This is a genomic window from Streptomyces sp. NPDC048192, assembly GCF_043202415.1.
Taxonomy (GTDB): Bacteria; Actinomycetota; Actinomycetes; order Streptomycetales; family Streptomycetaceae; genus Streptomyces.
The window spans coordinates 227,607-282,515 of sequence record NZ_JBIDAL010000011.1 but is presented as its reverse complement, the minus strand read 5'-3'; the positions used below and the strand labels follow the sequence as shown (position 1 = coordinate 282,515).

Below are 54,909 nucleotides of genomic sequence, written 5' to 3'. Positions count from 1 at the left end.
CCGGCCTTGGGCATGTGCCAACGCGGCGAAGGGGAGTGCCACATCCGAAACCGTAGGGCTCCACAAGAGCTCCGCCTCCGTCAGACGGTCGGAGACGTCGGCACTTATCTCGGCCGCAACACTGACGCGCCACCGTTCCTGCTCTGGATGGTGCGACGGCTCGGCAAGCGCGTGGAGGCCGGACATCAACTCCAGCAGAGGAGCGGGAGCAAATACCAGGTGCTCGGCGGTCAGGCCGCCGATGGCGATCTTCAAGCTCACGAGAATCCATTCTAGATGCGCAGGTAAAGATGCCCCGGCCCCACGCACTGAGGGTACGGTACCCGGCGGCAAACCGAGCTATATACATGAGGGCGGCACCGCCCCTACCTGCACTTACGTGCCAAGTCAATCGATTCAGAGAAACCGTCAATCCATTCAGAGGTCGTCCGTCACAGCATCATGCTGGATGAGTCGAGCGAGAAAACGCGTAACTGACATTCACTCCCCCGCCTGCATGAGGTGGAGGAGGCATCGACAGCAAGGGACGAGACTGCACATGAACGCCCACATCGAAGACAGCGCCTACGACCTGGTAGAGCAGGCGCCATCGGTATCCGACTACCGGGCCTTGCGAACAGCGACGGGACTCAGCGCCAAGTCCCACGAGGCCGCGGCCGCGGCCCTGCCCAACACCTGGTACGGAGTCACTCTTCGCTACAACGGCGAATCCGTCGGCATGGGCCGGATCATCGGCGACGGCGGTTGCTTCTTTCAGATCGTGGACATCTGCGTTCTGCCTCCGCACCAGGGGCGCGGCCTTGGAAAGCGGATCATGCAGGCACTTACCACCGAACTCGAGCGACGCGCACCGGCCAGCGCTTACGTGTCACTCATCGCCGACGGCGACGCACGTCACCTCTACGAAAAGTTCGGATTCAAAGCCACTTCCGGCGCATCCGTGGGCATGGAACGACGCTTCTAAAGCTTTCGACAAGCAGGCGCGAGCAGGGCAGCGCCCACAATCACGTCCCCTATCAGGTGCGCGGACACCGCCGACAGGCATCGACGCGGCCTGAATATTCGGGCCCTGGCGTCTCATGGCGCGACCATTACAACCCCCCCACCTGTTCCGTTGTGGAGAACATCAATGCGCTTCAGTCCGCCAATACGCGCCGCGAGGAAAAGCGTCTCAGGCCTTCCTCGCGATTTCTGGTGGCTGTGGACGGGCACACTGATCAACCGACTGGGCACCTTCGTCGCCACCTTCCTCGCCATCTATCTCACCGTGGAGCGAGGCTACTCGGCCTCCTACGCTGGCCTGGTTGCTGCCCTGTACGGTCTGGGCGGTGTCGGCTCGACATTGGCCTCGGGCGTACTCGCGGACAGGCTGGGCCGGCGCCCCACACTGATGCTTGCCCAGTCCACGGCAGCACTGTCTGTCGCTCTTCTCGGATTCATGACCCGCCCTGCTGCCATAGCCGCGGTCGCGTTCCTCGTCGGTGCTGCCACGTATGCCACGCCTCCCGCTCTACAGGCGATGATGGCGGATATAGTGCGCCCCGAGGATCGCATGCGCGCATTCTCTCTCAACTACTGGGCCATCAACCTGGGTGTGGCGATTTCCTCGGTAGCCGCAGGGTTCGTCGCACAGTACAGCTACCTGGCGGGTTTCCTCGGGGAGGCAACGCTGACGCTCGCCTGCGCGGTGCTGGTCTTCTTCAAAGTGCCTGAGTCACGACCGTCCGTCTCGCAGAAGGTCACCCCGGAAGCAGTCGCCGCTGTCAGTCTCGGCACTGTACTTCGCGACCGACGTTTCATGAGTGTCGTCGGGTTGGCACTCGCGATCGCCCTGGTTTTCAAAATGAGCACAGTCGCCTTGCCGATCACCATGGGACATGAAGGATTCAGCAGCTCCGACTACGGAACGGCGATCGCCGCCAATGGTGTTCTGATCGTCTTGCTGCAGATTCCTGTGTCCCATTTCATCCAGCATCGCGGCACTACCAGCCTGTTGGCTGTCTCGTCGCTTCTCGCCGGCTGGGGGTTCGGACTCACTGCCTTCGCAGGCTCCGTTGGCGCATACGCTTTTACCGTAGGTGTCTGGACATTGGGAGAGATAATCAACTCTCCCACCCAAGCCAGTCTCGTGGTGCGACTCTCTCCCCTCCACGGCAGAGGCAGGTACCAGGGAGTGTTCTCACTGTGCTGGACGATATCGGCACTCACGGCACCACTGATCGCTGGTGTCGTCCTCGATCGATGGGGCTCCGACTGGCTGTGGGCCGGTTGTGCCATCTTGGGAACCCTGGTGGCGGTGGGATATGGAATGCTGTCACGCTGGCTGCCTGAGCCCGACACTGAAGTCGGTGGTCGAAAGGCGACGGCGCTGGCGCCGAGCACGCAGGCAACCAAGACGACCTGACTCGAATCGGCGACCTGCCCTGGTATACCAAGGCCCGGGCTGCCACGCCGACTCAAGGAGTCGCACTCACCGACCAGAGGCCGACACCGCCCAGCGGCTTAGCAACCGTCACGCCCTGCTGCAGGCTGACTGGCCGGCGCTGCTGGCCCGGTCACCGAGTCGGGCGATGATGTCGCCAACCGTCAGAGCAAGACCTGTGTCGCGTCATGGCAGCGCCGACCGGGAACCGGCAGTCCGAGCCTGGCACGCCAACACATCCGGGGGCTCGGACGGACAGCGGGCGTCAACCGGTCCGGTGGTAGCCGGCGCTGCCCGTCAATGAGCAGCAGCGCCGGCTACCGCCGTCATGGGCTGCCTCTGCCGTATGCGGTGCCAACTTCGCAGCAGCACGAGTGCCAAGAGGATTTTCCCGACGGCATCCCATGCAAGCGCAGCCGACGAGGCAAGACCTAGAACGACTGGCAGCAAATTAGACATGAAGTGCACGCAAATGGCCGCGGGAAGTCCGCCAAGCTGTTCATAGGCAAACGCCACAGCCACCGTCAACGCCGTCGTGCTGATAAGGAAGGTGAGTCCCCCCGTGCTCAGAACACCGAGCGAGTTCTGATACGTGCCGTCGATGAAAAACAATGGCAGATGCCATAGTGCCCACAAAGGCCCGAAGGCCAGCGACATGCGCAATGGAGACATGTGTTCGCGCAAGTGCGGCTGCAGATAGCCGCGCCAGCCGGGCTCCTCCGAAAGTGGGCCCATCACGAGCGTGGCGACGAAGAACAGCAGCGGACTGCCGAGGTATGCGTAAACGCCGGCGCGCCCCGCATGCAGACTGATGCCGGCGCTGCCCGTTGTCCACGTGGCCAGCGAGGATATGACCGAACCGGCCGCCCCGAGGCACACCGCGAGCACGAGCGGCGAGACGGTGCAACGCAGACTGCCGCGAACTGCAGGCCCCGCCTCTGGCCGGGCGGGCCGCCAGCGCCTCATGACAGCTGCCCCGATCATCGGACCAAAGCTCCCCAGCAAGAAGAACGGCAGACCGGGCAGGTCCAGGTAGCTTCCCGGGCACAGAAGGGCCACTCCCCACATGCCCCAACTGAAGGTGAATGTAACGATCAGAAAATTGCGCACCGGCGGCTTGCTAAATACCAAAATCTCCTCCGTCAGAGGCGGGCAGAACGTGACGTCAGCCCAATAAGGTTCGTATTGATTCACAGTGAAGCGGTCGCGATGAGCACACAGACAGTCTGGGCGACACCCGGCCTGTCCGTCTTTATACTGGACCGGGGACTCGCAATTCAGGAATCGCCCCCAAGAAAGGCGTCAGACCCGACTGAAATCGCTCCCGCGGCTTGAAATTGTCATTGTCGCCGGCTGTCGTTCACCGCGGCGAGTGCGTCGGAGATGTCCTCCACGGCCTGCTCGGCACTGGAAATGCAGGCCGGAATTCCTACTCCATTGAAGGCTGCGCCGCAAATGGACAGAGAATTCAACGCCTTGAGGTGTTGACGGATCCGATTTACCTTGTCCAGGTGGCCCACCGGGTACTGCGGCAGACCCTGGTACCAGCGGGTGACCTCGGTCGCGAACGGCGTGGCCTGGAGCCCCACCGCTTCCTTGAGGTCGGTCAGAGACCGAGCTACAAGTTCGTCGTCCGTCAGATCGAGGACGGCTTCTTCCCCATGGCGACCAACAGAGGTCCGCAGCACGAACTGGTGTGGCGCGGACTCAGCCAGCCAGTTCCATTTATTACTTGAGAACGTGGAGGCCTTGATCGTGCGTCCGTCGACTGAGGGGACCAGGAAGCCGCTCCCCTTGGGCACCTCGGACAGGTCGACGCGTTGGAAGGCCATGCTGACCAACGCCACACTCGCATGGTCCACCGTGCTCAGCTCGGCTGCAGCGGCGGGCGCGATTTTCGCGAGGATGCCTGACGCAGCGGGTGCGGGCACAGCCAGCACCACAGCGTCGAAGGTGAGTTCGTTCGCGCCCTCACCGTCGCCCAGCTCGATGACCCAGCTGTCTGCGGTTCGGCGCAGCGATCTCACCTTAGTGCCGGTACGGATCTGTGCTCCCGCAGCCACAACGGCCTCGGCGACGGCCGTGGGCAGCCGGCCGAGTCCTCCGCGGATGCCTTGAAACACCGGTGCCTGGGTGCCTGTCGCAGCGGCACGGGCACGCTCCTGGAGCTCGCGGACGCCTTCCACCAGCGAGCGCCGGGTGCGGGCCACGGGCAGAAGCTGAGGCACGGCTGCGCCGAGCGAGATCTGGTCGGCCTGGCCTGCGTAGACGCCCCCCAGAAGCGGGTCAACGAGCCGATCCACTACTTCCTGCCCGACCTGGGCCGCGACGAACTCGCCTATGGCGATGTCGGCGCCCACCTCGGTGCGCGGAAGGTCCAGGTCGAGCCGGGCGCGCTCCATGCCGGCTGCGGAGAGGATCCCCGACTCCTCGAGAGCGTCCAGATCACCAGGGACGCCCATGAGCTGGCCCGTAGGTATCGGACGGAGCCTGCCGCATGTCCAGATCGAGGCTCGAGCCGGTCTCGGCGGTTCGAGTTCGTCGGCCAGTCCGACCTGCCGCGCAAGCGTCAAAGCCTCCGGGCGCCTGGTCACCATGGATTCTGCGCCCAGGTCAACACTGATGCCGCCGACCTCGCCTGTGCGCAGCTTGCCACCCACGCGGTCGGACTGCTCCAGCACCATCACTTGGCCCCGCGGCCCACCTCGGCCGGCCGCGCCGCTAAGAAATGCGGCGGCAGCAAGTCCGGTGATGCCCCCTCCCACTACGGCTATCCGGGGGAGTCGGTCGAACGGGATGTCCTCGTTTTCAACGGCGCTGTTGTCGTGACTTGCGTTAGGTCCCATGGCGATGCTTTCCGAGGTTTGAAGAGTGCTTGTGTTCTCACGACCACCCCGGGAAGAGGGAAGTTTGTCCGGCATGGAGGCTCCTGGCAGCCCTGTGCCTGCGTCTATGTCGCTGAGCGGGTGCTGGTCTCGTGTACGTGCGCCACGAGCCGTGTCAGCACATCAGGGTCCACTGTCGGAGGAACGCCGTGGCCGAGATTGAAGATGTGCCCGCGATCACCGGCGGCGTGGGCGGCGTTGAGTACCCCGTCCGCTTCTTGGTGGAGCACGTGGGTGGGAGCGAAGAGCAGAGCTGGATCCAGGTTCCCCTGCAGCGCTGTGTGGGGCGGGACGCGACGGGCTGCTTCATCGAGAGGTACGCGCCAGTCGACTCCTACTACGTCGGCGCCGGCTTCGCCCATGGGCCCCAGGAGCTCTCCACTCCCGACGCCGAAGTGGATGCGGGGCACGTCGTACTGGGCGACGGACCGGAAAATTGTCTGACTGGCCGGCATGACTGATTGGCGATAGTCCCGGGGCGCCAACGTGCCTGCCCAGGAGTCGAAAACCTGGATCGCGGAAGCGCCGGCCTCGATCTGGATCCTGAGGAAGGTTGCAGTAATGTCGGCAAGACGTTCCAGCAAGTGCGACCACAACTCGGGTTCGCCGAACATCATGGCCTTGGTACGTTCGTACGTCCTCGATGGACCTCCCTCGATCAGGTAGCTGGCGACGGTAAAGGGCGCCCCAGCGAAGCCGATCAAGGGAGTGGCGCCGAGTTCCTCGACGAGCATGGTCACGGCCTGGGATATGTACGGAACGTCGTCAGGTTCCAAAGTGCGCAGTTGACGGAGGTCTTCCTTGGTGCGGATCGGATTGGCGATCACGGGGCCGATGCCGGGCTTGATGTCCACATCGAGACCGATGGCCTTGAGGGGGACGACGATGTCGCTGAAGAGGATGGCCGCGTCCACTTTGTGTCGACGGACAGGCTGCAGAGTGATCTCCTTCACCAGCTCGGGCTTCATGCAGGACTCGAGCATGGGGATGCCCTCGCGTACTCTGCGGTACTCGGGAAGAGAGCGGCCGGCCTGCCGCATGAACCACACCGGAGTATGAGGTACGGATTCGTTCCGGCACGCACGCAGGAAAACGGAGTTGCGCACGGGGTGCGGTTGCAACTGCGCAGCAGTGTCGGACACGTCTGTGTGATTCACGGCGCCTGTTTCGGTTGGTCAAGGATCCGGCCCTGGGCGAAAACGACCCTGGCATGCCAGCTCATCCGATGTGCTGAACGAGTCGATGGGGCCCCGGCGTTGACGGACACCACGCCAGGCATGATCTTGGTTCAGAGGTCTCCAAGATTGTAAGCAGTCAAATCAGGCAGCACGGCAAATGCACGATCGATTGCCGATGATCGTCAATCGTTACGGCACCAGATGCCGACTTGCGGGTCGCAGCCTGCACATCCTTCGACAGATCGTGCATCCGTGCTGCACGGGGCTCACCAACCCAGCCCGGCGGACTCCGCAACTGGATACAGAGTCGACTGGAACCGGACTTTTCACGTGTCCGCCAGAGCCTTGGGCGTCACGGTCGGAGCTCCTTGTGAGGGAAGGCGGACCCAATGTGGGGATACCTCTACACCTGCCGGCGCTCGGTCCGGGCCGGGGCTTCTCCTTCTGGCGCCGCACGGCTGCGGACCGAGCCGTCCGGCAGGCGGCCGACGCCGGCCTCGCCACCTGGATACGGGCCGTACACCACGCATCAGACGGCACCTGCGGCGTCCCAGGGATCCCGGCCGAACTCCGCGATAACGGCGAGCGGGTCAACCATGAGCGCATCGACCACGGTGGCGGACCCGGCCGCGACGAGGGGCCCGGACCAGATCGGCCCCGACTGCACAGCAACGAGCCGAACACGAAGTACTCGGATGGGCCGCGCATGGCGCCGCACAAAAGGGCGCAGTTCCTTCCCGTGTGCGCGGGCACGTGGGAACTGCAAGGTGAGCCTAAGGCCTGCTCTTGTACACAGGCTGGTCAGCCGGTCCGTCACCTCAGCAGGAAGTCACGTGACCGCCCCGGCCTGCGGCGGCACCCGCAACTGCCATGGGTACAGCGGCGACGACCAATGCGATGAGGCCCACGGTCCACGCGTGGGTGGTGTCCCTGGCGAACCCGAACAGGACCGGCCCGGCAGCTGCGACCAGATAGCCCACGCACTGGGACATGGCGGAGAGCAGCCCTGCATCGTGGGCCCCTTCGGCGCGCATCGACATGAACGTGATGCCCAGGCTCAGCACCGCACCGAGCCCCAGACCGAGGATGGCCGACCACACCGGTGGCGCTGCCGTCGGAGCCACGATGAGACCGAGAAGGCCGACGACGCACAGCGCGCTGCCGATCCAAGCCAGGTAACTCTGCCGGCCGGAACGCTGAGCCCAGATCGGTACAAGGAGCGAAGTGACGATTGCGCACCCGAAGCAGATAGACAGCAGTGATCCGGCGTATGCCGCAGAAGCTCCGTGAGAGGTGTAGAAGGTGGGGAGCCAGGTGGTGGCGGTGTAGTAGATCAGCGACTGGAAGGCGTAGAAGAGAGCAACGGCCCACGCCAGACGGTCTCGCCAGACGCTGATTCCCTGGCCTTCCCGCGCTGCGGCCAGGTCCGGCGTGACGGTGGCTCGGCGCAGTCGGGGCGCCCAGATCGCGATTGCGAGGAGGGCGAGTACACCCCAGACGGCGAGGCCTCTTGTCCAGTTGCTGGAGAGGGCGTCGCGCAGTGGAATCGTGAGGCCGGCGGCCAGAGCACCCCCACCCACGAGCATGGTCGAGTGCAGTCCGGACATCAGTCCGACGTGCTGGTGGAAGTCCCGCTTGATGATGGCTGTCACGACGACATTGGCGATGGCAACGGCCGTGCCGACGAGGAATGTGCCGAGGAAAAGAGGGGGGAGGCTGGGAACAAGCCTGACCGCCACGCCGCCCAGGAGCACGACCAGGACGACGAACAGGGTGTGCTCCATGCCGAAATGCCGGGCGAGGCGCGGAGCCATCGGGGCGAAGATGCCGAAACACACGAGCGGAAGGGTGGAGAGGATTCCGGCTGCCGCGTTGGAAATGCCTGTTGATGCCCGGATGTCGTCCAGGAGCGGTGAGACGGCGACGATGGCGGGCCGCATGTTGAGTCCGACCAGGAGGACGGCGAAGGCGTGGATCAGGAAGCGGCTACCGGTAGCTCCATGCCTTCGACTCCGCGATGTCCCGGCGAGTGGTTCGTCTGTCCCGGGCCGGGACTCAACTGGAGCGTTCACTTGGGCGGTTCTCCTATCTTGTACCTTGGTCGCCTGGCGCAGCTCCGGCAGGAGCAGGGCGAGTGGCAAGCCAACCCCTTCCAGCAAGCGGACCTGCTGCGAGTGGTCGGTCAGCGAGTGATTTCAGCCGTGTGACAGACGTTGCACACGAAGCGCCGGGCCTTCGCCGGGCCCACCGATCTGCCCATGCCGGACGCGTGGAACACGTCGGAGTGGAAGACGGCCGCGTGGTCCTGGCACGACGCCAGGCCGCAGCGTGCGCAAACGCCGACGACGTTCGTGCCGTCGCGCCTTTCCAGCGCGCAGTCGTAGCAAATCATGGTCATCTCCAATGCTGATATCGGCGCTTCGCCGTGATGCCGTGATGAGGGATGCCGCAGGCCAGTTGAAGGCGGCACGGGAACTCGCAGGAGGCAGCGCCGTACGAACGAACCGACATGCTGAGTTCCGGTAGCAGCAAACTAACCAGCAGATTGGACTGAGTCAAGTTTAGCGGAAGCCTGCACCGTCCCGCCGTGGCGCCGGCGTCCGTCGAGCTCTATGGATTCGACCAAGTCCAAACTGCCGTAAGAGGGAGGTCACGAACCTGAAGAATGAGCAGCTCATCGCTGCTGCAGCCCGGCCTACGTCGAACACACCCTCCGCCAGGGCCAGCACCACATCCGGCTGCGCCAGGATGACTCCCGGCCGACATCACTCGTTTTGGATTTCCAGAAATCGTCAATCCAAGGCCCATGCCCAGGTCCACCCTCGATGCTGGCAAACGCCCGATCGAAACCGCGCGGTGCAGGTTGCACCAGGCGCATGCCTGCGCCCGGCAAGGCTCTCTTGACCAAGGGGAAGGAACATCCCATGACTGCAGTGCACTGTTCGCGCTTCGCAGGAAAAGTCGCCGTTGTCACCGGTGGCAGCCGAGGCATCGGCGCGGCCGTCGCGAAACGTCTGGCCGCAGAAGGCGCCGCTGTCGTGATCGGCTACCGAGGCAATGAACAGGCGGCGCAGGGCATCGTCTCGATGGTCAGCGACAACGGCGGCCGCGCCGTCGCGCTGCGCGCGGACGTCGCCGACCCCGACCAGATCAGGGCCCTGTTCCGGCAGGCCATGGATCAGTTCGGCCGGCTCGATGTTCTGGCGTCGTGCGCTGGCGTCGAACACTTTGACGCCCTGGAGAACATCACTCCAGCCGACTTCGACCACGTCTTCGCCATCAATACCCGCGGCCAACTGTTCGCGGCCCAGGAGGCAGCCGCTCACATGGATGTCGGCGGCAGGATCGTGCTCACCTCTTCGGTCAGCGCCTCCCGAGCGGTCTTCGGGCACACCCTGTACGCCGCTTCCAAGGCCGCTACGGAATCGATGGTCCTCAACCTCTCCGCCGAACTCGGCCAGCGCGGCATCACCATCAACGCCATCGCCCCCGGCGGCACGGCCACCGACATGGCCGCAGCGAACGCACCCAGTTACCAGCACCCCCAGCTTCGGGACAAAATCGGACTGGAGCAGTGGCTGACGGTACACGGAGCGCTCGGACGCCTGGCTCAGCCGGAGGAAGTCGCAGCGGGCTATGCCTTCCTCGCCAGCGACGACGCCGCCTACATGACCGGCCGCACCCTGCCCGTGGACGGCGGCTTCTTCTGATAACGGGCGCCAGCGCCCTATCCCTCAGAAGCTGTTGCTCTATCGATCTTGGTGGGCGTGAGTCCGAGATCGTCGACTCGGTCAGGTGATGTTCTGGTTGGCCGAGCATGAAAGCGGGGCCTCCTGCACAGCTCGAGGGTGTCGAATCCAACCGAGCAACAGGAGGCCCCTGGTGCTGCAGTCTTCCGTGCCGGCGTCGATGTCGCCCAACTCGGCTTCCCTGGAGTGTGATTGCCTCGCTCACCGGTTCGGGAACGCCGGGGCCCGGCCGTACAGGCGACCGAAGTATCCGTCCGATATGAGCGACGCGGGTGGGCCGTCGTACGCGCGGCACCGGCAGATGGTAGTCCCCACGCGAGCGCTACCGCGCCCAGCTACGCGCCGAGATCAAGGAACGCGCCTGGGAGCAGATCGCCGCCGCCGGGGCACCGGGACTGTCCTTGAACGCCATCGCCAAACAGATGGGCATGAGCGGCCCCGCGCTCTACCGGTACTTCGCCAGCCGCGACGACCTGATCACCGAACTGATCCGCGACGCCTACCGCAGTCTCGCCGACGCCATCCGCGCCGCAGCCGCATCGGGTACCGATCTCGCCGGACTCGGGCGCGCGCTGCGCACCTGGGCCCTGGAGGACCCCCAGCGCTACTTCCTCGGCTACGGCACGCCCGTCCCCGGCTACCACGCACCCGACGACATCACCATGATCGCCTCACAGATCATGGACACCCTCCTCGACGCCACCCAGTCGGCCGGCACAGCCACAAGCCCCGACGAGGACCACCCCGACGCCCGCCTCCAGGCCCACCTCGCCGAACACCGCCAGTGGGCTGCCGACCACCCCGCCTCCCCCGCCGCCCTCCGCCGCACCCTGCTCTTCTGGACCCGCCTGCACGGCATCCTCTCCCTGGAACTGGCAGGCCACTTCACCGGCATGGGACTCGACCCGGCCGAGCTGTACACCAGCGAACTACGCCACCTGACCCGACAGACGACCGCGCCACCGACCCACAACCCGGCGCCGACGGCGGCCCGGCGGACGTTTGGTCGCAGCAACCGTTGCCGCGGGCCGAGTGGCTCCAGGAGGAGTCATGGCAGGCAATCGCGGACCACTATGGGCGACTTGGTTCTGCCATCGCGGCAAACGAGGGCTGCTGCGGTGCGGTGCGAATCGACCTCGGGCCGGATTGCGGCTAGTAGTGCTTCGGCTACTGGCTGCCGGGCCCGGCGGCTGGGGCATGTACGCCTTCCCGGGCGTCTCGTCTGTTGCGTTGGGTGGGCTTGAGGAACGCAAGTGGGCGGGGTGCGCTCGGTGTTTGTGTCCTGCGGGTATCGGTGCCTGGTTGCGCGGGTGGGCAGGTCCGGCCGTCGGTCCGTGCGGGGCGCAGAGTGTGGGAGATGAGTGCGGCCCCGCCCCCGGGGGGCGCGGGGCGGGGCCGTGTTGTGGTGCCGGGCTGGGCGGCTGGGTGGTCTGGGTTAGGCGGTCAGGTGGCCGTTGTGGAAGCGGGCGGTCGGCGGGACGTCGCAGCCGGGGAAGAGGCCGGAGATGATCGGGGCCGGGGCTCCGGGGACGTGCACGACCCGGACGCTGGGCAGGAGTGGTTTCACGGCGGTTTTGTACCTGCGCGGGTGTTCCTGGGCGAGCAGGTCGGCGCCGGGGACGACGGCTATGAGCCGGTGGTCGGCCACGGTGTAGCCGAGCTTGGTGTAGAAGGCGCTGAGGTTGAGGTGCCGTTCGTGCTCGAGGATGGTGAGGCGGAAGCCGGCGCGGCGGGCGCGGCGTTCGGCGGAGTCGATGAGGGTGGATGCGATGTGGTGGCCGCGGTGGTCGGGGTGGACGGCGACGGCGTTGATCCTGAGGACGGTTGTGGTGAGGAGTTCGGAAAGCAGGGGGGATGCGGTGCACAGGGGGTGGAGGAAGGCCCAGTCGAAGACGGATGCGAGCAGGGCGCCGACGATGGTGGGGCTGTTGGGGGTGCGGGCGGTCAGGCACATGCCCGGGCCGTGGGTGAAGGGGTAGGGGCCCGCGGACAGGTAGGTGGTCTGCTCGACCGCGACGGGCACGGGTTCGGTGGGGGTGGCGAGTTGGAGCAGGGAGAGGAAGTCGGAGCGGTCGGCGCGGGTCAGCGGGGTGATCCGCACCAGGTCGGCGGAGTCGGTGGCAGGCGTGTTCACAGGCGGTGGCTCCTTCGGCTGTCGGGTGGGATGGCCGCGCACGATGCGGGCGGCGGGTGTGGGAGCGGGTTCGCTTGAGGGGTGCCGGGATGCGCAGGTGGCGCACCGTGCCGTCCGGCTCTGCCGGTTGGCCGCATCGCACGTGAGGCGTGGGTGTGGGGCGCTCACCAGCGGGACGCAGCTTGGAGTGCGGCAGGGCTAGCGGCGCAACCTCGAACGGCCGCGTCAGCGGGGCGTTGCGGGGCGGGCCGGGTGGTCGCCCCGTGGGCGGTGCTCAGGGCCTGCAGCAGCGCCCCATCCTGGGTGGGGCGCTGGGCCCGTTTCCCGTACGCTGGCGCGGCGGGAACGGGGCGTGGAGGGCGAGCGGTGTCGGTGGAGGCTGCCGACGGCGTCGGCGATGGGCTGGGCGACGGTGTCGGGGATGTCGCCGTCGAGGGTGGCGGTGGCGCCATATGGGCGCGTCCCTCCGGCATCACCGACACTGCCCAGGGGCAGGCCAAGTCCCGCAACCGCAAACCCTTGTGACCGGGCCGGGTACCGGCTACGGGGGGCGACGGGGAGGAGAGGGCGCGGGTGGCGGCTGGCTGGAGAGCGCCGGGCGCGGCACCGCCCGGCCCCGCTGGGGCACCAGCAGGGCGGGCGGCAGCAGGACGGTGGCGGGGAGTTCAGGCACAGACCGCGTTGGGCACGGCCGGGGCAGGGTGGAAGAACACGTCGCCGACCATGCGGGAGTGCAGGGTGATGATGCCGCTGGGCAGTTCGAGGTGGACGCTCACGGTGCGGGTCCGGGTGGCCTGCCAGGCGATCGAGCGCAGCCAGGCGCCGGTGACCGGCTCGTGGTAGGTGAACGCTCCGTCGTGCACGCTCAGGCAGTGAGAGCGGCTGGTGTAGTGGTCGCCGGCGATCAGGGGCGTCTCTTCGCTGGTGAGGCGGTGGACCAGCGCGAACCGGCTGCCGGGCAGTGTCCGGGTCTGCCACCAGGCGGTGACCGCTTCGTCCGGCAGGGTCAGGCCGCCGGGCTGTCCGGGGATGATCCACCGGCCGAGGTGGCGCATCCACTCGGTGCCGCGCGGGCACAACGCGCAGTCGCCGTCGCGGAAGGGCAGCGGCGCGCTCACCGCGCGCCCGTGGCGGGCCAGGGTGAAGAAGTCGGCGGCGGCGATGCGGGGGCCGTCGTAGGGCGTGGGGTGAGCGGGCGCGGCCGGGGCCGGGGCCGGGTGTCGGGTGGCAACAACCAAACTGGACGCAGACATGACAATTCCTCTGAGGGGAGGCACGGGGAGGGTGGACCGCGTGGGGCCGGGCGGGCCGGGCGGTGCACGGTCCGGGGCTCGACCACCTCGCCGGACGGCGGGGTGGGAGCCGCTCTTGCCTCAGTCACACTGGCCCCGGACACAGCAATCCCCGCAACCCCCGCAGCCGGGCCAGGGGTTGCAGGGGCGGGAGCAGTGAACAGCCCACCCCCCGGGCGGCCTTAGGGGGTGGGCTGTCGACGGTGGGGGTGCGGGTCAGGTGCAGCTAAGGGCGGTCGGGCACGATCCGCACCGTGCGGCGGGGGTCGACGGCGCGGCCCTTGGGTCCGTTGGTGTGCTCCTTGACGCGGACGCGTACGGGTTTGCATTCGCCGCCTGCTTCGATGATGGCGCGGTGCTGGTGAGGGTTGGGGCAGCGGTTCTGCCACCTTTCCGGCACCTCCCAGCGCAGCGTGTTGTCCTTCCACTTGGGCCCGGAGCTGTCCTCGGCCGCGCGGGCGCGGTGGGAGTCGGCCGGGGTGTGGGCGGGTTCGCGGATGATGCGGATGCGGCGCTTGCGGGGCGGCCGGTTGCTGCGCTTGTTCTTGCGGCTGCGGGCGGTGGTCTTGGTGCCGGTGCTGGTGTGCTGGGGGACGCTCACGATGTCCTCGTGGGCGGCGTCCTCGTCGCTCCAGGTGTTTTCCTTGTCGGCGGCGGTGGTGGGGCGGCGCAGGTCCCAGAACGCCAGGAGCAGGGCGAGAGTGGTCGCCGGGCCGGGAGCGCCGAAGAGGTGGTAGTTGCTGTAGCCGCTGAGGGTTCCGTCGTGGAGGGTGGCAACGCCGTTGGGGCAGTACGGGGTCCGGGGCAGTGGGGTGGTGGCGGCGAGCAGTGGCGGCAGGCGGGTGGGGATCAGGCGGGTCGCGGTGATGGTCTCCACGTCGAGGATGAGGTCGTTGCCGGTGCCTTGCATGTGCCAGGCGATGCCGTAAAGGGGGTGCAGGCCGTCGAGGTGGATGGGGTCGGGGAGATAGACGAGCCCGTCGCGGGAGGGCGCGCCGTCCTCGAGGTTGCCGACGACGACACTGGGGTGGTTCGCAAAAGGGTGAGCGGCGATGCGGTCACCCATGCTGTGGGGCGCGACCCACACGTCGCTGGCGCGGTAGGCGGCGGCGAAGTTGGTGCACTGGGCCTGGTAGAAGCCGAGGGCGTCGTGGGTGAGGTCGCCGCCGGTCACGGTGACGTACATGGTGTGCAACAGGTCCATGCCGTGCGGCACTCCGCGGATGGGCTTGCCCCAGAAGTCCGCGAGTTGGGCGCGCATCCGCTCGGCGTGGTGGGCGAGCTGGACAGCGGTGCGGGGCGCGGCGGGTATCGGGGCGGGTGTGATCGGCTTGGGCATGGGGTGCCTTCCTCGGTCACGGGCCCGGCTCACCGTGGATGGGGCCGGGCTGGGTGTGGCCGGAATCATGGAGCGGCCGGGGGCAAGGCACGCAACCCCCACCAAGCGGCAGGCGCGGCCTCGGCATGGCGCGGCACGGGCAGGATCGGAAGGTCCCAGAACTCCCCTGGCTTCGTGCAGGGCCGGGTGCCCGGGGGCCGGCGGACCACGGTGCGCCGGGCGTGTCAGGACGGGGCGGGGCTGGCCGCGCTGGCCGGGCGCACCGAAGGGTGTGGTCCGAGGGAGTGTCGGAGGCGGCGGCTAGGGTCTGCGCCATGACGCAGATGTTCGATGTTCGCCAAGGCCTTCAGGATGCACGCGTGGACCGCGAAGGCGCGTGGCGGTTCATCCGCGGCTTCGCGCACGCGTGGGTGGAGCCGCTCGGCGACGGCGACGGCTTCAGCGAGGAGGACCTGGCGGCAGCACAGGAACGTCTCGGCGTACGCCTGCCGGCCGCCCTCGGCGAGATGTACCACCTGCTGGGGCGGCGTGAGGATCTGACGAGCAACCACGACCGGCTGCTGCCCCCGGACCAGCTCTACATCGACGCCCGCGGCCAGGCGCTGGTCTTCAGGGAGGAGAACCAGGGCGCCTGTTCCTGGGGCGTGCTGCTGGAGGATCTCGACCAGGCTGATCCGGGGGTTCATGTGCTGGCGGACCTCGCCGACCGGCAGGCCCAGCGGTGGTAGCCGTGGATGGAACGCCTGTCGTGGACGGCCGTTGAGATGGTGCTGGCCGAGTCCCTGCACGCGCCAGAGCACTTGAGCGACTTCCTGTACGAGCCCGATCCCGGATACACGCAGATCCTCGAGGAAAGCTGCGAGCAGCTGCCGTTTCCGGCCTATCCGGCCAGTGGTTTCGAGGGCACCCGATGGTTTCTCGGCGCGGACGTGCTGCTGCGGGATGAGGAGGGCTGTGTGCCGGTGAGGGCCCGGACCGGGGAAGCACTGGACGCGGTTCGGGCCCTGCTCCCGGGGGACTGGCTCAACGGATAGGTGGTCAGCGCGCCGACTGGTCTCGGTGGAGTGATCGAACCGCGTCGTCGGTGTCGCCTCTGTCCACGAGACTGGCCAGCGAGTCGCGGTAGATGATGACCTGGGTCAGTGGGCCGTTGGTCAGGCGGAGTCCGTCGCTGGTGATCTCGACTTCCCAGCCTGCGGCCTCGAGCCGTCTGATGGCTTCGGGGACCAGGAGGCAGACGCCGTCCATGCTCACGCCCTCCCCTGGTGCTCGTCGTGTGCGCGCAGGTGGTGGTCGGCGGCCTGCTGGTGGGCGTCGGGCTCGCTGACGCCGACCCCGGAGAACACGCACCTTGCTGTGGTGCAGGACCACAGCCACGGGTGCTGGCGTCCCTGGGGCTCGGGGTGGGGGCGTACGGTCCAGGGGGCGTTCCACAGACTGAGGTGTGCGGCGCTGGCGAGTTCGGTGGCTTTGCTGGTCATCAGGCGGAGGGATCCTTCCCGGGGCGTGGCTGCGGGACCTGTCGGGGCCCCGGCTGGCGTCGGCCAGGACCGTAGAGTGGGCGGTGGCAAGGCGCGCAACAGCACGCGGCGGCGCAGGGCAACGGCGCGGACACGGGCCCGCCACCGCAGGTGCGGGGCGGGCCGCCGGCCGTGTGGGAGGGGCGCAGCCTCCGCCCTTTGAGGGGCGCGAAGGATGAGGGAAACACGCTCCCCCAGGTCCCATGCTGTGTCCTTCGGTTACCGGGCTGGCTGCGCAGAACCCGTCAGGCGTCCGTTGCGGACGAGCTGGTGAACGCAGGTACCGGCGCCGGTGGGATGCTGGATCACTGCGGAGTGCAGCCGTGACAGGTCGGTCCAGAAGCGGTACAGGTGGGGCTTGTCCGGGCGTGAGCGCTGCCCCCGCGGTGTGCGCGGTGTATGGCCGGGGGCCAAGGCGCCTGGGACCATCTCGGCGAGGTGTTCGACCCAGGCGCGCTGGTGCTCGAGGTCGATGCCGAAGATCCGGTACACCGCGTAGACCCCCCGCTCGTCGGGGTGATCCTGACCGTGGCCGATCGCGTCGACGGCGCTCTGGTCGTGGCCTTCGGGGTCCAACGGCCAGTCGGTGTAGGTGCAGTGGAGGGTGCAGGCGGGGGTGTCGGGGCGCAGGTCGATGCCCTGGCGTCCGCGGCGGCTGACGGGGGCCTTGGAGCACTTGACGTGCTCGCGTGTGGCGCCCTCTCGGTGGGGGGCGGGCAAGGGGATGCGGTAGGCGAACAGGCAGGTGCCGCAGCCGGTGCCGGGAGCGGCGGTGAGCGCCTGGTGGCTGGCGGGGTGGATGTTCTGCGCGAGCCAGGCGCGGACGTTGGCGTTGCCGGCGCGAGCCGGAACCGGGGATGCGGGCAGCACGACCGCGAGCGGGGCTATGGACATGAGGTAACTCCACGTCAGTCAGGTGGGGTTGGGGTGGTGGCGGGCCGGGAGAACCGGGGGTGGTCACCGCTCCCCCGGCCCGGTGGAACGCACCGTGCCGCATCGGCGGGCAAGTCCGTCAAGTCCGGTCCGGCGAGCAGACACGGTGCGATGCGGCGGGCCCGGCAGGTGTGCCGGGCCCCGACACGGATCAGCCGAGGAGACGCGCGCGGTGGAAGAGCGCTGTCGGCGGCAGATCGCAGCCGGGCAGGAGTCCGGTCACGAACGGACCGGGGACACCGGTCACGGTGCGCACGCGCACGCCGAGGTGCAGGGGTTTGACCGCGGTCATGAACGACGACGTGGACACCTTCAAGCGTTGCCTCGTGGCTCGTTACGGAGGCCAGGATGGACCTGAAGAGGTAGACGCCGCCTAAGCCATCCGCTATGGGCTCCGGATTCCTATGGGTCCTACTACGACGCATCGATGCGGGGCCTTGTTGAAGCCCGGGCAGATTGGCTAGGGACACCTCCGGAACCCGTAGCTTCCTGCCCGGGCAGCGGCGGTCGCCTGAGCCGTCGCTCTGAGTCCGCGTGCGGTCCTCGTGAGCAGCGCGTACATGTGGGTTGTGGCCCTGACACCGCCGATTGAGCCGATGCTCGCCGAGGCCTGGTCCGTGCTGCCGCCGGACCGGGCCCTCCCGGGTGGCCTCGCGTACGAGCAGAAGCCCGACGGGTATCGGACGATTCTTTTCGCCCGGCCCGGCCACGCCTTCCTCCAGTCCCGCAACGGCGCCGACCTCACCCCCGCTTTCCCCGACCTGGCCGCCGCCGCGCTCGCCCTCGGCCAGCCCTTGGTCCTCGACGGTGAGCTGGTCGTCGTCCATGACGGGCGTCTGCACTTCGGGGCCCTGCAGACCCGGGCACGGCGCCGTGGCCGCGGTGCGGCGCAGGCCGCTGCCGAGCAGCCGGCGCACCTGATCGTGTTCGACGTCCTCGAGGTCGGCGGGAACACCCTGCTGGACCGGCCCTATCGCGAGCGCCGCGCGATCCTCGAGGGCCTCTTCGCCGATGGCGTCCTCATCCCGCCGTTCACCCTCTGCCCGGCTACGGCCGACCGGACCGTGGGCGAGGACTGGCTCGATCCGGCGTGGGGCGCCGCCGGCATCGAGGGCGTCGTGGTGAAAGGGCTCGCCCAGCCGTACTGGGCCGGCCGCCGAGGCTGGATCAAGGTTCGGGCCAGAGAGACAGCAGAAGGCGTGATCGGCGGCATCACAGGCAGCGTGCAGGTGCCGGCCACCTTGCTGCTGGGCCGCTACGACCTGGTCGGCCGCCTCCGGCTCGTCGCGCGCACCTCGCCGCTGCCGATCGTGGCGCGCCGGGACGTCGGGGCCCTGCTGCGCCCAGGCGGACCCGGTCATCCATGGCACGGAGTGCGGTTCTCCGCTGGCTGGGGCCGCGGTGACCTGGACTTCACCACGGTCCAGCCCGACCTGGTCGCCGAGGTACTCGCCGACACAGCGGTCGACGAAGGCCGGTGGCGGCATCCCGTCCGGTACGTCCGTATCCGCAGCGACCTCGTCGTGGACGATGTGCCGCTATTCCAGGGCTGATGCCCCCGGCAGCCCGCCGCCTGGCGCCCAGTAGCTCGCACCTTTGCGGCCGCACCCAGGTGACAGCGGGTTTCACCTTGGTAGTGGTGGCTACGCGTACAGAGCGGGGTTGAGCAAACAGCTCCACGCCAGGCCCTCTGCACTGCGCGCAGGGGGCCTGCGTCGTAGGTCAGCCGGCGTCCGGTCGGCAGTGCGGGCACGCTGGGACGCCGTTCGCGAGCGCCTGGCGGGCCTCGGCTTCCTCCATGCCGCGGCTGCGTTTGCCTGCGTTCCAGCAGTCGCCACGGTGCACGTAGACGGCGTGGTCGCGGTTCAGGCCGACCTCCAGCAGCCAGTCGGGCGCCGGCGGCCGGTTCTCCTCGCCCTGGCGCTGCTCGGTCTCGCGGCGTTCTTCGTCGGCGATCCACTGGTCGATGGCGGCGAGCTGGCGGGCGGTGTGCTGCTCGAGGACGCGGCGTGCGAAGCGGAGCGCGTCGAGCCGGGACATCCGGTCGTCCACCTGCTGCTCCTTCCGCGTGTCTCCGCTTGCCCAAGAATTCGAACACATGCTCCAATCCGAGTATGCACCGCGTAGACCACCTCACCGACGCCCAGGAGCGCATCCTGCGCTGCATCCGACAGGCCATCCTCGACCGCGGCGAGGCGCCGACCGTCGCCGAGATCGGCGAGGCCGTCGGCATGCGCTCCCGGGCGTCCGTGCACTACCAGCTGGTCGAGCTGGAGACGAAGGGCGCCATCGTCCGCGAGCCCCACCAATCCAGAGGGATCCGCCTCGCATGACCAGCGCCGGCCGCTACCACCTGCTCCTCACCACTGGCGGCCGGCCCGTGCAGCACGGCTGGTGGGAGAGCGCAGCGACCGCGCGGGACAAGTTCGGGCGCTGGATCGACGAGTACGGCAGCATGCCCGAGCCGCGGGTCACCGTCACCGACGAGAAGACCGGCAAGCTGTTGACGAGCTGGCCCGACGGCCAGTGAGCGTCTGTGTCCGGTGCGCGGGTGCTGGCCGAGATCGGCGACGACCGCACGCGTTTCACCGATGCCAAGGCCCTCAAGGCCTACGCCGGTGCAGCACCGGTGACGCGGGCATCAGGCCGTAGCCGCGTGGTGGTCGCTCGTACCGTCAAGAACCGGCGTCTGGCCGCCGTCGGCTACATGTGGGCCTTCGCTGCCCTGCGATCGGCAGAGCCACGCAGCCACTACGACCGCCGCCGGGACACCGGTGAACGGCACACCGCGGCCCTGCGAAACCTGTTCAACAAGCTCCTGGGCTGCCTCTACCACTGCCTGCAAGCGCGCACCCTTTACGACCCCGAGCGTGCTTTCGGGCGTTCGCTCGCGCTGGCCGCATAGCGACCTGTTCGACCTGCACGAAACACCAGCCCCCGTCGTTGACGAGCGCGCGGTCAGCAGACCCACGGCCCAGGGAGCTCTGCACGAATGGTTTCGAGATCGGCAGGCGTGCGTCCACGCGCGTGAATCCAGGACTGGTCCTCGATGCCGTCCCGGCGTACCAGCCGGCCCGGAGCCGCATACCAGCGCACCGGCGAGTCGTCCTTGCTCGCCCACATGGGATGGTCAGGCAGGTCCACCCGCGCATAGCGAGCGTGAAGGTTCGGTATCAGCGCGTCCGGGAGCTCGCAGGCGTCGTAGAGGCTGTGGGCCCCGAAGAGCGACTCGCTCAGGACGAGTTCCACCCAGGCCAAGGACATCCGATCTAGGAAGGGAATCCAGCCCTCGTGTGATTCCACCACCACCGGCGGATCCTCCTGCTCGATCTCGTCCAGCGGAATCCCCCAGTACGCGCAGTCCTGGTTCTCGCGCCGGAAGATCAGAACACCGTTCAAGGCGTCATCGACGTAGAGCTCAGTCGGCCGGACCAGAGGGTCCTGCTGTCGGGTCAGGTCGTCCCGTCGGCCGAAGAGCGCAAAACCCTCACGCAGGGCAGCCGGAAGCTCGAAGCCCAGATCAGCCTCCGCAGCCACCAACTCGTCCTCGCCACATCCGGCTTCGAACCGCAGGGGGCACCCCGTCCATGCGTCGGCGTACCAGCGCACGAAGTCCCACGCTTGCGAGCGAGTTTGCACCCCGCCTCGCAGCACCACCGACACGTCAAGGCCGTCCAGCATGCCGAGGACGCTACCGCCTGTCTCGACCACCCGACCGTGCGGGAGGCACGAGCGGCCCAGCCTCGTGATCGTTCGCAGCGCGACTTGGCCCACCGACGACATGAGATGTCTCGTCGGTACCGAGCGTCAGCCTCCCCTCCCAGCCCCCGGCCGGCGCTCGGGAGAAGTCCGGCGGCAGCGCAAGCGTCTGGCCCCCAGCCGCCTTCACCGCGGTCTCCGTGGCGTCTGCCGACAGCAGCTCCCCGCTGGCCGCGGTGATCGCCACCGTCTCGGGCTGAACGAGGATGATCACGGGGTGGTCGAGCAGCTTCGCGGACTGGGCTCGCATCCGCGTCACCGGTGCCGTTGAGTGGACCCCCGGCCCGTGCGCCGGTTCTGTGATGCGCCGCTTGTTCTTTCCCACAGTGCCCCTCCTGGGCTGATACTTGAGCGGGGCGGAGCCGCTAGCATCGGTTCCGCCCCGCCCACTCTTTCGCACAGCGCTCACGCTGGCCAACGCCAGGTTTTTACTGCGCGGTGTGGTACTGCAGGGCGTGAGCCCCGGTGCTGTCGGACATCGCGTCATAGCAATCCACGTCGCAGGCCAGGCCGAGTGACGCCACGATCCAGCCGCCGACCGTCGACGTCGCCCCGCAGTTGTCGCAGTGCTTCGCCCCGTCGGCCGGGCACGGCATCGCACCGGTCCTCCGCTGGCGGCGCGGCCGGTACGGCTCCGACTGGTACTCGTGGCGCCGGTACTCGTTCCGGGCGTCGTCCAACCGGAAGAACCGCCCCCCGCGGTCGTCGTCAAGGTCGCCCTCGAGCCGGCCACCGTACGCCGCGACCTCCCACCAGGTGGCAAGGGGCGCTGTCGGCGAGTACCGCGGTGACCTCGACGAGCCGCATCCGCTCCCCGTAAGGATTCAGGCCCTTGTCGAACAGCTCCTTACTGACCTTCAAAGCGTGATGTCGTCATGGTGGGGCGGGAATGAGTCCGGTGCCGGTGAGGCAGCCGTCGAGGACATCGTGGCGGTACTGGAGCTGGCGTAAGCCTCGCCGGATGGCGGTGATCAGGTCGTGCGGGTCGGCGAACGCGCGGTTCGCCGTGGTGGTGCGCCGCAGCACCGACCAGATGCCCTCGACCGGGTTGAGGTCCGGCGCATAGGGCGGGAGTTGGAAGACGGTGAGCCAGTCCCGCTCGGCGATGTACCGACGCGTCCCGGCGGTCAGGTGGGTGTTCAAGTTGTCCCAGACCAGCACGATCGGGCCGCCGAGCTGCTGGTGCGCGGTCTGGATCAGGTCGCGGTAGTCCTTCCAGGAGAAGCTCTTGCGTCCGTCGGGCCGGGTGTCCGGGCAGGGCTGGTAGATCAGACGGGAGCGTTCGCCGGGTTTGTAGCAGGCCAGGGCGGCGACGGATGAGCGGCGGCGGGAGCGGCCCCGCACGCGGACCACAGGGGTGCGGCCGCGGCGGGACCAGGTGCGGGCGCGGACACACCCCCGTCATCCGAGTGAGAGGCCGCTCCCGCCGCAGGACCTCGGTCGCCGCCCTGTGCTGCTACAAACCAGGCGTGGAAAGCCGTCTCATCCACCGGCCCCGCAACCACCTACTCCTCAAAGGCGCACGCAAAAGCTTCTCCTGGCAGGACTACCGCGACCTGCTCGTCCGTGCACACATCCTGCTCGGCGGCCCGATCGTGGTGGTCTGGGACAATCTCAACACTCACCTGGCGGTCGGGCTGAAAAGGTACGAGGCCGAGCACGACTGGCTCACCACCGTCCGCCTCCCGCCCTATGTGTTGGGTGCCGTTGAGAATCGTGATGGGTTTGCCACTCACGATGGTGATGTCCGGGGATGAAGAGAGCCCGCTGGTGGGGGTCCAGCGGGCTTTTTGATCTTCATGGTGTCACTGGGGTGCTGATGGTGCCCAGGGTGGGCGCGGTCATCATTCCTCGGTGACTTCGGCGACGGCGGCGCGTGCGCTGGTCTCGTCGACGATGGGTTTGCCTTCGGCGTAGGCGGAGAGCAGGGCCTGGACGGCGAGGTTGTTGACGGCTCTGGGATAGCCGCGGGCGCTGTCGTGGATGAGGGTGACCGCGTCGTCGGTGAACAGGGTGTCGGTGCGGCCGGCGAGTTGAAGGTGGTGGACCATGTAGGACGCGGTCTCCTCGATGCTCATCGGGGGCAGGTTGTAGCGGATCTGGATCCGCTGGTCCAGCGCTGCCAGGACGCCGAGCTTGATCTTGTGCCGCAGGGTCGGTTGGCCGATCAGCAGGCAGGCCAGGGGGCTCTTGGAGTCCATTTCGGTGTTGGTCAGCATGCGGATCGCCTCCAGCTGCTCGTGGTCGAGCAGGTGGGCTTCCTCGATGATCAGGACGGGGACACGGCCGCGTTCGTTGTTCTCGGTCGCGAGCAGGTCGCTGGCCTGCGGGATCAGGGTGGACTTGTGCGGCTTGGGGACGCCGCCGAGCGCGGTGACGATCGCGTGGTGGATCCCGGCGACGCCGACGGCGGGGTTGGCCAGATAGATGACCTTGTGGCGGGAGCGGTCCACCTGCTCCAGGGACGCGCGGATCGCCACGGTCTTGCCCGCGCCGACCTCGCCCGTGATCACGCCCAGCGCCCGCTCGCTGATGCACCAGGTGATCCGGGCGACGGCCTGCGCGTGGGAGGAGTGCCGGTGCAGCATCGACGGGGCCAGGTCCTTGCCGAACGGCATCCGGGTGAAGCCCCAGTGCGCGGTCAGTTTGTCGATCAACGTCCGTCCATCCTGTGCAAGTAGGCGATGGTGTCGTCGTGTTCGGCCGCGGCCAGGGTGGCCCGGCGGTGGAAGCGGACCGCCAGCTGCAGGGCGGGCCCGCCGTCGCGCTGGTGCTCGAGCCGGCGGCCGGCCAGGTGCAGGGTCCGCTCCAGCAGACGCCGCGCCGTGGTCTCGGTGTCCCAGAGCTCATCCAATCGGTCCTGAACCGGGTTCTGGCTGGTCACGGGCCTTCCTCGCTCAGGTCGGCCGCGGGGGTGGGCTGGTCCTGGCCGGGCAGGAACACCTCGTAGTTGATTCGCTGTCCGAGTTCCTTTGTGCGTTCGGTGTCGATCAGGCGGAGGTAGTCGATCCCGGTCGGTGCCGGCGGCGGGGCGGCCGGGGTCTCGGGCTTGGCCTTTTGGTGCGCGTGCCGGGTGATCAGGTGTGGAGTCGCCTTGCCGAACGAGCGGCCGCCGAATCGGACGTCGACATCGGTTAGATCGAAGGGGTCGAAGACCAGCTCGACCTGCCGCCCGACCAGCGACGCGTCGACGTTGTAGGTGTTGTTCTGCAGGGAGACCGTCGCGGTCTTGGCGACGCGGCGGAGCTCGGACCAGCGGAAAGCCTCCCGCAGATCCTCCGGCGTCGGTGTGGGGAACGGTGCCCCGGCCAGCCAGCGTTCCAGCGGCTGCATCCCGGTCTCGGAGTGGACCCGCCGGTGATACACCTGCTCGATCCAGGCAGTGAAGAGGCGATTGAGAGTCGGCAGGTCGGCGACCTTGTCGGTGTCGACCTCGACCAGGAACTGCTCCCGGACAGTGCGGAAGAATCGTTCGATTTTTCCCCTGCCCTGCGGGCGCCCCGGGGTGGAGTGGATCAGCTTGATCCCTAGCCTTGCGCATGCCCTGAGCAGGGCGGAGTCCACGAACGCGGACCCATTGTCGACGTAGACGCCTTCGGGGACGCCGCGGGCCGCGAGCGCCGGCCGGAGCGCGGCCGCGAGGCGGACGCTGTCCTCGGCCCCGCCCCAGCGGTGGCCGACCACGGCCCGCGAATGGTCGTCCACGAAGGCGAAGAGGTAGGCCTTGTGGCCTGCGATTTTCGGCCCGTGCAGTGCGTCTCCGACCCAGAGTTCGTTCGGGCGCCTTGCCTCGAACCGGCCGAAGGCCTCCGGCGGTTGCCCGTCCGGGCGGGTCAGCAGCTCCAGCCGTTGAAGGTGCCTATGGACCGTCCGGTAGGACGGCCCCCAGCCCAGGTGCTGCTGCAGGATCCGCACCACCTGCGCGGTCGAGCGGGTCGGGTTCTCCCGCTTGAGCGCGGCCGCCAGGTCCAGCACCTCCTCCGGCGTGCGCGGAGTGACCTGCCTCGTCGGGGGCAGCAGAGCGTCGAAGCCGCCCTCGCGCCAGAGCTTGAGCCAGCGGTCCACCGTCCCGCGCGTGATCCTGACCGGCTTCCCGAACGGATCCGTGTGCACTCGGGCGGCGATCGCCCGGACCATCGCCCCGCGCTGCCGCGGGCTCAGGGCAGCATCGGCCGCCTCACGGATCAACTGGTAACGGAACAAAGCGACCTGGTGGGCCCGCTCGGCCCGCCGTCGCTCCTCCTCATCGACCAACGCCATCCGACGCCCTCTCATGAGCGGTTGGGGACATGCCAGCCGCCAGGATGGAACCGGGCCCACCGCTTCCGTCAGGGCCAGCTCGTGTTGATCGTTTCAAAGGTCAGACACGCGGCCAGCCCGGCGCCAACAGCCGGCCGTGACAGGCCGCCGACACCAGCAACCAGGTAGGCACCTTCAACATCCCGAGCCTGGCCCGGGCCGCGAACGCGAACCCCGTCACCGCGCAGACCGCGTCCGCGATCACCGAACCCACCGGAGCCGGCATCACGGAGGCCGGGTCGTCCGCCAGCGCGACCAGCCACGCGGTGAACACCGCAGCGGTTTGGCCCGCCCGGCGCGACCAGCACCGCAGCCACCCACGGACCGTCGTCGTCGGCCTGTCCAGCTGCTCGGCGATCCGCCGCGCTCCCCACCCGGCTGCGGCCAGCTCCAGCCCGGCCCCGATGACCTCGACCACGTCCGCGCGTCTGACCAGCGACACCACCGGGAGCAGGATGTGCGTCTCCTCGCAGGACCGGCACCTGGCCCGCCGCGGACGCACCTCCACCATCCCGGACCGGCCCCGCAGCCGGCGCGGTCGGCCCCAGCCCCACCTCGCCAGCGTTCCGCCACAATCCGGGCAGGACAACTCGCCTGCCACCAGCCGCCGTTCGACAACCGATGACACCGCCCCCCACCGTCATCAAGAGCGCCTCCGCGCGCCGAACGGCCCTCCCGGCGTCGCTGTCAGTCGAGACGGGAGGGCCGTTGCCGATCCTGTATGCGAGCTCCAGCCCCCGCAGGCCGGCCAGGCCGACAGACGGGGCCGATGAGTTGAGCCCCGGCTCACGCTCCGGCTTGCCGCCAGGGGAACGCAGCCAGGTCCGGTTCGACCCAGCCGGCCCTGGCCGGGTCGCCGGCCAGCGTCGAAGACCGGTAGAAGCGGGTGAGCAGCTTCTTGTCGAGCAACGCGGGGTGCTGGTCGGCGAAGGCGTCGAAGTCGGCGGTGTCCGCCTGCCCGGCATGGTGGCCCACCAGTTCGACCCAGGCCCGGCTGACGGTGGCGTTGTACTTCTGCGGTGCACCCGCGTAGCGGGCGGTCTGCTGGATGCCGTCGCTGACCAGGTCCACCGCCGCCTCGGTGCCATGCCGCCGGACAGCCAGCCAGGTCAGCTGGACGTGCTGGCGGTGACCGAACCGCTCGGCGCTCGCCATCACTTCCGCCATCAGCACGGCGAACGGCGAGGACTCCTCCACCGCGCCGTGGCCGGCGTGATGTGTCGCATGCCCGGAGTGCGGGCCGTGGTCGTGTGCGGTCATGACCCCTCCTTCACCAGGGCGTCCAGAACGGCGTAGAAGCCGGTGACTGCCTCGGCGGGCAAGCCGTCCAGTGCGCGGTTTTCGACCTCGGTCAGGGTCTGGGTGATGACGGCGGCCGCCGCGCGCCCGGAATCGGTGAGTTCGATCAGCACGGAGCGACGGTCTCCGGCGCGCGTGCCGCGGGTGATGTGGCCGCGGCGCTCCAGCCGGTCCAGCACGCTGGTCAACGTGGTGGGGCGGGCACCGACCGCCGCACCAAGCTGGGACACGGTGCGGCCCCGGTCGTCGGCGAGGTTGGCCAGCGCGTTGATCTCGGAGGCGGTCAGGTCAAGGTCGACGAGTTCGGTGGCGATCAGTTGCAAGGTGGCGTGGGTCGCGCGCTGCAACGCAAGCAGAGCCGAGCGACCCGGTGATGCGGAATCGGACTTCATGCTTTCGGATACTACGATATCGGAGAAGCGTCGGCAAGACTGCCGCCATCATCACGGTGCCGCTCAGCACCCCGAAGATCAATCCAGGGAAGCCGACGAAGCCCACAGCATCATCCTGAGTGGCAGATCCGGAGCTCTACGTCCTCATCGCGAGTGGCAATCAACACGTGGCCCTGCGGATCAGGCCCGCCGGACGCGAGATCCGAAAAGCCGCCGATGGCCCGGAGCTGCCGGTGCGCTGGCTGCTGACCGAATGGCCCGCCACCGAGCCCGAACCCGTGCAGTTCTGGCTGTCCAACCTGCCCGCCGACACCCCGCTGGCCACCCTCGTGCGCACCGCGAAACTGCGCTGGCGCATCGAGCACGACTATCGCGAGATGAAGCAGGCCCTGGGCCTGGCCCACTTCGAAGGCCGCACCTGGCGCGGCTGGCACCACCACGTCACCCTGGTCTCCGTCGCGCACGCCTTCTGCACCCTCCAGCGCATCACCCGGTCCCCAAAAGAGACGGCGTCGGCCTGAGCCTCTACAAGGTCGCCCGCGAACTGCAGTTACTCCTCGCGGTCTGGACCGGCGCCTGCCCCACCTGTCACCGCAACATGCCAGAACCGATATCAACCTGACCAAGCACTACTAGGAGTGGCAGCCCGGTACAGACCCGGCCACCGGCAAGGCGCGCAAGCAGCCGTACTTCATCCACCCCGAAGACGATCAGGTGATGGCGCTCGCCGGCTTGTACGAGTACTGGCGCGACCCTGCCGTCCCCCAGGACGACGACCCGGCCGCCTGGCTGATGACCTGCACCATCATCACCACCGAGGCCACCGACGCAGCCGGCCGCGTACACCCGCGCATGCCACTGGCGCTCACCGAGGACCACTACGAAGCCTGGCTCGACCCCGCACACCAAGACCCCGACCACCTGCGCGCTCTCCTCGGCCAGCCCGCCGACGGCCGCCTCGACGCACGCCCGGTCTCCGCGGCCGTCAACGACGTCCGCAACAACGGCCCCCACCCCCTCGATCCGGTCAGCCCGTAGGAACAACCCGGCCGCGCAGGCGCACGCCACCGGCCGCTGCGCGGCGGGGGCGGGGCGACTCCGCACACGCGCAGGGTCCATGACATGTTCGGACGCCGACAGGCCCACCGGCAGCCGGGAGGCGGCCGCAAGGAGCGGTGCGTTCACCTCCACGCCCACCGCGAACGGCAGGCGGCGGTCCTCATCGCTCGGCAGGTCAAGGAAGCCGCCATCCCACCCGGCCTCGACGACCACGGATGATCGGGGCCGGCTTCCGGGGGAGCCGAGTCTACCGGCTCTGTTCCGAGCAGAGCCGGGGTTTGGGACAGGCACCCAGTTCCCGTCGCCTGATCCCGGACCGGGCGGGTGGGCGGGCGCAGCGCGGTCATCAGCTCCAGGACCGCCAGGGCGGGTGAGCCGCGCGGCGTGATCACCCGCTCCGCATAGAGGCCGAGCACGCGGGCGATCGGCGGAACACCCCCGTGTCGGCGGGGAGGACATGACACCGCGCGAGGTCGAGTTGACCTCGATCGGAACACCCCCGCGCCGGCGGGGAGGACAGGTCGACGGCACCGAACTTCTGGTTACCCTTCGGAACACCCCCGCGTCGGCGGGGAGGACCAGGAGAAGCGGCCGGTGCGGGCACCGTACTGCGGAACACCCCCGCGTCAACGGGGAGGACGACGGTGTACTGGTCGGTGATCGCCCACTGTGCGGAACACCCCCGCGTCGGCGGGGAGGACGTGATCGAGTTCTTCAGCCCGGACACGCTGCTCGGAACACCCCCGCGTCGGCGGGGAGGACTTTTCCGTGCTGGTGTTGGCCTGGTTCATTGCCGAAACACCCCCGCGTCGGCGGGGAGGACAGGGCGCGCAGCCCGGACGACGAGATCGACGTCGGAACACCCCCGCGTCGGCGGGGAGGACGCCGGCCGGCCGCAGCTGCGTGTCGTCAACGGCGGAACACCCCCGCGTCAGCGGGGAGGACGGCCTGGACGTTCTGGTCGCGGACCTCAACTCCGGAACACCCCCGCGTCGGCGGGGAGGACGGTGACCGTGTACGTCTGCACGAACGTCGAGCCGGAACACCCCCGCGTCGGCGGGGAGGACCCCGGCGGGCGCAGCGCTGCCGCGCGGTCGGGCGGAACACCCCCGCGTCGGCGGGGAGGACACAGTTGGGAGACCGACCCCCAGTTTGCCTGGCGGAACACCCCCGCGTCGGCGGGGAGGACACCCGGTTTGGGCTTACCGGCTGCTCCACATTCGGAACACCCCCGCGTCGGCGGGGAGGACGTGTTGGCCAGGCTCAGCAGGTGCTCGGCGTCCGGAACACCCCCGCGTCGGCGGGGAGGACTCCATAACCTGCTGCGTGTCGGCCTTGTACGACGGAACACCCCCGCGTCGGCGGGGAGGACGCGCGTGCCAGATCGTCCTTGGCCTGCTGCACCGGAACACCCCCGCGTCGGCGGGGAGGACACTTCCTGACCTGCGACTCAAGGACCGCTTTGCAATGTCTTTGCCGTCGGTAGTCCTGTCATGCGGATAAGGGTAAGGCCGTCGAAATCCATGGGGACGCGTCGGGGGGTGCCGGCGGTGCGCAGGGCGTAGCCCTGTTCGTTAGGGGCGGGGTGGATGAGGAGGGCTGCGCCGTCGGTGACGGTGTCGGTGACGGCGTTCCAGAGTTGGTCACGGACTCTAGCGGAGACGGTGCCGACGAAGATGCCGGGGACTACTTCGCTGGTCCAGCGGGTGAGGGCGCCGCGTAGGTGGTCGGGGACGGCGGTGGTGGCGATGACGACCATGGACGGCATCAGTTGTCGCTTTCGAGGGCGTAGTTGACGCCTGCGGGCAGGGTGCCGGCTTGGGGGTCCCAGAGGTGGACCATGTCGGCGTCTTTGCGTTCGGAGCGGTCTTTTGGTTCGGCGCCGGGGGTGAGCAGTGTCTGGATGTCGTTGACGATGCGAGGCAGGAGGCGCAGGAGGCGGAGTTCTTCGCGGAAGCGGCGGCGTGCTTCTTGTTCGGGGTTGGTGGATTGGTGGAGGGCGAAGGCGAGGGGGAGGGTGGTGTCGGCTTTGTAGAGGTCGGCGATGTCGTAGACGAAGGCGTGCTGGGTGCCTGTGTGGACGAAGCCGAGGGCGGGTGAGCAGCCGAGGGCGAGCAGGGCGGCGTGGACGATGCCGTAGAGGCAGGTGTTGGCGGCTGACAGGGCGAGGTTGACGGGGTCCTGGGCGTGCCATTGGTCGGGGTGGTAGTTGCGGCGGAAGCGGCCGATGCCGTGTTGTTGGGCCAGCAGGCGGTAGAGGGCTTTCATCCGCTGGCCTTCCATGCCGCGTAGCTGGGCGAGGGTGGTGCCGGGGGGTACGTCGTCGTGGAAGCGGATGCCGTACATGCGGGTGGCGGTCTGAAGGCGGCGCTCGGTGTTGCTCCAGGCGGCGACTTGCTGTTCGAGCCAGTGGGTGGTGAGGGAGTCGGGCAGGATGGCGGCGTAGGTGCGCACGACGCCGGCGCCGGTGCAGACGACGCTGGTGCCGTGGCGGGCGAGGGTGGCCAGGGCTGGGGTGGTGATGGATACGCCGGGGCCGAGCAGGAGGCAGGTAAGGGCTGCGGTGGGGATGTAGACGGTGTCGGTGCGGCGGTCCTCGGTGGGGATCTGGGCGCACACGCCGGTGTCGTCCTGGACGATGCGGACCATGTCCATGTAGAGGAAGGACAGGCAGTCCGCGACGCGGGGCAGCATGGCCAGGGTGGGGGCGGCGAGGCGTTTGCGGGCGTCGCCGCCCCGTCTGGGCGCGCTCACGTGGCGGGGGCCGGGGCGAGGCTGAGGAGGCCGCAGCCGTAGGCTTTGCCTCTGCCTATTCCTTCTTCGACTCGACGGCGCAAGAGATCGGGGTCCCTGATGAGGGCGTTGCCCTCGAACCGGGTCCGAGCGTTGTGGATACGCTGTTTACCTTGAGCTTTTAGGCCACTTGCTGCAATCAGTCGCGTGGCGTGGACCGTGTCGACTTCCAGGCCTGATTGTTCGGCTTGGCGTCGCCACCATTCCTCTGCAGCCGAACCGGTGAGCGCCACAACAGGTTTGAGGCCGTAGAGCTCTTGAGTTTTTCTTCCGGGCTTGCGTACTGCGTTGGCGTCGATGCGGTAGCGGACTGGCAGTCCGGGGCGGAGTGCGTCGAGCAGGGGGTTGAGTGGCCTGGTGTCTGCTTGACCGTAGTCCGGTGGGAGCAGGTTCACGTCAGGTCGGGTGCGGCTCTGCAGGAGCAGATAGGATCCTTGGGGGGTTTCTTCTGCCCGGAAAAGGATGCCGAGTTGCTTGCGCGCTTCATCGCCAAGGTTGTCCGGAAATAGCTTCATCACTCGTGCTGGTGCAGCTGCTCCCTGGGCACCCGGTCGCCGCTGCCCTTCGGCCGGCCTCCCGCCCGCGCCGAACCACGACCCGGACGCTCATCCCGGTAGGCGCGCACCGCCCGGCGGGGCCAGTGCTCCACCCCCGCCACCATCACCAGGTGCTCAGCCACCCGCGTCGGTCCCCCTCACCGCTATCCGGCTATGGCTGCGGCGGTAACCCGCCGGACAGTCCCTAGTGCGCATCCATCCGCACCGGTGGTGCGGTCACCGGTGCAGAGCCACCACGGTGTCCACCACCGCGCGGCACTCCACCTGTTCATCGCGCAGCGCCTGCAGAGCCGGCACGACGTCCTTCGGCGCGTCGACGAGGACCTGGCCGACGAAGTGCGCTCCCGCTGGAGATCCGACAGCGACACGAGCAAGAACACGCCCTCGCAGCGAAGATCACCTTGGTACTGGCTGCCCCCGTGCGTCGCGCGCAACGGCTCGGGTCGTTTCGGTCATGCTCTCCTTCTGGTTGGCTCGTCGCCGTGAGACATGTGGCCGGCGGAAGTTCTCATGACGGGGATCAGCCGGGCAGAAGATCGCGTGCCGGTTGTTTCAGCGCGGTTCGGACGAACTGGCCCGCGCGGTCGAGCGCCAATGCGCCCTCGTCCAGGATCGGCGCGAAGCCCTGGAAGACGTGTGGCACTTCCGCGGTGATGTCGAGGATGACCGAGACGTCGGCGGCTGCCAGGCGGGAGGCGAGCCGGATGGAGTCGTCGAGCAGTGTTTCGTGCGTGCCGACCTGCAGGAGAGTGGGCGGCAACCCGTGCAGGTCGTCGAACAGCGGGCTGTGCTCCCGCGCCGCGGTAGCACCTTCGCCGGCGTAGTCGAGCACGCGCCGGGCGAGCGCTTCCCGATTCACCGCGACGTCTACGGACGCCCGCGTTGTCATCGAGTCGCCGGACAAGGTCAAGTCGATCCAGGGCGACAGCAACACCGCGCCCGCCGGTACGGGCCGGTTTCCCGCCACCAGTGACGTGAGCAGTCTCAGTGCCACCCCGCCTCCGGCGGACTCCCCGATCACGATCAGTTCGTCGGCGCCGATACCCGAGTCCAGCAGCGCTTCATAACACGTCGCGGCATCGGTCGCCGCGGCCGGTGCCGGGTGCTCCGGCGCAAGCCGGTAATCCACGGTGACGACCCGCAGTCCCGATCGCCGGGCGATCTGGGTCACCAAGCCCAAGGAGCTGTTCGCCGAACCCAGTGCGAACGCGCCGCCGTGGAAGTAGAGCGCGGTGCCGACCGGTTGCGGCGCACCGCTGATCGTGACCGACAGCGCGGCGACACCCGCCAGGTCGAGCTTCTCGACGATGGCGTCGGTGGGCACCGGTTGCGAGCTGAGGATCTGTTCGAACAGCGGCCGTTGGACGTCGAGATCGCCACCCAGGTCGAGCGGCGAGTTCCGCCTGAGTTCGCGGACCTGCTCGCGTTGCTCACCAGTCATGCTGTCGCCTGCCTGGTTTCGAGGCCGGTGCGGTGTGGACGTTCGACCGGGCTGAGGACGACGGTGCGCTTGTTCGTCATGATCGCGCCTCCGCCGACTTGACGTGCTGCGCTACCAGTGCCGAAAACTCTTCGGGCTCGTCGATCGGAATGATGTGGCCGGCGTTGGGCAGCAGGCTAGCCGTCAAGTCCTCGCTAAACGGGGCGAGTTGACGCGCGGTGCACTCGCCGACTGCGCCTCCGCCGATCGTGAGCACCGGAAGTGTGAACACGTTGTGCGTCACCCACGAGGAGATCCAGCCCGCGTTCGCGGGCATCGCGCGGTAATGCTCGAAAGCGGCCCGCAAGGACTCCCGCCCACGGTACGCCTCGACGATCCGGGCGGTCAGCGCCTCCGAGAGCCCGCGGCGGCTTCCGCCGTCGAGGAAGAACCGGATGTAGTGGTCTTCCCGTCCCTCCAGCAGGTCCTCGGCGAACCCGCCCGGAGCCGAGTGGAGCCCGAACCACCAGGGGGCGCCGCTCGCCGTGAAGGATTCGGCTCCGGGCAGTGTGCCGATCATCGCTTCACTCAGCGTCAGGCTGGACACGCGGTGCGCGTGGGTCGCCGCCAGCGCGAACGCCGGTGCGGTGCCGAGGTCGATGCCGACGACGTGCGCCCGGTCGATGTCAAGCGCGTCGAGGAGCCCGACCAGATCCCCGGCGAGCTCGGTCGCCAGGTAACCGCCGGCCGCTCGGTCGCTGTCGCCCAGACCGCGTAGATCCGGCGCGACGACACGAAGCCCGGCCGCCGTCAGCAGCGGCGCGACTTCGGACCAGATCGCCCGCGTGTGCGGAAAACCGTGCAGCAGCAGGACCGCGGGGCCCTCCCCCGCCACCTCGACCGCGAGGCGGACGTCGTTCACCGAGATGTACCGCGCTTGGGCGTCCGCCAGGTAGGCAGTCAACATCGCTCATCTCATCCAGTCGGTTACTATCGGATACCAGGCGAACATAGGAGACCGACCGTGGACGTTCAAGGAGGCACTTCCCGGAACCCTGGTCACCTCGGGGTAACCCCTCACCGCGGCGACCTCTTCGATGCAGCCTGCCCCACCAGGCAGCTGCTCGACCGGGTCGGCACGAAATGGACGACAATGCTCGTCCTGACCCTCGACCAGACCGATGGCGAACTTCGTTTCGCCGAACTCAAGCGAGCCCTGACCGGGATCTCCCAGAAGATGCTGACGCAGACCCTGAGGTCGCTCGAGCGGGATGGCCTCGTCACCCGCCGGGTCGAGCCTTCCGTTCCGCCACGGGTGTTCTACGGGCTCACCGCGCGCGGAAAGTCGTTGGCACAACCCCTGTCACAGTTGCGAGAGTGGGCGGAGATGCACATGCCACAGATTCAGCTCGATCAGGACGCATTCGACCGTTCGCTCTGAGCGCAGGGCTGGTCCACGGCCGACCAGGTCGGCGATGAGCAAGGTCGCTGGGAGTGTCTGATGGGTCCCGTGACGGGTCTGGCGGTGGATCCGTAAGTGAGAGCGAGGTGGGAGAACAAGCTCAGCGTGTGAGCACGCACCCATCCGCGACGCCGAGCCAGAGCATGGCTCCGAAGAACAGGCCGACGATCGGATATAGGCGTGTCCGCGTACAAGTGAACGTGGCCCTGGCAAGATTTCCGTGAAGCTGGGGTGTGCCACCGTGCGCCGGTGACGCTCCGTCACGGATGGCGGCACTGTCAGCGAGTGTGATGACCTCGTACAGATCATGTCTCCGCACCTCGATGCGGTGCGGGTGGAACGAGTGTGGGTGGCGGGCGGCGTGGTTCGCATCAGCGCCTGCACCCGCGAGGTGACAGTGGCGTGTCCGGACTGCGGTCGCGGTTCTGCGCGGGTCCACAGTCGCTATGGCCGCACGCTGGCCGATGTCGCTGTCGGCTTGCCGATCGAGCTGTGGGCCGGGCGCGACGCCGAGCAGCTGGCCGCCTGGCTGCGGACGCTCCCCGGCGTCAAGGTGGGCTGCCGGGACGGCTCGCTGGTCTACCGCCAAGGCATCGCCGACCGTGCCCCGAACGCGGTGCAGGTCAGCGACCGCTTCCATCTGTGGCAGGGGCTGTCGAAGCGAATCGCGGCCATCGCCGCCGCCCACCGCGGCTGCCTGCCCGCCGCAGTTCCAGAGCCCGAACCGGCACCGCCACCAGCGACCCCGGCCGAACCGTCCGACCAGCCGACACCCCAGCCCGCCGCCACGCGAAGCGCCTGTTCGAGGCGGTGCACGCGGTGACCGACACCGGACTCTCGCTCAGCGCCGCAGCCCGCGAGCTGGTCCTGAACCGGCGCACCGTGGGCAAATACGCCCGGGCCGCCACCTGGCAGGATTGCGTTCGGCGCACCCGGACACGCCGAGCCACCAGCCTTGATCCATATCTGGACTACCTTCGGAAGCGGTGGGAGGAAGGCGAGCACACCGCGGCGGTGCTGCACCAGAGATCGTCGCCAAGGGCTACCGCGGCCACTACCAACGGGTCAAGATGGCCATCGCGTCGCTGCGGCGCGGCCTGCCGATCGGCACCCCGCGCGAACGGCCGCCCTCGCCCCGGGAAGTCGCCCGGTGGATCGCCATGACGCCGTCCCGCCGCAGCGTGCACGCAGCCGAGGCACTGCGCCGGCTGTTCGGGCACTGCCCGGAGCTGCACCGAACCCACGACCTGGCGCGTCAGTTCGCCGCCATGCTCGAAAGTCGCGACGCCAACCCGCTACCGGACTGGCTCGACCAACTCGCAACCTCCCGTCTTCCCGCACTGGCCAGCCTGGCCAAGGCCCTCCGGGAGTACCAGGCGGCTGTCGTGCAAGGCATCACCACCCCGTTCAACTCCGGTGTCAACGAGGGCCGCATCACCGATCTGAAGCTCCAGAAGCGGCTCATGGCCGGACGCGCGGGAGTCCCGCTGCTCCGCCACCGCGTCATCTTCGTAGCCCTACTCCTGGGGCAGGCGGCGACCAGGACGACGAGCGCGAGCAGCGCGCACACGGGGATCAGGTCGGCGAGGTTGCAGATCACGAACGCGGTGCGGCGGCGGGCGGTGTGGTTCATGACGGGGTTTCTCCCTTCGAGGGGCGTACGGCGTACCGGCCGTACTTCGGCTTGTGCACACGCGGGTCGGCGCCGAGCCACTTGCCGATCGTGGCGGCATGCGGCACTTCAAGGTCGGGGTGCAGGCGGGCGATCACATCGCGGATCGCCTCGGGCCCGATCCCGTCCGGGCCGGCGCCGCGCACGATCTCGAACACGATCGGCCGACGCGGGTCCTCACGTTCACCGCCCTGCGCGTCGGCGATCGTGGCGCCGAGGTCGGGCGGCGTGAACCCGAACCCGCCGTGCTCGAAGATCACCCGCGCCTGCGCTTCGAGATCGGGGTCGCGGTCGCCGGTCGCGTCGTCGATCTCGCCTCGGATGCGGCGCAGCGTGGCGTCGGCGTCGGCGATCGCGTCGTCGGCGACCGTGCTCGGCGCTGCAGGCTTACCCCGATCGGCAGTTGGGTCGGTCCACCCTTCGCGTACCGGCCGCTCTGCCTCGACGGCCACGGTCGGTGCGGCGGCCGGGCGGGCGCCGAGCCGGTGAACAGGTGACCGGTGTTGTTCCACCTGTTCTCGTACGCCTCGCCGACGGCGCGCACCGACAACTCGTCGAACCGGTAATGACCGATGATGCGCTCAACTACCCTCGACCCGGGCCCTTCGTGGGCCCGGAAATGAGGGAGCACGGTATGGAGCCGCTGGAACTCCGTCGCGCAGTTGAGGCAGGCCGGGCAACCGCTTCGGAGCTGGGCTTCCAGGTCGACGATGTGATCGTCATCCACAACTCGGACCGCGTCGTGCTGCGCCTGATCCCGTGCGGTGTTCTGGCTCGGGTCGCGCCTTACGAGCATCTGGCTGCTTCTGAGTTCGAAGTAGAGGTTGCTCGCCGTCTCGCCGACGTCGGCGCTCCGGTGGCTGAGCCTGAGCCTCGGGTCGAGCCCCGAGTCCATGTGCGTGATGCCTTCGTCATCTCGCTCTGGACCTACTACGAGCCTGTGGGATCACAGATCGCGCCGGCCGACTACGCAGACGTACTCATGCAGCACCACGCCGCTCTGCGGCAGATCGATCTGGACGCACCGCATTTCACCGATCGAGTCGCTGGGGCGCTGAGCGAAGTGAACGACCGCGAGCAGTCCCCTGAACTGCCCGATGCTGACCGGGAATTCCTCAGCAACACACTCAGTGGCCTCAGCGCCGCAGCCAGCATCGGGAAGGCCGGCGACCAGCTGTTGCACGGCGAGCCGCATCCGGGCAACCTCCTGAACACGAAGAGAGGCCCACTGTTCGTAGACCTCGCCACGTGCTGCCGTGGGCCCATTGAGTTCGACCTCGCCCATGCCCCTGAGGACGTGGGAAAGCACTATCCGGGGGCTGACCACGACCTCATTCACCAGTGCCGCGCCCTGAACTGGGCGATGTTCTCGGCCTGGCGCTGGCGCCGAAATGACCAGATGCCCGACCGGGACCGCTGGAGAGTGGAGGGGCTCAACCGGGTTCGTGCTGCACTCGATCGCTGCGAACTGGGCTGAACTCGAGAGGGTCAGTAGGCGCGTGCCACGACGGCGATGTTGCCAGGCTGGTCGTCGCTCCCGGGAACGGAGCCGTCTGCGGCGACCAGGCACCGCACGGTGACGCCCTGTTCGGCGAGCTTGGCCTCACCCTCCACGCCCAGCGTTTCCCAGGCAATGCGCGCCCAGCCGGTGCTCGCCGCCTCCGCAGCCTCCTCGACCGTGGTCACCTCGACGGTGCGGTCGTTGCGACGCTTACGGGCCTGCGCCAGCAGAAGCGCCTGGTCGTCCTCCAGCACCGTGGGCAGGATCTCCGACAGTGCTCCGATCGGCATCGGCTCCTTGCTTCCCGCTACGCGGCGGACCAGCACGGCAGTCCCGTTCTCCACGTCACGTGGTCCGACCTCGATGCGTACGGGCACCCCCTTGAGCTCCCAGTCGACCGCGCGGCGGCCGAACGGCGTGTCGATGCGGTCGTCGACGTGTACGCGGATACCAGCCGCCTTCAGCCGGTCACCGATCCCGCGGACCGTGTCCAGGACCGCGTCGTCGCCCTTGACGGCCACGATGACCACCTGCACCGGGGCCAGACGCGGCGGGATGCGAAGGCCGTCATCGTCGCCATGCATCATCACCAGTGCGCCGACCATCCGGGTCGTCGAACCCCACGACGTCTGCCAGACGTATTCCTCACGGCCGTCCTTCGACAGGTAGCGCGTCTGGAACGCCTTGGCGAAGTTCTGGCCCAGTTCGTGGCTTGTGGTCAGCTGGAGGGCCTTGCCGTCGCCCATCATGCCTTCCAGGGTGAGCGTGTTGATCGCGCCGGCGAACCGCTCCCTGACCGTCTTGCGACCCGGTACGACATCCATGGCGAGGACGTTCTCCAAGAAGTCGGCGTACACCTCCTGGTGGATGTGTGCGGCGTAGTCCCGGGCGTCCTCGTAGGTGGCGTGTGCCGTGTGGCCTTCCTGCCACAGGAATTCCGTCGTACGAAGGAACACCCGCGGCCTCAGCTCCCAGCGGACCACGTTCGCCCACTGGTTGATCAACAGCGGAAGGTCGCGGTAGCTCTGCACCCACTTGGAGAAGTATTCGTTGACGATCGTCTCAGACGTGGGGCGGACGACGACGGGCTCTTCCAGCTCCTTGCCGCCGCCATGAGTGACTACGGCCAGTTCGGGCGCGAAGCCCTCGACGTGCTCGGCCTCCTTCGTCAGGTACGACTGCGGGATGAAGAGCGGAAAGTACGCGTTCTGCGCGCCGGCCGCCTTGATCCGGGCGTCCACCTCCTGCTGCATCCGCTCCCACAGGCCGTATCCGTACGGTCTGATGACCATGGTGCCGCGCACCGGCCCGTTGTCGGCCAGTTCGGCCTTGCTGACCAGGTCCTGGTACCAGCGGGGGAAGTCGTCCGCCTGGGGTGTGAGAACGGGTGCTTTTGCCATGACGCGCAGCGTAGGAGGCGGCTCCACCAAGACGCGAACCGATTACTTCCCACACGTCAGGACACCGGCCGGTCCAGTTCGTCACCGATGGCCTCGCGCAGTACGTGGCGCCCCGCCGCAGGCGGCGCGGCGGGAACGCCACGAACACGGCCGACAGGCTACCCCAGCCGCCACAGCCGGAATCACACAACCGGCGTAGAGCGCATCGGGGTTGGCCAACGTCTCTTGCGCACGGGCCGGCACAGCCGCGGCGCCCCCCGGCGCCACTCTCAACGAACCCACAACACACCAGGCCAGCAAGCCCTCGATACACCAACAAGCCCCCCTCCGAGCGTTAAGCCGCGCGCGAAGGGGTGGGTAGCGGTGTCCCGGCACCCACCCCTCGCTGCCGCATCGGTCATTGCCGGTTCAACGGCGCAGCAGCGGTGGTTCAGCTGGTGCTGCAGGAGAACGTCGGCCAGGTGGTGCTGCCGTTCTTCATGATCGTCAGGCCCCAGTTGTTGCCGTTGCCGTTGGGCGTGGCGACAAGCGTCTGAGCGTCGGGGTAGGACGCGTTGACGTTCCAGGTCGCGCTGACCTTCTCGGGGTACGGGACGTTGGCTGTCACCTTCCAGGCGCTGGAGCCGGAGACCGAGACGTTGAGGTTGTACCGGTCGCTCCAGGAGTCACCGGCCGTGACGTTCACGGTGCAGCCGCCACCGCTCGGAGGCGGAGTGGTGCCGCCACCGGTGCTCCCGCCGCTGCTGCTGCCGACGGTGATGTTGGAGCTGCCGCTGCTCTGGTAGCCCTCGGTGGCCAGGATCTCGTAGTTAGGGGTGCCGAGGGTCAGACCGTGGCTCTTCCAGGCGTTGAAGATGTTCGACACGGTGATGGTGCCGCCGGTGCGCTTGGCCTGGCGGATCGCCCAGTACTGGTCGAACGTCGAGTTGTTGCCCTCGATGGACGGAGCGTTGGTACGGGTCGTCTTGTACAGGTCGTACGTGCTGCCGTCGCTGCTGACCGAGCCCAGCTTGGTCGCGCCCGTGCTCGGGTTGTAGCTGCCGTAGTTGTCGACGATGTACCACTCGACCAGCGGGTTCTGGAACCAGCCGTACAGCGACAGGTAGCAGTTGCCGTTGCAGTTCCATGTGCCCGAGTAGGTGACGGGGTTGGCGGAGTTGCCCGGGTTCCAGCCCTTGCCGGCGACGACGTTCTGCGAGCCCGTGTTCCAGGTCAGGCTGTAGTTTCCGCCCGACCCCAGGGTCATGGTGGCGCCGCTGGACTGCTCCCAGAACGAGTAGAAGTAGCCGTTGTTGGTACCGGTGCTGTTCGAGCTGATGGTCGTGTCGGCCTGGGCCGCGCCGGGCAGCGCGAAGGCCACCACGACCGCTGCCGCCGTGGCAACAAGCCCTCGGAGGGCGGCCACGAGGCCGCGTCTGCGGCGCTTCTCGTGAGTCAGCGTCTTCATGGAGTGTTCCTCCTCGTGCGGGGGTGGGGGTGCCGCGCGCCATCGCCCCGTGGCCGTCACCGTCGCCCAGGGCATGGGCATGACACTTCCGGCCGCCAACAGCAATGCGGCCGGAAACCGGGTCAGCCTGCGGCCCGGATCGCCGGCGACTGAGCACCGGCGCTGGCGAACAGTTTGGACCGCCACCCCCGGGTGTCAACAGTTTCGGTAGAAGTTTCGAAACGTTCTAGCGGCAGACAGTCCGCAGGCGAAGGTATAGCACCTGTTCAGAGGAGACATCTTGCTACTCAACCGTTTCCGACGATCAACTACTATGAATGTAGGCAGATTTGAACGGAACAGCAGACGCTCCTCTGATACCGAAACTTTCGTCACGAGCTCCGGTCGTTGCAGCGCGGCAACGTGATGCGGTCGGCGGTGGGCGGCGCGGGGCGTCGGTCGGCACGTGGAGGTAGCCGAACGACGTCAGCGTGATCGGAGTCGGCACAGGCTCCATGGCCGAGCTCTGAGCTTGTTCCGCTTTGACGGACACCATCGGTGTGGTGGTCAGGCCGCTGAGGCGGCCTCGTAGGCGGCAGGACTGCGGTAGCCGAGGCTGCTGTGCAGTCGGTGCAAGTTGTACCAGCCCTCGATCCACTCGAAGATCGCGGTGTGGGCGGCGGCCCGGCTCGGCCAGGGGCGGTCGTCGTTGAGTTCGTTCTTGAGGGTGGCGAAGAACGACTCGGCCAGCGCGTTGTCCCAGCACTGGCCGGTGCGGCCAACGGATAGCCTGACACCCAAGTGGTCTGCCAGCAGGGCGAGTTCATGGCTGGTGTATTGCCCGGACGGAGTGGAAGATCACGGAACCTGCGGGGCGGCACTGGTGGCAGGCGGCTCGCAGTGCGTCGGCGACCAGTTCGGTGCGCGGGTGGTCGGCGGTGGCCCAGCCGACCACCCGTCGGGAGGCGATGTCGATGACGGTGGCCAGGTAGAGCCAGCCCTCGTCGGTGGGGATGTAGGTGATGTCGCCGCACCAGCGGGTGCCGACCGCGGTCGGGTCGGGCCGGAAGTCGCGCAGGACCAGGTCCGGGCGGGTGGCCGGGTGCGGGTCGGGGATCGTGGTGCGGTGTCGTCGTCTACGGTGCCGGCCGGCGAGCCCGGCGGCCCGCATCAGCCGGGCGATGCGTCTGCGGCCGCAGCTCGTCCCCTCACGCTTGAGGACGGCGTGGCTGCGCGGGGCTCCGTAGGTGCCATTGGACCGGGCGTGGACCGTGGTGATCTGCTCGGTGAGCTCCGCGTCCTGCACGGCCCGGGGCCCGGGGGTGCTGGCGCGGCGGGCGTAGAAGGCGGCACGGGAGACCTTGAGCAGTTCACACGCGCGCTTGACGCTGTGACCTGCCTGCTTCTCCGCCTCGATGAACGGGTGCACCGTCACCGGGTCTCCTTCGCGAAGAAAGCCGTGGCCCGCTTGAGGATCTCCACGTCCTCCCGCAGCCGGCGGTTCTCCCGCCGAAGCTGGGCCAGTTCTTCGCGCTCGCTGCTGGTCAGGCCATCGCGCTCACCGGCATCGACCTCGGCCTGCTCGACCCAGTCACGCACCGCGGTCTCGGTCAGGTCGAAGTCCTTGGCGACCTGGCCGACCGAGCGGTCCCCGCGTCGGCACAACTCGACGATCTCGGCCTTGAACTCCGGCGTGAACGAGCGGCGAGGACGCGGCTTCTTCTTCCCCGTGCTCTCCATGATGGACATCATCCTTCTGGGACCGAAGCCCCTGATCTTCGATGTCCGTCAAAGCGGATCAAGCCCAGTCCTCCCGTTCGGCGGTCTCGAGTTGCTGCCTGCTCCACCTCCACGCCGGCCTGCGCGACACGGACAAGATCTTCGGCCACCCCGACACACGGCGCCTGACCGACTTCTCCGAGCCCGTCGCCGTGCTGTTCAACTCCGTCTTCCACTGCATCCCAGACAGCGGCACCGACGGGCCGCTCGCGGTGGCCCGCCGGATCGCGCGGCGCCTCGTGCCGGCAGCTTCCTGGTGGTGTACCAGCTGGTCAGCGGAGACCCCGAGGTGCGCACCTTCGTCACCGACTTCATGGACCAGGCCACGCAGGGCCACTGGGGCCGCGTGCGCGAAGAGAAGGACGTCGCCGAACTCTTCGAGGGGCTGGAGGTCCTGGAGCCCGGCCTGGCGGAGGTCTCCACCTGGCGCCCGGACACCGAGGTCGCGCCGCGCCTGCTCACCCACGAGTGGATCGCGTTCGGTGGAGTGGGCCGGATCGTCTGACCGCACGCCCTTCGCGATTCTCCCGCCGGGCGTCCGCACGCAGCTAACGCACCAGTCGTTGAGAGGCGTCGTCCGCATCCCAGCCCCGTTCACCAGGCGACCAGCCCCGGTACCGCGGCGTCCACCTCCTCCACGATCTGCGCCGCCACCGCCGGGACCTGCCCGTCCCAGTAGAAATGCGCTCCCGGAAAAAAGTGCTCGCCCAGCAGGTCGTCCGTGCCCTCTGCCCAGGCGAGCAGTTGTTCCCTGCTGACCACGTGGTCGTCCAGGCCACCGAACAGCGAGCAGGGCACGGCAATGCGTGAGCGGTTGGAGGGGCGCGGCCGCCAGGTCTCCACCATGCGGAAGTCGGCGCGCAGCCGGGGTTCGTAGATGGCCCACACGTCGTCGTCCTCCAGGATGGGCCGCGGCAGTCCCCCCATGGAGTGCAGTGCCACCCTCAGTTCGGCGCCGGGCAGGGTGTGCAACGGGGCGCCCCCGAAGACGGGCTGCTCGCTGAAGGGGGCCTCGCACGCGGACAGGCCGAGCCATGCCGGACCGGTCAGGTTCTGTTCGCGCAGCTGGAGTGTCGTCTCGTAAGCGGTCAGGGCGCCCAGGCTGTGACCGAAGAAGGCGAACGGCGCGTCCAGGTACGGGCGCAGGTCCGTCAGGAGGTAGGCGGCCAGTTCTGGCACGCTGGTGCACAGGGGCACCGAGCTGAGCGGGCCGCGCCCCGGCGCCTCGACCAGGCACACGTCCCAGTCGTCGGGGAAGTGCGGCACCCAGCCGGTGTACGCGAGGTGGGAGCCGCCCGCGTGGTGCAGGACGAACAGGCGCAGCGCCGGGTCGTCGACCGGGCGGGGGCGGATCACGGCGGACAGCGCGGTGGTCATCGAAGGGGCCTTTCCCTGCGCAGGGCGCGGATCATGCGGGTGAGTACGGTGCCACCGCCGATTTCCACGAACTCGGTGTCCGGGTCCGCGGCCAGCAGCGTCCGGACCGTGCGGTGCCACAGCACGGGGTGGTCGATCTGTTCGGCCAGCAGGCGGGGGAGGTCGGCGTGGGTGTACGGCTGTGCGGTGCGGTTGGCGTAGACAGGGAAGGCCGGCTCGGCGAGCGGGAAACCGTCAAGGAACCCGGCGAACTCCCGTGCCGCCGCGCTCATGTGGCTGGTGTGGAAAGGGCCCGAGACATCGAGGCGGCGGACCGCCGTGGCACCCGCCTCGCTGAGGAGCGCGGAGGCCGACTCCACCTTGGCCGCGGGCCCGGCCACCACCGTCTGGTCGGCCGTGTTCAGGTTCGCCACCTCCACCGCCTCCAGCCCCGCCCGGCGCAGCAGCAGCCGGATGACGGCCTCGTCCATGCCGAGCACCGCGGCCATGGCGCCGTCGGTGACCCGGGCCATGGCACGGGCCCGGGCGACGACCAGCCGCAGCCCGTCGCCGAAGCCGAGCACACCGGCCGTGTGCAGGGCGGTGATCTCCCCGAGGCTGTGGCCGGCGGCGGCGTCCGGGGCGGGCAGGCCGTCGGCGCGGGCCGTCGCGTACCCGAGGGCCCCCACGACGTACACGGCCGGCTGGGTGAACTCGGTGCGGCCGAGCCGCCGTTCCGGGTCGGTCAGGCAGAGTTCGCGGACCGAGAAGCCGAGGATGTCGTCCGCCTCGGCCACCTGCTCCGGGAAGCGGTCGAAGAGGGCCGCGCCTCCCATGCCGACGCGCTGAGACCCCTGGCCGGGGAACAGATGGACGCAGGTCACGGCAACTCCTTCACGGGACCGAGGCGGCTGTCGGCGAAGAGCAGGGCGGGGGTGTGACCGAGGACGCCGAAGTCCTGGACGCGGCCCACGAGGAGGGTGTGGTCGCCCGTGGGATGGGCCGCGTGCACCGCGCAGTCGAAGTAGGCGACGGCATCCAGCAGGACCGGTGCGCCACAGTGCGTGGCCGGGCGCCAGGCGCGACCCGCGAATCCGGCGGCGCCCGGGGGCCGGGCCGGATCAGCGAACCGACGGGCGTCCTCCTGCTGGGTGCCGGCCAGCACGCTCACGGCGAAGTCCGACCCTGCGAGGATCACCTCGTGCAGTCGGGACCGGCGGCCGAGAGCGATCAGAATCAGGCGGGGGTCGAGCGAGACGGTGGTGAAGGAGTTGACCGTGGTGCCGTGCGGCTGGCCGTCGGCGGCCAGGGCCGTCACGACGGTGACACCGGTGGGGAAGCGGGCCGCGGCGCGCCGGAAGCGCCGGTCCGGATCCTTTTCGGTCGCTGTGCGCGTGGGCGGTCCGGCCGGCAGCGGGGTCCGGGTGGTCATGCGGTCAGCCTCCGCAGCTCGTCCAGCGTGTGCAGGCCGTCCAGGACGGTCTTGGTGGGCAGCCCGAAGTCGATGAGGCAGGCGATCTCGTCCACGCCGAGGGCAGCGAGCCGTTCGACGACACGCGCGGCCTTGGGGACGGTGCCGAGGAGGGCACCGTCGTCGTAGTAGCGGTCGAAAGCACGGGCGGCCAGGAAGTCAAGGTCCCGGTCGCGGAGCTTCGCCGGGTCGAGGCGGCGGGCGCTGCCGTGCGCCTGGGAGCCGAGCAGCAATCCGACCGACGTGCGCAGATACGCGGTCAGGGGGGCGCGGACGAGAGCGCGGGTCGTGTCCTCGTCGTGATCGAGGTAGGTGTGGACCATCACGGTGACATGGCCGGTGCCGCCCGCCGCGTCCGGGCGTGCGGCGAACGCCTCCCGGTAGGCGGCGATCTTTCCGGCCAGGTCGTCGATGTCCTGTCCGAGAAGATGGGTCAGTACCCCGGCGCCCAGGGCCCCGGCGCTGCGGAAGGTGTCGACGCCGCCCGCGCTGGTGATCCACACCGGCAGGTCCCGCTGGACGGGGCGCGGATAGGAGCGCACCCGGCACGGGGCGCCGGTGCCGTCCGTCACCTCCATCTCGGCGCCGCCCCACAGCTCGCGGACCTGTCGGAGGGTGTCGAGCAGTACCTGGCGCCGTCCGGCGTAGTTCTCCGGGCGCAGGGCGAAGTCGGCCGCGTGCCAGCCGGAGGCGAGGGCGAGGCCCACCCGGCCACCGGAGATCTGGTCCACCACCGCCCACTCCTCGGCGATCCGCAGCGGATGGTGCAACGGTGCGACGACACTGCCGGCGCGGATGGCGACCCGGCTGGTGACGGCGGCGACGGCGGCCGAGGTGACGGCGGGGTTGGGGTAGAGGCCGCCGAAGGGGTGGAAGTGACGTTCGGGCGTCCACACGGCGGTGAAGTCGTTCCGGTCGGCGAACCGAGCGCCCTCCAGGACGAGTTCGTAACGGTTGCCGTCGTCGGACGTGGTGCTGTCGTTGCCGAAGTAGAACAGGCTGAAGTCCATCGGGATCCTTCTCGGGTACGGGGAGCGCGGCTCAGGGCGACACGGCGGCGGACGCCGGCTCCGGCCGCTCTGCCGGTGGGACGTGACGGGTGCGCTCGGCCCAGCGGGCCACGGCGGGGGTGGCGAGTCCGCCGGCCAGCAGCAGCGCGCCGAACACCAGCCAGCCCGGCCGGCCCCAGCCGATGATCACGGTGGTCGTCAGGGCCGGGGTGACGGCGCCGCCGACGCGCTGGGCGAGGTTGACCATCCCCTGGTACTGGCCGTGCCCGTCGGGCGGGGCCAGCTCGTAGGACAGAGCCCAGGAACCCGCCGAGTGCAGCATCTCGCCGCACACGTGCACCACCGCGCCGGCCACGAGGCACACCGCCGCGACCCAGGCCGGCTGTCCGGCCGACAGCGCGAAACAGGCACAGCACACCGCGAGGAGGACTCCCGAGCGGCGCATGGCCCGCCCGCCGCCGGGCACGTCCTCGGTGCCCCTGCTCATCCGGACCTGGAAGAGCACGCACATCGCGGTGTTGACGAAGATCAGCCCGGCGTACAGGGAGACGGGCGCGTCGGTGCGCTCGGTGATCCAGATGGGCAGGGTCACGGTGAGCAGGGCGTCGGTGCCGAGGACGAGCACGGCGTTGAGCACGGCGATCGCGACGAACGGGACGTCGCTGAGCACATGACCGCGGGCCCGGCCCGGCGCCGCCGCTGCGGCGCGGACCGCGGGCAGCGGCAGGCACAGCAGTCCCGCCGTCACGAACAGGGCGCCGGCCGCCGCGAGCAGCCAGCGGTACAGCGTGCCGGAGTCGGCGGCCAGCGCGACACCGCCGCCCAGCGTGCCCAGCGACAGTCCGATGTTGATGACGGACTGCAGGTAGGCGCGGGCCCGCACACGCTCGGCGGGCTGCAGGGCCTCGGCGATGAGCGCCCCTCGCGCGGCCGCCCCACCGGCGTCGGCGATCGCCGACAGGGCGACGACCACCAGGAACCCGGTGAACCCGCCGGCCAGCGCGTAGGCGCCGACGGCAATGCCCTGGGCGACGCCGAAGGCGACCGAGGTGGTGCGCGAGCCGAGCCGGTCGGAGAGCTGGCCGGCCGGGATGCTGACCAGCATGGCGAGGACGGCGGCGACGGTCATCCCCAGACCGACACGTCCGGCGTCGATGCCGACGGCGCGCATGAAGAACAGCACGGTGACGGAGAGCAGGAAGCCGTTGGCGACGGTGCGGGCCAGGTTGCTGACCGCCAGCACCCGCACCACGAGCGACGGCGGCCTGACGGCGTTCCAGCTACGGGACAGCAAGAGGCGCATCGGTGGTCACCCGACCCCTTCGGACACGCTGGCGCTGTACCGCTGGACCAGGGCCGGCCGGTCGGTCTTGCCGTTGGGGTTCAGCGGGAGCGCGGCGACGTGCTCATACCTGCGGGGCACCATGTGCACGGGCACCCGTCGGCGCAGCCACAGCATCAGGTCGGTCGGCTTGACGGGCTCGCCGGTCAGACAGGCGACGAGTTCGGTCTCCTCCGGGCCCGGCACGGCCAGCACCACGGCGTCGGCCACCGCGGGATGGTGGCGCAGCGCGGCCTCGATCTCGCCGAGTTCGATGCGGTAGCCGCGCACCTTGACCTGGTTGTCCAGCCGGCCGAGGTGGACCAGGGTGCCCTGCTCCAGGCGCACCCGGTCACCGGTCCGGTACCAGTGCCGCGCCGTCAGAGGCTCCTGCCCCTGGTACACCTCGGCGGGACGGCCGTCGGCGGGGTCGTAGGCGAGGAAACGGCCCCGGTCGTCCGCCGGATCGAGATAGCCGTCGAAGCGCTGGGGGCCGCGCACGCACAGCTCGCCCTCGTCGGCGGGCCGCCCGTCCTCACCCAGGACGACATGCTCCAGGAAGGGGTAGACGGGCCCGATGGGCACGGTGCCGTTGCTGGTGGCGGGCCAGTCGGCAGGGGCCTCGGGGAGACGGAACTCGGTGCAGGCGACGGTGAGTTCGGTTGGCCCGTAGACATTCTCGATACGCGCCTTCGGAGCCGCCCGCGCCCACAGCTCGGCCTGGCGGTAGGTCAGCTGCTCGCCGATGAAGACGCCGTACCGCAGCGCGGTGGCCCGCCCGGCCGGCAGCTTGCCGAGGCTCGCGGCGACGGAGACCGCGGAGGGCACCGAGAACCAGTGCGTGATCTGCCGTTCTTCGACGTAGCGGATCGGTTCGAGCAGCTCAGTGCGTTGCGGCACCACCAGGGTCGCGCCGCCGCCCCAGGTGACGAACAGGTCGAAGACGGACGGGTCGAAGGTGAGGTCGAAGGTGTGCGAGACGCGGCAGCCGGGGCCGATCCCGAACCGCTCGATGTTGTGGGCGATGTAGGGCGACAGATTGCGGTGCCTGATGGGCACGCCCTTGGGGCGGCCGGTGGAGCCGGACGTGAACAGCACGTAGGCCACGTCGTCCGGACCGCTCGCCGGTACCGGCAGAGCGGGGCCGGCGGGCAGGGCCGCGGTCTCCTCGTCCGTCAGGCGCAGCACCTGCACCTCGGGAGTCTCATCGGTGAGCTGGGCGGAGCCCGGTTCGTCGGCGAGCAGGACGTCGGTGCGGGCCAGCCGGCGTACCGCACGGTTGCGGGCGGCCGGGTAGCCGGGGTTGAGCGGGGTGACGGTGGCGCCGAGCCGCTGTGCGGCCAGATAGCCCGCGAACGCGGTCAGGGTGCGGGAGGCCAGCAGGGCGATCCGGGCGGGCGCCGTGCCGCCGTTGGTCCGCAGCAGGGCGGCGGCGACGGCTCGGGCACGGTCGTCGAGTTCGGCGTAGCTGTAGCCGCGTCCGCGCACCTCGAGGGCGGGTGCGTCCGGCCCCGCCGACAGGGAACGGGCGAACCAGTCGTACAGGGTGAGGTCCGCGAGGGCAAGGTGGTTCTGCTCGGTCATCGGGATCCTTGGGCGGTACCGAGGAGTTCGGCGTAGCCGGCCCTGCGGGCTGCTGCGAACTCCAGGCTGGTCAGAAGAGTGTGGGAGGTGGGGGCGGGGTCGTGGTCCCCGGCGTGCAGCCAGGGCCGCCAGGCCTGGGCCTCGACGCCGGGCGCGCCGAGGACCAGCCGGGTCAGGCCGCGGGGCGCGAGCGGGTCGAGGACCTCGTTCTCGCGGTCCAGGGCGTGCAGGGCGACCTGGCGCTGCCAACGGCGTTCGGGCACCGGCAGGATGGGCCGGCCCGCCTCGGTGAGCAGGTCGCACAGCCGCGCGGCGGACACGGTCTCCTCACCCACCAGGTGGTAGGCGCGTCCCTCCGAGCCGGGAGAGTGGGACAGGTCGGCGATGGCGCGTGCCGCGAGATCGACCGGGCTGACCGCGAGGGGCCGCTCGTCCCCGGGGTGGACGCCGACCGCGAGCGCGCCGGCCAGCAGCCGCCACAGCGGGTGGTCGGGATCGCAGGCCCCGGTGGAGCGCGCCCCAAGGAGCACCCCGGTGCGGAAGACCCGTACCCGCATGCCGTCCTGCTCGGCGCGCTCGGCGAGGCGCTCGCCCACCCATGCGGCGACCGCGCCGCCGGGCATACCGGGTCGCAGCGGCTGCTGTCTGCTCTCCTCGATACGGGCGTCGGCGCCGAGCGCGGAGCCACAGGCGCCCAGGGTGGAGATCAGGGCGAGGTCGTCGACTCCGTGGCGGCGCATCCAGCGCAGCACACGGGCCAGGACCACAACGGTGTCCTCCCGTACGGCGTCGTAGGGACCGGTGAGGGTGAACGGCGCCGGAGTGTGCACGACCCCGGCGATGCGCTCGGCCAGCCGCGGGTGGTGAACGGTCCAGTCGCGGCTGCCGTCGGGGCCCGCGGGCAGCACGGAGACCCGGTCGGGATCGGGGGCGGGCAGGGCGCAGGCCAGGGCCCGCTCCCGCAGCAGCGCGCGGCCCTCGCTCTCGTCGTCGCAGGGTACGACGCAGTGGACCCGTCCACCGCCGCGGCGCAGCAGCTCGTGCAGGACGAAGGTGTCCAGGAAGCCGGTGGCCGAGGTCAGCAACGTGTCCGTGGCGGCAGGCCGGGAGCCGGCGGGCCGCAGGGGGCCGAGGTCGAGGGCGAGGTCGGCCCCGAGGGCGTCAGCGGCGCCGGCTCGGGTGCCGGTGGACTCGGCCCGGGTGCCGGGAGTGCCGGTGCGGGCGCCGCGGACGAGTTCCGCCATCCGGCGTACGGTCGCCTCGGCACCGCCCGCCCGGTAGAGGTCGACGTCGACGCCGAACGCCTTGTGCACGGCGCCCTCCAGGCGCAGGGCGGTGAGCGAGTCGCCGCCGAGGGCACCGAAGGGGTCGTCCAGGCCGAGCCCGGCATGGCCGATCAACCGCCGCCACACCGAGAGCAGCTCGGTCTCGACGGGGTCGGCGCCCGGCGGAGGCGCCGTGTCCGTGGTGAACGGGGCCGGGGCCGGCTCGGCGGCCGGCGCGGGCGGGGCGGCCAGGGGCGGCAGGGTGTCCAGGGCCCAGTGCCGGGTCCGGGTGAAGGGGTAGGCCGGCAGCGGCACCCGGCGTCCGCGCGGTCCGGCCAGCGCCTCGAAGTCCACCTCGGCGCCGTGCAGCCACGCCGCCACGACGGCGTCCTCGACCCGTGCGGCCTGCCGGTCCGTGTCACCGGCCGGATCCAGGGGCAGGACGTGGCGGTCCTCGGCCGGCTTGCCGTGTCCGAGGAGGATGGCGAACCGGCCGTCGGGCACCGCGCGGCCCGGGGCGAGGATCTCGGTACGGCCGCGCAGCGCGGCCGTGAGCGCCGCGGGGACCGGCAGGTCCGGGGCGTCGGAGGGCGGTACCAGCAGGACCTTGCGCAGCACCGCGACGAGGGCCGCGGGCGCGGGCACCTGCAGTGCCGCGGCAGCGGCCCACGGATCGTCCCCGGGTACGTCGACCACCCGACGGCACGGCAGGCTCGCCCGTCCCACGCGCAGCGTGTGCGCGGCGTCGGCCAGATCCGGGGCGTCGGACTGCGTCAGCGCTTCGGCCAACTCCTGGGCCACCGCGTCGAGTTCGTCATGGGTGCGGGCAGTCAGCAGCAGACGTACGGTTTCCCGCTTCGGGGCCGGCGGGCGGTTCGGCGCGGGCGGCGGTCCGAGGACGGCCGTGGCGTTCGTGCCGCCCAGGCCCATCGAGTTGACCAGCACATACGCCGTGTCCGGGGGGACGTCGCCGGCCTCGGCGCTGATCCGGAACGGGCTCTCGGCGAGCACGCCGGGACTGCGGGGCCGTTCGAAGAGCGGGTGGGGCGGCAGGACGCCGGTCCGGGCCACTTCGACGGCCTTGATGAGGCCGGCGATCCCGGCCGCGGGCCCGGCGTGCCCGATGTTCGCCTTCACCGAGCCGAGCCGGCAGAAACCGGCGGACGCCGCGCCGTGCGTCCGCAGACCGGCGGTGAGTCCGCGCAGTTCGATCTGGTCACCGAGCGGGGTGCCGGAACCGTGCGCCTCGGTGTAGCGCAGTTGGTCGGCGCGGACGCCCGCCACGTCCAGGGCGGCCGCGACCACGTTCGCGAGGCCGGCGGGACTGGGTGCGGTGAAACCGGAGCGGGCCGAGCCGTCGTTGCCGACGGCGGTGCCGTGCACGACGGCGAGGACGGGGTCGCCGTCGCGTAGCGCGTCGGCGAGCCGGCGCAGCACCACGACCCCGACGCCGGAACTGAAGGAGGTGCCGGTGGAACGGGCGTCGAAGGGGCGGCAGTAACCGTCCGCGGACTGCAGTCCGCCCGCATGGTGGCGGTAGCCGAGCAGGGGCTCGTTCACCGAGGCGCCGCCCGCGAGCGCCATGTCGCACTCGCCGGCCAGCAGGCTCAGCACGGCGTAGTGCACGGCCGTCAGCGAGGAGGAGCAGGCGGTCTGCACACCGATCGACGGACCGCGCAGCCCCAGCTTGTAGGCGACGCGCGAGGGCAGGAAGTCACCGAGCCCGCCGAGGTGCAGGGCGATGTCGTCGACGGCGCCCGTCACCCCCTCGGAAAAGGCCCGGGAGACCTGCAGGGCCGCCATGTAGGTGCTGGGGCTGCCCCCGGCGAAGACACCGGTCACCAGGCGGCCGGCGGTGGGTGCGTGGCCGGCGGATTCCAGGGCCTGCCAGCACACTTCGAGGAAGATGCGCTGCTGCGGGTCTGTGGCGGCGGCCTCGGCGGAGGAGTAGCCGAAGAAGTCCGCGGCGAAGTCGGCGGCGCCCGGAATGCCGGCGGCCCGGGCCACGTACTCGGGCGAGTCCAGGCTCTCCTGGGCGACACCGGCCGCCCGCAGCGCCGCCGGGTCCAGATCACGGATGGAAACGCGGCCTTCGGCGATGTTCGTCCAGTACGCGCGAGGGTTCCACGCGTCCGGGAAACGGCAGCCGACGCCGATGACGGCGATCGCACCGTCGCTCATACCGAACCCTCCTGCGGGCGCCCGGCGTCACCGGCGGCGCTGTCCGTGCCGGAGGTGCCACCGGTACCACGGCCGCGGGCGATCAGGGCGCCGAGGCCTCGGCGGCCGAGCGGCGCGGAGCCCGGCTCGGCGGGGGGCACGGTGCCCGGCGCGGCCTCGGCGGGAGGCACGGTGACGGATGCCGCGGCGGCGCCGCCCAGGAAGGCGACCTGGGCGTCGATCGTGCTGTGCTCGAAGAGGTCGGCGGCCTCCAGCTCCCGGCCGGTGAGTTCGGACAGCCGTTCCATGAGGACCATCAGCAGCAGCGAATCGCCGCCCGCGTCGAAGAAGTTGACGTCACCGGCCACGCCGGCGCCGTCGAGCACCTCGGACCACACGGCGGCCACCTGGTCGGCGAGGTCGGTTTCGGGGGTGGGCCGGGAGTGGGTGAGCACGGGATTCTCCAAGTCGTCGATGAGGTCGGCGGCGGCGTGCGCCAGATCGGTGAGCAGCCCCTCGGCGGTGCCGCGGTCGAACAGGGCCGTCAGGTAGGTGAGGGAGAGGTCGAAGCGGCCGGGACCGCCGGTGACGGTCAGCTCCAGCTCGTACTTGGCCTTCAGCCGCGGAGGCGTCAGATACCGGCTCCGGGTGCGCGCGTCGAGGGCCGGCGGGACGGGCGGTCCGTCCGTCGCGGTGAGGTAGACCGGGGTGACGGCGGGCCGGCTGAGATCGCGGGCGGGATGCAGCGCCGCGGCGAGCGCGTCGAACGGGGTGCCGGCGTGACGGTAGGCGGTCAGGGCCGACTCCCGCACCCGGCCGAGGAGCTCGCGCCAGCTCGGGTTGGAGCGCAGGTCGGCGCGGACGACCAGGGTGTTGACGAACATGCCGACGGTACGGGCCCGGTCGGCGCCGTCGCGGGCCGCCCAGGGGAACGCGAACAGGAAGTCGCGTTGACCGCCCCGCCGGGCCAGCGCGGCCCCGAGCAGCGCGGTGGCCACCATGAACGTCGTACAGCGCAGCTCACCCGCCAGCTCCCGCAGCCGGTCGGCCTGCGCAGGGGCGAGCGCGGTCTCGCACAGGTCCGCCTCGATGCTCTGGGTCCTGGTCCGGGGCCGGTCGTGCGGCAGCTCGATGTCGGTCGGAGCGTCGCGCAGCGCGGCCACCGGTTCCTCGGCGGAGTCGGCCGCCGGTTCCGGGACGGCCGCCGGATGCCCCGGCTCGGGCAGCTCGGCGGGCGCACCGGTGGTCAGGCAGCGGTACAGCGCCGCCACGTCGGACAGGACCAGACCGAGCGACCAGCCGTCGGAGACGATGTGATGGACGGCGTGCACCAGCAGGGTCCGCTCCGGCGCCACAGCGACGACCGCTCCCCGCGCCGGCGCATCGGCCGCCAGGTCGAAGGGCGTCCAGCACAACGCGCCGAGCCGGTCCTCGCGTTCGGCCGAGTCCCAGGTGGTGCCGTCCGTCAGGACGACCTGTGGCGGCGAGCCGTCGGTGCGGTACAGAACGCGACGCGCCTTGGTGTCGAGGCGGAACCGGGAGCGCAGCGCGGGATGGCGGGCCAGGGCCCGGGCGAACGCCTCGCGCAGGGCGGGGCGATCGACCGGACCGGTGATCTCGACGACTCCGGGTGCGAGGTAGGCGGTGCGCAGGGCGCCGACGCGGTCCATGAACCACATGCGCTGCTGCACGGGGCTCGCGGGATGCTCGGCGTGCTCGTCGACGGCTGCACCCGGGCCGCTGTCGCCGCCGGTGGGGGCGGCCTCGGCGGCCTCCAGGGCCCGGGCGAGGCCCGCCACGGTGGGATCGGACAGGAACGCGCGCAACGGTACGGTCCTGCCGTGCCGCCGTTCGGCCTCGGCGACGATCCGTACGGCGAGCAGCGAATGGCCGCCCACGGTGAAGAAGTCGGCGTCGGCGGTCAGCGGCGCCCCATCGGCTGTGTCCCGCCCGGCTTCCCCTGCGGACAGCACGTCTGCCATCAGCTGTGCGGCTCGCCGCTGCGCCGGGGTGAGTCCGGCGGGGTCCAGAGCGGCGGCACGGGGCAGCGGGCGCTCGCGCAGGGCGGCGAGGGCCGCGAAGTCGACCTTGTCGTTCACGGTGCGCGGCATGTGCTCGACGGCGTACACCTCGGCGGGCACGACGGCCGGCGGCAGCCAGCGCAGCAGCGGGCGGACCAGGTCCTCACGGCTGGGCAGCCGTTCGGTGGCCTGCCCGGCCAGTTCCACGTAGGCGACGAGGGCCGGGGGCGTCCCCGCGGCGGTGACCGCGGCAGCCGAGACGGCGGGGTGCTCCTCGAGGAGCCGGGTGACCTCGCCGGGCTCGATCCGGTTGCCGAGGATCTTCATCTGGTCGTCCACGCGCCCCAGGTAGACCAGCCGGCTGTCCTCGCGGAGCGTGACGAGATCCCCGGTGCGGTACATCCGGGCGTCGGGGCCCGCATTGAAGCGGGCGGCATGCGGGTCCGGCAGG

At 69.6% G+C, this 54,909-nt stretch carries 55 protein-coding genes, 7 pseudogenes and 1 CRISPR repeat array (2 of these 63 running past the window's edge); of the genes and pseudogenes, 19 read left to right on the top strand and 43 right to left on the bottom strand.

The window, feature by feature from the left end:
* A protein-coding gene (locus ACGFZN_RS25415; protein WP_393860771.1) for a DUF5937 family protein crosses the window boundary here: on the bottom strand, positions 1–261 show its beginning. It extends 855 nt beyond the left edge of the window; 261 of the gene's 1,116 nt are visible here — the first part of the coding sequence; it begins with the start codon at positions 259–261; its stop codon lies off the left edge, out of view.
* 277 nt (positions 262–538) lie between these two features.
* On the opposite strand from ACGFZN_RS25415, the gene ACGFZN_RS25410 reads away from it, so the two are divergent.
* Positions 539–964 (top strand): GNAT family N-acetyltransferase, encoded by a 426-nt coding sequence (locus ACGFZN_RS25410; RefSeq protein ID WP_393860770.1) that lies wholly within the window; start codon positions 539–541, stop codon positions 962–964.
* A 165-nt stretch (positions 965–1,129) separates the two neighbouring features.
* Positions 1,130–2,404: an MDR family MFS transporter gene (locus tag ACGFZN_RS25405; protein WP_393860769.1), complete on the top strand. Its 1,275-nt coding sequence runs from the start codon at positions 1,130–1,132 to the stop codon at positions 2,402–2,404.
* Between the two features lie 315 nt (positions 2,405–2,719).
* Here the strand turns inward: ACGFZN_RS25405 and ACGFZN_RS25400 are convergent, their stop codons facing one another.
* The 5 genes from ACGFZN_RS25400 to ACGFZN_RS25380 all read right to left on the bottom strand — a co-directional run bounded on the left by ACGFZN_RS25400 (position 2,720) and on the right by ACGFZN_RS25380 (position 8,877).
* Positions 2,720–3,616, bottom strand: a complete 897-nt coding sequence (locus tag ACGFZN_RS25400) for a type II CAAX prenyl endopeptidase Rce1 family protein (protein ID WP_393860768.1) — start codon at positions 3,614–3,616, stop codon at positions 2,720–2,722.
* 146 nt (positions 3,617–3,762) lie between these two features.
* Entirely contained in the window at positions 3,763–5,268 is a 1,506-nt protein-coding gene (gene hemG, locus ACGFZN_RS25395; protein WP_393860797.1) for a protoporphyrinogen oxidase, read from the bottom strand.
* Between the two features lie 104 nt (positions 5,269–5,372).
* Complete coding sequence (gene hemE, locus ACGFZN_RS25390) at positions 5,373–6,449, bottom strand: uroporphyrinogen decarboxylase (RefSeq protein ID WP_393860767.1); 1,077 nt, start codon at positions 6,447–6,449, stop codon at positions 5,373–5,375.
* Positions 6,450–7,303: 854 nt separating this feature from the next.
* A complete protein-coding gene (locus ACGFZN_RS25385) occupies positions 7,304–8,425 on the bottom strand; it encodes a CynX/NimT family MFS transporter (protein ID WP_393860766.1) in 1,122 nt (373 codons plus the stop codon).
* A gap of 242 nt (positions 8,426–8,667) precedes the next feature.
* Positions 8,668–8,877 carry a DUF2180 family protein gene (locus ACGFZN_RS25380; protein WP_393860765.1) on the bottom strand — a complete coding sequence of 70 codons (210 nt, stop codon included), beginning with the start codon at positions 8,875–8,877 and terminating at the stop codon, positions 8,668–8,670.
* 532 nt (positions 8,878–9,409) lie between these two features.
* Between ACGFZN_RS25380 and ACGFZN_RS25375 the strand changes: the two genes are divergently transcribed.
* Positions 9,410–10,195, top strand: coding sequence for an SDR family NAD(P)-dependent oxidoreductase (locus ACGFZN_RS25375; protein ID WP_393860764.1), 786 nt, complete (start codon positions 9,410–9,412; stop codon positions 10,193–10,195).
* 386 nt (positions 10,196–10,581) lie between these two features.
* A pseudogene (locus tag ACGFZN_RS25370) lies at positions 10,582–11,178 on the top strand (TetR/AcrR family transcriptional regulator); the annotation flags it as partial.
* A gap of 491 nt (positions 11,179–11,669) precedes the next feature.
* Here ACGFZN_RS25370 and ACGFZN_RS25365 read toward each other — a convergent pair.
* The 3 genes from ACGFZN_RS25365 to ACGFZN_RS25355 all read right to left on the bottom strand — a co-directional run bounded on the left by ACGFZN_RS25365 (position 11,670) and on the right by ACGFZN_RS25355 (position 14,999).
* Positions 11,670–12,368 (bottom strand): GNAT family N-acetyltransferase, encoded by a 699-nt coding sequence (locus ACGFZN_RS25365; RefSeq protein WP_393860763.1) that lies wholly within the window; start codon positions 12,366–12,368, stop codon positions 11,670–11,672.
* 665 nt (positions 12,369–13,033) lie between these two features.
* Positions 13,034–13,621, bottom strand: a complete 588-nt coding sequence (locus tag ACGFZN_RS25360; RefSeq protein WP_393860762.1) for a hypothetical protein — start codon at positions 13,619–13,621, stop codon at positions 13,034–13,036.
* Between the two features lie 265 nt (positions 13,622–13,886).
* Entirely contained in the window at positions 13,887–14,999 is a 1,113-nt protein-coding gene (locus tag ACGFZN_RS25355; RefSeq protein WP_393860761.1) for a hypothetical protein, read from the bottom strand.
* Positions 15,000–15,313: 314 nt separating this feature from the next.
* Between ACGFZN_RS25355 and ACGFZN_RS25350 the strand changes: the two genes are divergently transcribed.
* Both ACGFZN_RS25350 and ACGFZN_RS25345 read left to right on the top strand, forming a co-directional pair.
* Positions 15,314–15,727, top strand: a complete 414-nt coding sequence (locus tag ACGFZN_RS25350; RefSeq protein ID WP_393860760.1) for a hypothetical protein — start codon at positions 15,314–15,316, stop codon at positions 15,725–15,727.
* A gap of 6 nt (positions 15,728–15,733) precedes the next feature.
* Positions 15,734–16,033, top strand: a complete 300-nt coding sequence (locus ACGFZN_RS25345) for a hypothetical protein (RefSeq protein ID WP_393860759.1) — start codon at positions 15,734–15,736, stop codon at positions 16,031–16,033.
* 4 nt (positions 16,034–16,037) lie between these two features.
* On the opposite strand, the gene ACGFZN_RS25340 is transcribed toward ACGFZN_RS25345, so the two are convergent.
* The 4 genes from ACGFZN_RS25340 to ACGFZN_RS25325 all read right to left on the bottom strand — a co-directional run bounded on the left by ACGFZN_RS25340 (position 16,038) and on the right by ACGFZN_RS25325 (position 17,762).
* Entirely contained in the window at positions 16,038–16,247 is a 210-nt protein-coding gene (locus ACGFZN_RS25340; RefSeq protein ID WP_393860796.1) for a hypothetical protein, read from the bottom strand.
* A 2-nt stretch (positions 16,248–16,249) separates the two neighbouring features.
* A complete protein-coding gene (locus tag ACGFZN_RS25335) occupies positions 16,250–16,480 on the bottom strand; it encodes a hypothetical protein (RefSeq protein WP_393860758.1) in 231 nt (76 codons plus the stop codon).
* A gap of 258 nt (positions 16,481–16,738) precedes the next feature.
* The gene (locus ACGFZN_RS25330; protein ID WP_393860757.1) at positions 16,739–17,413 is read right to left on the bottom strand and encodes a hypothetical protein; all 675 of its coding nucleotides are present in this window, start codon (positions 17,411–17,413) and stop codon (positions 16,739–16,741) included.
* Between the two features lie 190 nt (positions 17,414–17,603).
* On the bottom strand, positions 17,604–17,762 hold the full coding sequence (locus ACGFZN_RS25325; RefSeq protein WP_393860756.1) for a hypothetical protein: 159 nt from the start codon (positions 17,760–17,762) through the stop codon (positions 17,604–17,606).
* A gap of 250 nt (positions 17,763–18,012) precedes the next feature.
* Between ACGFZN_RS25325 and ACGFZN_RS25320 the strand changes: the two genes are divergently transcribed.
* Complete coding sequence (locus tag ACGFZN_RS25320; RefSeq protein WP_393860755.1) at positions 18,013–19,005, top strand: ATP-dependent DNA ligase; 993 nt, start codon at positions 18,013–18,015, stop codon at positions 19,003–19,005.
* A gap of 169 nt (positions 19,006–19,174) precedes the next feature.
* Here the strand turns inward: ACGFZN_RS25320 and ACGFZN_RS25315 are convergent, their stop codons facing one another.
* A complete protein-coding gene (locus tag ACGFZN_RS25315; protein WP_393860754.1) occupies positions 19,175–19,504 on the bottom strand; it encodes a DUF6233 domain-containing protein in 330 nt (109 codons plus the stop codon).
* A 62-nt stretch (positions 19,505–19,566) separates the two neighbouring features.
* Here ACGFZN_RS25315 and ACGFZN_RS25310 point away from each other — a divergent pair, with 62 nt between their 5' ends.
* The 3 genes and pseudogenes from ACGFZN_RS25310 to ACGFZN_RS25300 all read left to right on the top strand — a co-directional run.
* Positions 19,567–19,785, top strand: a complete 219-nt coding sequence (locus ACGFZN_RS25310; protein ID WP_393860753.1) for a LexA family protein — start codon at positions 19,567–19,569, stop codon at positions 19,783–19,785.
* Positions 19,782–19,982, top strand: a complete 201-nt coding sequence (locus ACGFZN_RS25305) for a hypothetical protein (protein ID WP_393860752.1) — start codon at positions 19,782–19,784, stop codon at positions 19,980–19,982. Before ACGFZN_RS25310 ends, ACGFZN_RS25305 begins: the two co-directional genes overlap by 4 nt.
* Positions 19,983–19,994: 12 nt before the next feature.
* Positions 19,995–20,357: pseudogene (locus ACGFZN_RS25300) on the top strand (transposase); the annotation flags it as partial.
* Positions 20,358–20,410: 53 nt separating this feature from the next.
* On the opposite strand, the gene ACGFZN_RS25295 reads toward ACGFZN_RS25300, so the two are convergent.
* From ACGFZN_RS25295 to ACGFZN_RS25285, 3 genes are all read right to left on the bottom strand, one after another.
* Entirely contained in the window at positions 20,411–21,133 is a 723-nt protein-coding gene (locus ACGFZN_RS25295) for an SMI1/KNR4 family protein (RefSeq protein WP_393860751.1), read from the bottom strand.
* Positions 21,134–21,639: 506 nt separating this feature from the next.
* Positions 21,640–21,891 carry a hypothetical protein gene (locus tag ACGFZN_RS25290; RefSeq protein ID WP_393860750.1) on the bottom strand — a complete coding sequence of 84 codons (252 nt, stop codon included), beginning with the start codon at positions 21,889–21,891 and terminating at the stop codon, positions 21,640–21,642.
* A 193-nt stretch (positions 21,892–22,084) separates the two neighbouring features.
* Positions 22,085–22,555 carry a transposase gene (locus tag ACGFZN_RS25285; protein ID WP_393860749.1) on the bottom strand — a complete coding sequence of 157 codons (471 nt, stop codon included), beginning with the start codon at positions 22,553–22,555 and terminating at the stop codon, positions 22,085–22,087.
* A 59-nt stretch (positions 22,556–22,614) separates the two neighbouring features.
* Between ACGFZN_RS25285 and ACGFZN_RS25280 the strand changes: the two are divergent.
* A pseudogene (locus ACGFZN_RS25280) lies at positions 22,615–22,905 on the top strand (DDE endonuclease); the annotation flags it as partial.
* A gap of 150 nt (positions 22,906–23,055) precedes the next feature.
* Here ACGFZN_RS25280 and ACGFZN_RS25275 read toward each other — a convergent pair.
* The 6 genes from ACGFZN_RS25275 to ACGFZN_RS25250 form a co-directional block, all read right to left on the bottom strand.
* Positions 23,056–23,868, bottom strand: a complete 813-nt coding sequence (locus ACGFZN_RS25275) for an ExeA family protein (protein WP_393860748.1) — start codon at positions 23,866–23,868, stop codon at positions 23,056–23,058.
* Entirely contained in the window at positions 23,865–24,095 is a 231-nt protein-coding gene (locus tag ACGFZN_RS25270) for a hypothetical protein (RefSeq protein WP_393860747.1), read from the bottom strand. Before ACGFZN_RS25270 ends, ACGFZN_RS25275 begins: the two co-directional genes overlap by 4 nt.
* Complete coding sequence (locus ACGFZN_RS25265; RefSeq protein WP_393860746.1) at positions 24,092–25,471, bottom strand: DDE-type integrase/transposase/recombinase; 1,380 nt, start codon at positions 25,469–25,471, stop codon at positions 24,092–24,094. The genes ACGFZN_RS25270 and ACGFZN_RS25265 overlap by 4 nt, the downstream gene beginning before the upstream one ends.
* 100 nt (positions 25,472–25,571) lie before the next feature.
* Positions 25,572–25,955 carry a helix-turn-helix domain-containing protein gene (locus tag ACGFZN_RS25260; protein WP_393860745.1) on the bottom strand — a complete coding sequence of 128 codons (384 nt, stop codon included), beginning with the start codon at positions 25,953–25,955 and terminating at the stop codon, positions 25,572–25,574.
* A gap of 341 nt (positions 25,956–26,296) precedes the next feature.
* Positions 26,297–26,770, bottom strand: a complete 474-nt coding sequence (locus tag ACGFZN_RS25255; RefSeq protein ID WP_393860744.1) for a hypothetical protein — start codon at positions 26,768–26,770, stop codon at positions 26,297–26,299.
* A complete protein-coding gene (locus ACGFZN_RS25250; RefSeq protein WP_393860743.1) occupies positions 26,767–27,201 on the bottom strand; it encodes a MarR family winged helix-turn-helix transcriptional regulator in 435 nt (144 codons plus the stop codon). The genes ACGFZN_RS25255 and ACGFZN_RS25250 overlap by 4 nt, the downstream gene beginning before the upstream one ends.
* 167 nt (positions 27,202–27,368) lie before the next feature.
* Between ACGFZN_RS25250 and ACGFZN_RS25245 the strand changes: the two are divergent.
* From ACGFZN_RS25245 to ACGFZN_RS25235, 3 genes and pseudogenes are all read left to right on the top strand, one after another.
* Positions 27,369–27,722: pseudogene (locus ACGFZN_RS25245) on the top strand (transposase); the annotation flags it as partial.
* A gap of 115 nt (positions 27,723–27,837) precedes the next feature.
* A pseudogene (locus ACGFZN_RS25240) lies at positions 27,838–28,239 on the top strand (SOS response-associated peptidase); the annotation flags it as partial.
* Positions 28,240–28,323: 84 nt separating this feature from the next.
* Positions 28,324–28,479 carry a hypothetical protein gene (locus tag ACGFZN_RS25235; RefSeq protein ID WP_393860742.1) on the top strand — a complete coding sequence of 52 codons (156 nt, stop codon included), beginning with the start codon at positions 28,324–28,326 and terminating at the stop codon, positions 28,477–28,479.
* 209 nt (positions 28,480–28,688) lie between these two features.
* A CRISPR array of direct repeats spans positions 28,689–29,693; the repeat unit is 29 nt; unit sequence CGGAACACCCCCGCGTCGGCGGGGAGGAC.
* Positions 29,694–29,710: 17 nt separating this feature from the next.
* On the opposite strand, the gene cas2e is transcribed toward ACGFZN_RS25235, so the two are convergent.
* The 6 genes from cas2e to ACGFZN_RS25205 form a co-directional block, all read right to left on the bottom strand.
* Positions 29,711–30,028, bottom strand: coding sequence for a type I-E CRISPR-associated endoribonuclease Cas2e (gene cas2e / locus ACGFZN_RS25230; protein ID WP_393860741.1), 318 nt, complete (start codon positions 30,026–30,028; stop codon positions 29,711–29,713).
* Positions 30,028–30,954, bottom strand: coding sequence for a type I-E CRISPR-associated endonuclease Cas1e (gene cas1e, locus ACGFZN_RS25225; protein ID WP_393860795.1), 927 nt, complete (start codon positions 30,952–30,954; stop codon positions 30,028–30,030). The genes cas2e and cas1e overlap by 1 nt, the downstream gene beginning before the upstream one ends.
* Positions 30,955–31,010: 56 nt before the next feature.
* Entirely contained in the window at positions 31,011–31,568 is a 558-nt protein-coding gene (cas6e, locus tag ACGFZN_RS25220; protein ID WP_393860740.1) for a type I-E CRISPR-associated protein Cas6/Cse3/CasE, read from the bottom strand.
* A complete protein-coding gene (locus ACGFZN_RS25215) occupies positions 31,568–31,732 on the bottom strand; it encodes a hypothetical protein (protein ID WP_393860739.1) in 165 nt (54 codons plus the stop codon). The genes cas6e and ACGFZN_RS25215 overlap by 1 nt, the downstream gene beginning before the upstream one ends.
* A gap of 398 nt (positions 31,733–32,130) precedes the next feature.
* Positions 32,131–33,051, bottom strand: a complete 921-nt coding sequence (locus ACGFZN_RS25210) for an alpha/beta hydrolase (protein WP_393860738.1) — start codon at positions 33,049–33,051, stop codon at positions 32,131–32,133.
* 76 nt (positions 33,052–33,127) lie between these two features.
* Positions 33,128–33,997 carry an alpha/beta fold hydrolase gene (locus ACGFZN_RS25205; protein WP_393860737.1) on the bottom strand — a complete coding sequence of 290 codons (870 nt, stop codon included), beginning with the start codon at positions 33,995–33,997 and terminating at the stop codon, positions 33,128–33,130.
* Positions 33,998–34,054: 57 nt separating this feature from the next.
* Here ACGFZN_RS25205 and ACGFZN_RS25200 point away from each other — a divergent pair, with 57 nt between their 5' ends.
* The 3 genes and pseudogenes from ACGFZN_RS25200 to ACGFZN_RS25190 all read left to right on the top strand — a co-directional run.
* Entirely contained in the window at positions 34,055–34,471 is a 417-nt protein-coding gene (locus ACGFZN_RS25200) for a winged helix-turn-helix transcriptional regulator (protein WP_393860736.1), read from the top strand.
* A gap of 328 nt (positions 34,472–34,799) precedes the next feature.
* Entirely contained in the window at positions 34,800–35,315 is a 516-nt protein-coding gene (locus ACGFZN_RS25195; RefSeq protein WP_393860735.1) for a transposase, read from the top strand.
* Positions 35,316–35,562: 247 nt separating this feature from the next.
* Positions 35,563–35,895 (top strand): annotated as a pseudogene (locus ACGFZN_RS25190) (ISL3 family transposase); the annotation flags it as partial.
* Between the two features lie 226 nt (positions 35,896–36,121).
* Here ACGFZN_RS25190 and ACGFZN_RS25185 read toward each other — a convergent pair.
* Positions 36,122–36,616 carry a hypothetical protein gene (locus ACGFZN_RS25185; RefSeq protein ID WP_393860799.1) on the bottom strand — a complete coding sequence of 165 codons (495 nt, stop codon included), beginning with the start codon at positions 36,614–36,616 and terminating at the stop codon, positions 36,122–36,124.
* Between the two features lie 182 nt (positions 36,617–36,798).
* Between ACGFZN_RS25185 and ACGFZN_RS25180 the strand changes: the two genes are divergently transcribed.
* Positions 36,799–37,641, top strand: a complete 843-nt coding sequence (locus ACGFZN_RS25180) for a phosphotransferase (protein WP_393860734.1) — start codon at positions 36,799–36,801, stop codon at positions 37,639–37,641.
* Between the two features lie 11 nt (positions 37,642–37,652).
* Here ACGFZN_RS25180 and proS read toward each other — a convergent pair whose 3' ends face one another.
* The 5 genes from proS to ACGFZN_RS25155 form a co-directional block, all read right to left on the bottom strand.
* The gene (gene proS, locus ACGFZN_RS25175; RefSeq protein WP_393860733.1) at positions 37,653–39,065 is read right to left on the bottom strand and encodes a proline--tRNA ligase; all 1,413 of its coding nucleotides are present in this window, start codon (positions 39,063–39,065) and stop codon (positions 37,653–37,655) included.
* 430 nt (positions 39,066–39,495) lie between these two features.
* Complete coding sequence (locus tag ACGFZN_RS25170) at positions 39,496–40,512, bottom strand: glycoside hydrolase family 11 protein (RefSeq protein WP_393860732.1); 1,017 nt, start codon at positions 40,510–40,512, stop codon at positions 39,496–39,498.
* Positions 40,513–41,058: 546 nt separating this feature from the next.
* Entirely contained in the window at positions 41,059–41,292 is a 234-nt protein-coding gene (locus ACGFZN_RS25165; RefSeq protein WP_393860731.1) for an integrase core domain-containing protein, read from the bottom strand.
* A gap of 22 nt (positions 41,293–41,314) precedes the next feature.
* Positions 41,315–41,926, bottom strand: a complete 612-nt coding sequence (locus tag ACGFZN_RS25160) for an IS3 family transposase (protein ID WP_393860730.1) — start codon at positions 41,924–41,926, stop codon at positions 41,315–41,317.
* Positions 41,923–42,231, bottom strand: coding sequence for a transposase (locus ACGFZN_RS25155; protein ID WP_393860729.1), 309 nt, complete (start codon positions 42,229–42,231; stop codon positions 41,923–41,925). The genes ACGFZN_RS25160 and ACGFZN_RS25155 overlap by 4 nt, the downstream gene beginning before the upstream one ends.
* Before the next feature lie 107 nt (positions 42,232–42,338).
* Between ACGFZN_RS25155 and ACGFZN_RS25150 the strand changes: the two are divergent.
* Positions 42,339–42,775: pseudogene (locus ACGFZN_RS25150) on the top strand (SAM-dependent methyltransferase); the annotation flags it as partial.
* Between the two features lie 89 nt (positions 42,776–42,864).
* Here the strand turns inward: ACGFZN_RS25150 and ACGFZN_RS25145 are convergent.
* The 8 genes in view from ACGFZN_RS25145 to ACGFZN_RS25110 are tightly spaced (at most 31 nt apart) and all read right to left on the bottom strand, a layout consistent with a single transcriptional unit that may run on beyond the window.
* A complete protein-coding gene (locus tag ACGFZN_RS25145) occupies positions 42,865–43,647 on the bottom strand; it encodes a thioesterase II family protein (RefSeq protein WP_393860728.1) in 783 nt (260 codons plus the stop codon).
* Complete coding sequence (locus ACGFZN_RS25140) at positions 43,644–44,510, bottom strand: ACP S-malonyltransferase (protein WP_393860727.1); 867 nt, start codon at positions 44,508–44,510, stop codon at positions 43,644–43,646. The genes ACGFZN_RS25145 and ACGFZN_RS25140 overlap by 4 nt, the downstream gene beginning before the upstream one ends.
* On the bottom strand, positions 44,507–45,058 hold the full coding sequence (locus ACGFZN_RS25135; RefSeq protein ID WP_393860726.1) for a flavin reductase family protein: 552 nt from the start codon (positions 45,056–45,058) through the stop codon (positions 44,507–44,509). The genes ACGFZN_RS25140 and ACGFZN_RS25135 overlap by 4 nt, the downstream gene beginning before the upstream one ends.
* Positions 45,055–46,107 (bottom strand): MupA/Atu3671 family FMN-dependent luciferase-like monooxygenase, encoded by a 1,053-nt coding sequence (locus ACGFZN_RS25130; protein ID WP_393860725.1) that lies wholly within the window; start codon positions 46,105–46,107, stop codon positions 45,055–45,057. The genes ACGFZN_RS25135 and ACGFZN_RS25130 overlap by 4 nt, the downstream gene beginning before the upstream one ends.
* 31 nt (positions 46,108–46,138) lie before the next feature.
* On the bottom strand, positions 46,139–47,410 hold the full coding sequence (locus ACGFZN_RS25125; protein ID WP_393860724.1) for an MFS transporter: 1,272 nt from the start codon (positions 47,408–47,410) through the stop codon (positions 46,139–46,141).
* A gap of 6 nt (positions 47,411–47,416) precedes the next feature.
* Positions 47,417–49,012 (bottom strand): amino acid adenylation domain-containing protein, encoded by a 1,596-nt coding sequence (locus ACGFZN_RS25120; RefSeq protein ID WP_393860723.1) that lies wholly within the window; start codon positions 49,010–49,012, stop codon positions 47,417–47,419.
* Positions 49,009–52,458, bottom strand: a complete 3,450-nt coding sequence (locus ACGFZN_RS25115) for a beta-ketoacyl synthase N-terminal-like domain-containing protein (RefSeq protein ID WP_393860722.1) — start codon at positions 52,456–52,458, stop codon at positions 49,009–49,011. Before ACGFZN_RS25115 ends, ACGFZN_RS25120 begins: the two co-directional genes overlap by 4 nt.
* Positions 52,455–54,909: the 3' portion of an amino acid adenylation domain-containing protein gene (locus tag ACGFZN_RS25110; RefSeq protein WP_393860721.1), read on the bottom strand. The gene runs 2,495 nt beyond the window's last position; 2,455 of the gene's 4,950 nt are visible here — the last part of the coding sequence; its start codon lies off the right edge, out of view — the gene reads right to left on this strand; the stop codon is at positions 52,455–52,457. Before ACGFZN_RS25110 ends, ACGFZN_RS25115 begins: the two co-directional genes overlap by 4 nt.

Bases quoted from the DNA above. Each gene is read 5' to 3' on its own strand.
- ACGFZN_RS25410 (WP_393860770.1), top strand. From the start codon at position 539: ATGAACGCCCACATCGAAGACAGCGCCTACGACCTGGTAGAGCAGGCG.
- ACGFZN_RS25405 (WP_393860769.1), top strand. From the start codon at position 1,130: ATGCGCTTCAGTCCGCCAATACGCGCCGCGAGGAAAAGCGTCTCAGGC.
- hemG (WP_393860797.1), bottom strand. From the start codon at position 5,268: ATGGGACCTAACGCAAGTCACGACAACAGCGCCGTTGAAAACGAGGAC.
- ACGFZN_RS25385 (WP_393860766.1), bottom strand. From the start codon at position 8,425: ATGCGGCCCGCCATCGTCGCCGTCTCACCGCTCCTGGACGACATCCGG.
- ACGFZN_RS25380 (WP_393860765.1), bottom strand. From the start codon at position 8,877: ATGATTTGCTACGACTGCGCGCTGGAAAGGCGCGACGGCACGAACGTC.
- ACGFZN_RS25375 (WP_393860764.1), top strand. From the start codon at position 9,410: ATGACTGCAGTGCACTGTTCGCGCTTCGCAGGAAAAGTCGCCGTTGTC.
- ACGFZN_RS25360 (WP_393860762.1), bottom strand. From the start codon at position 13,621: ATGTCTGCGTCCAGTTTGGTTGTTGCCACCCGACACCCGGCCCCGGCC.
- ACGFZN_RS25355 (WP_393860761.1), bottom strand. From the start codon at position 14,999: ATGCCCAAGCCGATCACACCCGCCCCGATACCCGCCGCGCCCCGCACC.
- ACGFZN_RS25350 (WP_393860760.1), top strand. From the start codon at position 15,314: ATGACGCAGATGTTCGATGTTCGCCAAGGCCTTCAGGATGCACGCGTG.
- ACGFZN_RS25345 (WP_393860759.1), top strand. From the start codon at position 15,734: ATGGAACGCCTGTCGTGGACGGCCGTTGAGATGGTGCTGGCCGAGTCC.
- ACGFZN_RS25340 (WP_393860796.1), bottom strand. From the start codon at position 16,247: ATGGACGGCGTCTGCCTCCTGGTCCCCGAAGCCATCAGACGGCTCGAG.
- ACGFZN_RS25335 (WP_393860758.1), bottom strand. From the start codon at position 16,480: ATGACCAGCAAAGCCACCGAACTCGCCAGCGCCGCACACCTCAGTCTG.
- ACGFZN_RS25330 (WP_393860757.1), bottom strand. From the start codon at position 17,413: ATGTCCATAGCCCCGCTCGCGGTCGTGCTGCCCGCATCCCCGGTTCCG.
- ACGFZN_RS25320 (WP_393860755.1), top strand. From the start codon at position 18,013: ATGTGGGTTGTGGCCCTGACACCGCCGATTGAGCCGATGCTCGCCGAG.
- ACGFZN_RS25310 (WP_393860753.1), top strand. From the start codon at position 19,567: ATGCACCGCGTAGACCACCTCACCGACGCCCAGGAGCGCATCCTGCGC.
- ACGFZN_RS25305 (WP_393860752.1), top strand. From the start codon at position 19,782: ATGACCAGCGCCGGCCGCTACCACCTGCTCCTCACCACTGGCGGCCGG.
- ACGFZN_RS25295 (WP_393860751.1), bottom strand. From the start codon at position 21,133: ATGCTGGACGGCCTTGACGTGTCGGTGGTGCTGCGAGGCGGGGTGCAA.
- ACGFZN_RS25265 (WP_393860746.1), bottom strand. From the start codon at position 25,471: ATGGCGTTGGTCGATGAGGAGGAGCGACGGCGGGCCGAGCGGGCCCAC.
- ACGFZN_RS25255 (WP_393860744.1), bottom strand. From the start codon at position 26,770: ATGACCGCACACGACCACGGCCCGCACTCCGGGCATGCGACACATCAC.
- ACGFZN_RS25250 (WP_393860743.1), bottom strand. From the start codon at position 27,201: ATGAAGTCCGATTCCGCATCACCGGGTCGCTCGGCTCTGCTTGCGTTG.
- ACGFZN_RS25235 (WP_393860742.1), top strand. From the start codon at position 28,324: ATGTTCGGACGCCGACAGGCCCACCGGCAGCCGGGAGGCGGCCGCAAG.
- cas2e (WP_393860741.1), bottom strand. From the start codon at position 30,028: ATGCCGTCCATGGTCGTCATCGCCACCACCGCCGTCCCCGACCACCTA.
- cas1e (WP_393860795.1), bottom strand. From the start codon at position 30,954: ATGCTGCCCCGCGTCGCGGACTGCCTGTCCTTCCTCTACATGGACATG.
- cas6e (WP_393860740.1), bottom strand. From the start codon at position 31,568: ATGAAGCTATTTCCGGACAACCTTGGCGATGAAGCGCGCAAGCAACTC.
- ACGFZN_RS25210 (WP_393860738.1), bottom strand. From the start codon at position 33,051: ATGACTGGTGAGCAACGCGAGCAGGTCCGCGAACTCAGGCGGAACTCG.
- ACGFZN_RS25205 (WP_393860737.1), bottom strand. From the start codon at position 33,997: ATGTTGACTGCCTACCTGGCGGACGCCCAAGCGCGGTACATCTCGGTG.
- ACGFZN_RS25195 (WP_393860735.1), top strand. From the start codon at position 34,800: ATGTCTCCGCACCTCGATGCGGTGCGGGTGGAACGAGTGTGGGTGGCG.
- ACGFZN_RS25180 (WP_393860734.1), top strand. From the start codon at position 36,799: ATGGAGCCGCTGGAACTCCGTCGCGCAGTTGAGGCAGGCCGGGCAACC.
- proS (WP_393860733.1), bottom strand. From the start codon at position 39,065: ATGGCAAAAGCACCCGTTCTCACACCCCAGGCGGACGACTTCCCCCGC.
- ACGFZN_RS25170 (WP_393860732.1), bottom strand. From the start codon at position 40,512: ATGAAGACGCTGACTCACGAGAAGCGCCGCAGACGCGGCCTCGTGGCC.
- ACGFZN_RS25155 (WP_393860729.1), bottom strand. From the start codon at position 42,231: ATGGAGAGCACGGGGAAGAAGAAGCCGCGTCCTCGCCGCTCGTTCACG.
- ACGFZN_RS25145 (WP_393860728.1), bottom strand. From the start codon at position 43,647: ATGACCACCGCGCTGTCCGCCGTGATCCGCCCCCGCCCGGTCGACGAC.
- ACGFZN_RS25135 (WP_393860726.1), bottom strand. From the start codon at position 45,058: ATGACCACCCGGACCCCGCTGCCGGCCGGACCGCCCACGCGCACAGCG.
- ACGFZN_RS25130 (WP_393860725.1), bottom strand. From the start codon at position 46,107: ATGGACTTCAGCCTGTTCTACTTCGGCAACGACAGCACCACGTCCGAC.
- ACGFZN_RS25125 (WP_393860724.1), bottom strand. From the start codon at position 47,410: ATGCGCCTCTTGCTGTCCCGTAGCTGGAACGCCGTCAGGCCGCCGTCG.
- ACGFZN_RS25120 (WP_393860723.1), bottom strand. From the start codon at position 49,012: ATGACCGAGCAGAACCACCTTGCCCTCGCGGACCTCACCCTGTACGAC.
- ACGFZN_RS25115 (WP_393860722.1), bottom strand. From the start codon at position 52,458: ATGAGCGACGGTGCGATCGCCGTCATCGGCGTCGGCTGCCGTTTCCCG.